This is a genomic window from Pseudomonas corni, from assembly GCF_057128765.1.
The window spans coordinates 1-56,550 of sequence record NZ_JBSKHW010000007.1 but is presented as its reverse complement, the minus strand read 5'-3'; the positions used below and the strand labels follow the sequence as shown (position 1 = coordinate 56,550).

53 protein-coding genes and 1 riboswitch are annotated in these 56,550 nt (G+C 59.9%); of the genes, 22 read left to right on the top strand and 31 right to left on the bottom strand.

Annotated elements, in window-relative coordinates; genetic code table 11:
- Nucleotides 1-116 precede the first annotated feature (116 nt).
- Nucleotides 117-428: a hypothetical protein gene (locus ACWKV9_RS12705; RefSeq protein ID WP_483836462.1), complete on the top strand. Its 312-nt coding sequence runs from the start codon at nucleotides 117-119 to the stop codon at nucleotides 426-428.
- 102 nt (nucleotides 429-530) lie between these two features.
- Here ACWKV9_RS12705 and ACWKV9_RS12700 read toward each other — a convergent pair whose 3' ends face one another.
- A complete protein-coding gene (locus ACWKV9_RS12700) occupies nucleotides 531-1,451 on the bottom strand; it encodes a LysR family transcriptional regulator (RefSeq protein WP_483836461.1) in 921 nt (306 codons plus the stop codon).
- A 225-nt stretch (nucleotides 1,452-1,676) separates the two neighbouring features.
- On the opposite strand from ACWKV9_RS12700, the gene tcuA reads away from it, so the two are divergent.
- The 5 genes from tcuA to ACWKV9_RS12675 all read left to right on the top strand — a co-directional run bounded on the left by tcuA (nucleotide 1,677) and on the right by ACWKV9_RS12675 (nucleotide 6,633).
- On the top strand, nucleotides 1,677-3,131 hold the full coding sequence (gene tcuA / locus ACWKV9_RS12695; protein ID WP_483836460.1) for an FAD-dependent tricarballylate dehydrogenase TcuA: 1,455 nt from the start codon (nucleotides 1,677-1,679) through the stop codon (nucleotides 3,129-3,131).
- On the top strand, nucleotides 3,118-4,275 hold the full coding sequence (gene tcuB / locus ACWKV9_RS12690) for a tricarballylate utilization 4Fe-4S protein TcuB (protein ID WP_483836459.1): 1,158 nt from the start codon (nucleotides 3,118-3,120) through the stop codon (nucleotides 4,273-4,275). Before tcuA ends, tcuB begins: the two co-directional genes overlap by 14 nt.
- 57 nt (nucleotides 4,276-4,332) lie before the next feature.
- Complete coding sequence (gene tcuC / locus ACWKV9_RS12685; protein ID WP_483836458.1) at nucleotides 4,333-5,634, top strand: tricarballylate/proton symporter TcuC; 1,302 nt, start codon at nucleotides 4,333-4,335, stop codon at nucleotides 5,632-5,634.
- Nucleotides 5,635-5,836: 202 nt separating this feature from the next.
- The gene (gene tspO, locus ACWKV9_RS12680; protein ID WP_483836457.1) at nucleotides 5,837-6,283 is read left to right on the top strand and encodes a tryptophan-rich sensory protein TspO; all 447 of its coding nucleotides are present in this window, start codon (nucleotides 5,837-5,839) and stop codon (nucleotides 6,281-6,283) included.
- Nucleotides 6,280-6,633 (top strand): DUF7693 family protein, encoded by a 354-nt coding sequence (locus ACWKV9_RS12675; RefSeq protein ID WP_483836456.1) that lies wholly within the window; start codon nucleotides 6,280-6,282, stop codon nucleotides 6,631-6,633. The genes tspO and ACWKV9_RS12675 overlap by 4 nt, the downstream gene beginning before the upstream one ends.
- A gap of 53 nt (nucleotides 6,634-6,686) precedes the next feature.
- Here the strand turns inward: ACWKV9_RS12675 and ACWKV9_RS12670 are convergent, their stop codons facing one another.
- Nucleotides 6,687-7,865 (bottom strand): MFS transporter, encoded by a 1,179-nt coding sequence (locus tag ACWKV9_RS12670; protein WP_483836455.1) that lies wholly within the window; start codon nucleotides 7,863-7,865, stop codon nucleotides 6,687-6,689.
- A gap of 201 nt (nucleotides 7,866-8,066) precedes the next feature.
- Here ACWKV9_RS12670 and ACWKV9_RS12665 point away from each other — a divergent pair, with 201 nt between their 5' ends.
- Nucleotides 8,067-8,867 (top strand): phosphodiesterase, encoded by an 801-nt coding sequence (locus ACWKV9_RS12665; RefSeq protein WP_483836454.1) that lies wholly within the window; start codon nucleotides 8,067-8,069, stop codon nucleotides 8,865-8,867.
- A gap of 13 nt (nucleotides 8,868-8,880) precedes the next feature.
- On the opposite strand, the gene ACWKV9_RS12660 is transcribed toward ACWKV9_RS12665, so the two are convergent.
- From ACWKV9_RS12660 to ACWKV9_RS12640, 5 genes are all read right to left on the bottom strand, one after another.
- The gene (locus tag ACWKV9_RS12660) at nucleotides 8,881-9,318 is read right to left on the bottom strand and encodes a RidA family protein (protein WP_483836453.1); all 438 of its coding nucleotides are present in this window, start codon (nucleotides 9,316-9,318) and stop codon (nucleotides 8,881-8,883) included.
- A gap of 54 nt (nucleotides 9,319-9,372) precedes the next feature.
- Complete coding sequence (locus ACWKV9_RS12655; RefSeq protein WP_483836452.1) at nucleotides 9,373-10,152, bottom strand: amino acid ABC transporter ATP-binding protein; 780 nt, start codon at nucleotides 10,150-10,152, stop codon at nucleotides 9,373-9,375.
- Nucleotides 10,152-10,817, bottom strand: coding sequence for an amino acid ABC transporter permease (locus ACWKV9_RS12650; RefSeq protein ID WP_483836451.1), 666 nt, complete (start codon nucleotides 10,815-10,817; stop codon nucleotides 10,152-10,154). The genes ACWKV9_RS12655 and ACWKV9_RS12650 overlap by 1 nt, the downstream gene beginning before the upstream one ends.
- 94 nt (nucleotides 10,818-10,911) lie before the next feature.
- Nucleotides 10,912-11,667: a transporter substrate-binding domain-containing protein gene (locus tag ACWKV9_RS12645; protein WP_483836450.1), complete on the bottom strand. Its 756-nt coding sequence runs from the start codon at nucleotides 11,665-11,667 to the stop codon at nucleotides 10,912-10,914.
- 61 nt (nucleotides 11,668-11,728) lie between these two features.
- Nucleotides 11,729-12,532, bottom strand: coding sequence for an IclR family transcriptional regulator (locus ACWKV9_RS12640; protein WP_483836449.1), 804 nt, complete (start codon nucleotides 12,530-12,532; stop codon nucleotides 11,729-11,731).
- A 224-nt stretch (nucleotides 12,533-12,756) separates the two neighbouring features.
- Here ACWKV9_RS12640 and ACWKV9_RS12635 point away from each other — a divergent pair, with 224 nt between their 5' ends.
- From ACWKV9_RS12635 to ACWKV9_RS12625, 3 genes are all read left to right on the top strand, one after another.
- Nucleotides 12,757-13,944 carry an MFS transporter gene (locus tag ACWKV9_RS12635; RefSeq protein WP_483836448.1) on the top strand — a complete coding sequence of 396 codons (1,188 nt, stop codon included), beginning with the start codon at nucleotides 12,757-12,759 and terminating at the stop codon, nucleotides 13,942-13,944.
- 142 nt (nucleotides 13,945-14,086) lie between these two features.
- On the top strand, nucleotides 14,087-14,956 hold the full coding sequence (locus ACWKV9_RS12630; protein ID WP_483836447.1) for an isocitrate lyase/PEP mutase family protein: 870 nt from the start codon (nucleotides 14,087-14,089) through the stop codon (nucleotides 14,954-14,956).
- A gap of 191 nt (nucleotides 14,957-15,147) precedes the next feature.
- Complete coding sequence (locus ACWKV9_RS12625) at nucleotides 15,148-15,303, top strand: hypothetical protein (protein ID WP_483836446.1); 156 nt, start codon at nucleotides 15,148-15,150, stop codon at nucleotides 15,301-15,303.
- A 65-nt stretch (nucleotides 15,304-15,368) separates the two neighbouring features.
- Here the strand turns inward: ACWKV9_RS12625 and ACWKV9_RS12620 are convergent, their stop codons facing one another.
- Nucleotides 15,369-16,106, bottom strand: coding sequence for an SDR family oxidoreductase (locus ACWKV9_RS12620; protein WP_483836445.1), 738 nt, complete (start codon nucleotides 16,104-16,106; stop codon nucleotides 15,369-15,371).
- 687 nt (nucleotides 16,107-16,793) lie between these two features.
- Entirely contained in the window at nucleotides 16,794-17,615 is an 822-nt protein-coding gene (locus ACWKV9_RS12615) for an NADPH-dependent oxidoreductase (protein ID WP_483836444.1), read from the bottom strand.
- A 262-nt stretch (nucleotides 17,616-17,877) separates the two neighbouring features.
- Between ACWKV9_RS12615 and ACWKV9_RS12610 the strand changes: the two genes are divergently transcribed.
- Nucleotides 17,878-20,349 (top strand): PAS domain-containing protein, encoded by a 2,472-nt coding sequence (locus ACWKV9_RS12610; RefSeq protein WP_483836443.1) that lies wholly within the window; start codon nucleotides 17,878-17,880, stop codon nucleotides 20,347-20,349.
- 9 nt (nucleotides 20,350-20,358) lie between these two features.
- Here the strand turns inward: ACWKV9_RS12610 and ACWKV9_RS12605 are convergent, their stop codons facing one another.
- Nucleotides 20,359-21,297 (bottom strand): aromatic alcohol reductase, encoded by a 939-nt coding sequence (locus tag ACWKV9_RS12605; RefSeq protein ID WP_483836442.1) that lies wholly within the window; start codon nucleotides 21,295-21,297, stop codon nucleotides 20,359-20,361.
- 46 nt (nucleotides 21,298-21,343) lie between these two features.
- On the opposite strand from ACWKV9_RS12605, the gene ACWKV9_RS12600 reads away from it, so the two are divergent.
- From ACWKV9_RS12600 to ACWKV9_RS12565, 8 genes are all read left to right on the top strand, one after another.
- Entirely contained in the window at nucleotides 21,344-21,802 is a 459-nt protein-coding gene (locus ACWKV9_RS12600; protein WP_483836441.1) for a winged helix-turn-helix transcriptional regulator, read from the top strand.
- Between the two features lie 190 nt (nucleotides 21,803-21,992).
- Nucleotides 21,993-22,337: a helix-turn-helix domain-containing protein gene (locus ACWKV9_RS12595; RefSeq protein ID WP_483836440.1), complete on the top strand. Its 345-nt coding sequence runs from the start codon at nucleotides 21,993-21,995 to the stop codon at nucleotides 22,335-22,337.
- Nucleotides 22,337-23,068 (top strand): HipA domain-containing protein, encoded by a 732-nt coding sequence (locus tag ACWKV9_RS12590; RefSeq protein ID WP_483836439.1) that lies wholly within the window; start codon nucleotides 22,337-22,339, stop codon nucleotides 23,066-23,068. Before ACWKV9_RS12595 ends, ACWKV9_RS12590 begins: the two co-directional genes overlap by 1 nt.
- Nucleotides 23,069-23,176: 108 nt before the next feature.
- A riboswitch (cobalamin riboswitch) is annotated at nucleotides 23,177-23,369 on the top strand.
- 141 nt (nucleotides 23,370-23,510) lie between these two features.
- A complete protein-coding gene (locus tag ACWKV9_RS12585) occupies nucleotides 23,511-24,524 on the top strand; it encodes an ABC transporter substrate-binding protein (RefSeq protein ID WP_483836438.1) in 1,014 nt (337 codons plus the stop codon).
- Nucleotides 24,521-25,537: a FecCD family ABC transporter permease gene (locus tag ACWKV9_RS12580; RefSeq protein ID WP_483836437.1), complete on the top strand. Its 1,017-nt coding sequence runs from the start codon at nucleotides 24,521-24,523 to the stop codon at nucleotides 25,535-25,537. The genes ACWKV9_RS12585 and ACWKV9_RS12580 overlap by 4 nt, the downstream gene beginning before the upstream one ends.
- Nucleotides 25,534-26,325, top strand: a complete 792-nt coding sequence (locus tag ACWKV9_RS12575) for an ABC transporter ATP-binding protein (protein ID WP_483836436.1) — start codon at nucleotides 25,534-25,536, stop codon at nucleotides 26,323-26,325. Before ACWKV9_RS12580 ends, ACWKV9_RS12575 begins: the two co-directional genes overlap by 4 nt.
- Nucleotides 26,326-26,553: 228 nt before the next feature.
- Entirely contained in the window at nucleotides 26,554-28,269 is a 1,716-nt protein-coding gene (locus ACWKV9_RS12570; RefSeq protein WP_483836435.1) for an amidase, read from the top strand.
- 339 nt (nucleotides 28,270-28,608) lie between these two features.
- Nucleotides 28,609-31,413: an ATP-binding protein gene (locus tag ACWKV9_RS12565; protein WP_483836434.1), complete on the top strand. Its 2,805-nt coding sequence runs from the start codon at nucleotides 28,609-28,611 to the stop codon at nucleotides 31,411-31,413.
- 775 nt (nucleotides 31,414-32,188) lie between these two features.
- Here the strand turns inward: ACWKV9_RS12565 and ACWKV9_RS12560 are convergent.
- The 13 genes from ACWKV9_RS12560 to ACWKV9_RS12500 are packed head-to-tail and all read right to left on the bottom strand — an operon-like array spanning nucleotide 32,189 to nucleotide 41,179.
- On the bottom strand, nucleotides 32,189-33,235 hold the full coding sequence (locus tag ACWKV9_RS12560; protein WP_483836433.1) for an EscU/YscU/HrcU family type III secretion system export apparatus switch protein: 1,047 nt from the start codon (nucleotides 33,233-33,235) through the stop codon (nucleotides 32,189-32,191).
- A gap of 24 nt (nucleotides 33,236-33,259) precedes the next feature.
- Nucleotides 33,260-34,072, bottom strand: a complete 813-nt coding sequence (sctT, locus tag ACWKV9_RS12555; RefSeq protein WP_483836432.1) for a type III secretion system export apparatus subunit SctT — start codon at nucleotides 34,070-34,072, stop codon at nucleotides 33,260-33,262.
- Between the two features lie 6 nt (nucleotides 34,073-34,078).
- Nucleotides 34,079-34,348, bottom strand: a complete 270-nt coding sequence (locus tag ACWKV9_RS12550; protein ID WP_037010118.1) for an EscS/YscS/HrcS family type III secretion system export apparatus protein — start codon at nucleotides 34,346-34,348, stop codon at nucleotides 34,079-34,081.
- Nucleotides 34,349-34,352: 4 nt separating this feature from the next.
- Nucleotides 34,353-35,006: a type III secretion system export apparatus subunit SctR gene (sctR, locus tag ACWKV9_RS12545; RefSeq protein WP_268800041.1), complete on the bottom strand. Its 654-nt coding sequence runs from the start codon at nucleotides 35,004-35,006 to the stop codon at nucleotides 34,353-34,355.
- Nucleotides 35,003-36,031, bottom strand: a complete 1,029-nt coding sequence (gene sctQ / locus ACWKV9_RS12540; protein ID WP_483836431.1) for a type III secretion system cytoplasmic ring protein SctQ — start codon at nucleotides 36,029-36,031, stop codon at nucleotides 35,003-35,005. The genes sctR and sctQ overlap by 4 nt, the downstream gene beginning before the upstream one ends.
- A complete protein-coding gene (locus tag ACWKV9_RS12535; RefSeq protein ID WP_483836430.1) occupies nucleotides 36,028-36,501 on the bottom strand; it encodes a hypothetical protein in 474 nt (157 codons plus the stop codon). Before ACWKV9_RS12535 ends, sctQ begins: the two co-directional genes overlap by 4 nt.
- Nucleotides 36,502-36,517: 16 nt before the next feature.
- Nucleotides 36,518-37,846, bottom strand: coding sequence for a FliI/YscN family ATPase (locus ACWKV9_RS12530; protein WP_483836429.1), 1,329 nt, complete (start codon nucleotides 37,844-37,846; stop codon nucleotides 36,518-36,520).
- The gene (sctL, locus tag ACWKV9_RS12525; RefSeq protein ID WP_483836428.1) at nucleotides 37,843-38,436 is read right to left on the bottom strand and encodes a type III secretion system stator protein SctL; all 594 of its coding nucleotides are present in this window, start codon (nucleotides 38,434-38,436) and stop codon (nucleotides 37,843-37,845) included. The genes ACWKV9_RS12530 and sctL overlap by 4 nt, the downstream gene beginning before the upstream one ends.
- Nucleotides 38,436-39,083, bottom strand: coding sequence for a type III secretion protein (locus tag ACWKV9_RS12520; protein WP_483836427.1), 648 nt, complete (start codon nucleotides 39,081-39,083; stop codon nucleotides 38,436-38,438). Before ACWKV9_RS12520 ends, sctL begins: the two co-directional genes overlap by 1 nt.
- Nucleotides 39,080-39,862: a type III secretion system inner membrane ring lipoprotein SctJ gene (gene sctJ, locus ACWKV9_RS12515; protein WP_483836426.1), complete on the bottom strand. Its 783-nt coding sequence runs from the start codon at nucleotides 39,860-39,862 to the stop codon at nucleotides 39,080-39,082. The genes ACWKV9_RS12520 and sctJ overlap by 4 nt, the downstream gene beginning before the upstream one ends.
- 3 nt (nucleotides 39,863-39,865) lie before the next feature.
- Nucleotides 39,866-40,336 carry a hypothetical protein gene (locus ACWKV9_RS12510; RefSeq protein WP_483836425.1) on the bottom strand — a complete coding sequence of 157 codons (471 nt, stop codon included), beginning with the start codon at nucleotides 40,334-40,336 and terminating at the stop codon, nucleotides 39,866-39,868.
- A gap of 9 nt (nucleotides 40,337-40,345) precedes the next feature.
- Nucleotides 40,346-40,564, bottom strand: a complete 219-nt coding sequence (locus tag ACWKV9_RS12505; protein ID WP_483836424.1) for a hypothetical protein — start codon at nucleotides 40,562-40,564, stop codon at nucleotides 40,346-40,348.
- A gap of 51 nt (nucleotides 40,565-40,615) precedes the next feature.
- Nucleotides 40,616-41,179, bottom strand: coding sequence for a type III secretion protein (locus tag ACWKV9_RS12500; RefSeq protein WP_483836645.1), 564 nt, complete (start codon nucleotides 41,177-41,179; stop codon nucleotides 40,616-40,618).
- 226 nt (nucleotides 41,180-41,405) lie between these two features.
- On the opposite strand from ACWKV9_RS12500, the gene ACWKV9_RS12495 reads away from it, so the two are divergent.
- Entirely contained in the window at nucleotides 41,406-42,188 is a 783-nt protein-coding gene (locus tag ACWKV9_RS12495) for a tetratricopeptide repeat protein (RefSeq protein ID WP_483836423.1), read from the top strand.
- Nucleotides 42,189-42,814: 626 nt separating this feature from the next.
- Here the strand turns inward: ACWKV9_RS12495 and ACWKV9_RS12490 are convergent.
- The 8 genes from ACWKV9_RS12490 to ACWKV9_RS12455 form a co-directional block, all read right to left on the bottom strand.
- Nucleotides 42,815-43,240, bottom strand: a complete 426-nt coding sequence (locus ACWKV9_RS12490) for a hypothetical protein (RefSeq protein WP_483836644.1) — start codon at nucleotides 43,238-43,240, stop codon at nucleotides 42,815-42,817.
- Nucleotides 43,241-43,274: 34 nt separating this feature from the next.
- Nucleotides 43,275-44,540, bottom strand: coding sequence for a type II and III secretion system protein family protein (locus ACWKV9_RS12485; protein WP_483836643.1), 1,266 nt, complete (start codon nucleotides 44,538-44,540; stop codon nucleotides 43,275-43,277).
- 65 nt (nucleotides 44,541-44,605) lie between these two features.
- Entirely contained in the window at nucleotides 44,606-46,747 is a 2,142-nt protein-coding gene (gene sctV / locus ACWKV9_RS12480) for a type III secretion system export apparatus subunit SctV (RefSeq protein WP_483836642.1), read from the bottom strand.
- Complete coding sequence (locus ACWKV9_RS12475) at nucleotides 46,747-47,097, bottom strand: tetratricopeptide repeat protein (protein WP_483836422.1); 351 nt, start codon at nucleotides 47,095-47,097, stop codon at nucleotides 46,747-46,749. The genes sctV and ACWKV9_RS12475 overlap by 1 nt, the downstream gene beginning before the upstream one ends.
- Nucleotides 47,097-47,456, bottom strand: coding sequence for a hypothetical protein (locus ACWKV9_RS12470; protein WP_483836421.1), 360 nt, complete (start codon nucleotides 47,454-47,456; stop codon nucleotides 47,097-47,099). The genes ACWKV9_RS12475 and ACWKV9_RS12470 overlap by 1 nt, the downstream gene beginning before the upstream one ends.
- A complete protein-coding gene (locus ACWKV9_RS12465; RefSeq protein WP_483836420.1) occupies nucleotides 47,453-48,409 on the bottom strand; it encodes a SctD/MshK family protein in 957 nt (318 codons plus the stop codon). Before ACWKV9_RS12465 ends, ACWKV9_RS12470 begins: the two co-directional genes overlap by 4 nt.
- Before the next feature lie 122 nt (nucleotides 48,410-48,531).
- Nucleotides 48,532-48,696, bottom strand: coding sequence for a hypothetical protein (locus ACWKV9_RS12460; protein WP_268800027.1), 165 nt, complete (start codon nucleotides 48,694-48,696; stop codon nucleotides 48,532-48,534).
- Between the two features lie 218 nt (nucleotides 48,697-48,914).
- Nucleotides 48,915-49,115 (bottom strand): hypothetical protein, encoded by a 201-nt coding sequence (locus tag ACWKV9_RS12455; RefSeq protein WP_483836419.1) that lies wholly within the window; start codon nucleotides 49,113-49,115, stop codon nucleotides 48,915-48,917.
- Nucleotides 49,116-49,518: 403 nt separating this feature from the next.
- Here ACWKV9_RS12455 and ACWKV9_RS12450 point away from each other — a divergent pair, with 403 nt between their 5' ends.
- Together ACWKV9_RS12450 and ACWKV9_RS12445 are read left to right on the top strand one after the other, a co-directional pair.
- A complete protein-coding gene (locus tag ACWKV9_RS12450; protein ID WP_483836418.1) occupies nucleotides 49,519-52,941 on the top strand; it encodes a hypothetical protein in 3,423 nt (1,140 codons plus the stop codon).
- A 180-nt stretch (nucleotides 52,942-53,121) separates the two neighbouring features.
- A complete protein-coding gene (locus ACWKV9_RS12445) occupies nucleotides 53,122-56,145 on the top strand; it encodes a type III effector HrpK domain-containing protein (RefSeq protein WP_483836417.1) in 3,024 nt (1,007 codons plus the stop codon).
- Nucleotides 56,146-56,550 lie beyond the last annotated feature (405 nt).

The window sequence follows — 56,550 nt, the reverse complement described above, 5'->3', positions numbered from 1 at the left end:
CGCCGATTACTGTTCTTTATAAAATTTTTCCGCGCCCCGATACGTCACAGATGAAGAGTTGGCGAATAGGCCAACGCTTTTACCTTTCAGTTACTTGTGACCATGAGGCTAACTATATGAATAAGAAATTAAGTTACGTGTTCGCGATGGCCGGACTCACGTGCGTGTTGTCACTGCCGGTAATGGCGGCAACAAGTGCCAGCCCAAGTGATAACTCGGGTAGCAGCATGAGCAATTCATCATCGTCTTCGGACGCCAAGTCTTCCGGTTCCGAAAAATCCTCCGAGCCAAGTGGCACTAACGGTGCAAATACCAACGGCACTGCGCTTCCAGGCTCCGGTGGCGAAGCTGGCAGTGGCGGTAACTCAAGCCCAGGCAACAAAACGCCGTCCGGTGCCGGATCAAGCTCGCAAAGCACGGGTGGCTAACCCCCCACGCTGAGTTCTGCCTGCGGCAATTGCACCGCTGCATCGGCCTGACCAGACCCGGGATCTGCCAAACCCGGGTCAGGTTTCGCAGCCAGCCCCGCCTCACAACAGCGTCGCCCCAGGCCACTGGGATTTTTCTACCAACTCACGGACGACATCCCGGATCACCACCCGCACCGCCAATGCTGCAGGCGAGAGTTCGTCGTCGGGCAGGCTTGCCAACAGATTGCGCCGCATCAAGTCCCGGTCATGAATTTGCACCACACACAACCCCGAATCGACCGAACGTGCCGCCGCTGCCCCGGGCTGCAAAGTCGCTGCGATGCCGTGCCTGACAACGTCCATCAACGTCGCAAGCCCATCGATCTCCATGACGACGTTCATGTGCATGCCAGCGGCTTCAAAGGCATTGGCAAGCGTAGATCTCAAGCCGTGGCTGCTGCTGGGCAGTACAAGCGCAATGTCCCTGATCTGCCCAAGACTCAGACTGTCTCCAGGCGGAACGCCGGGGAATCCTGGCGCATGCAACAGGGTCACGGCCTCATCCAGCAACGGGATCAGCGTCCAGCGCCGAGCGATGTCAGCCTGAAACACCACGGCCAAATCCAGTTGTCGGGCGTTGAGCTGACTCGCCAGATAGCCGGACAGCATCTCCACCAAATGCAACTGGATATCGGGATAACGGGCACGCATTGCTTCGATCAACGGCAGCGCCAGGACACTGGCGGTGGTTGGCGCCAGACCGACACTGACATAGCCGCGCATGCGTCCGCGCTGCGCCGCCTGAATGGCAGCGTCGGCCTGGCGCAAGGTCAATTGGGCGTGATGCAGAAACGCTAAGCCTGCGGCGGTCGGGCTCACGCCGGTCGAGGTGCGATTGAGCAAGCGCGTGGCGAGCTCGTCCTCAAGCTTGCTCATCTGCTGGCTCAAGGCAGAAGTGCCAACATTGAGTTCGAGCGCCGCGCGACCCAGGCTGGTCATCTCGACCACTTTGACGAAATAGCGAAGTTGACGCAGTTCCACAGCGCTTCCTTGAGAGGGACCAGCGCCAAGCTTCGGCGCTAGCGGGCAGACTTGCAAGCGGCTGGGGACGCCTCGAATACACAGTTCCTCGCGACGACTTGCCCCTTTACTAAAACTAAACCCCCCACCTTGGAAACCGCCTTTCGCACTGCCCTGCGCCCCTTTACCGTGAGCTCACCCGCCAGCAGCAACCTGATCCCGCTGCCGGTGAATCAAGGAGCAATGATGATTGACGTTTTGGTGATAGGCGGCGGTAACGCGGCACTGTGCGCTGCGTTGATGGCACGCGAGGCCGGCGCCAGCGTGATGCTGCTGGAAGGCTCACCGAAGATCTGGCGCGGCGGCAATTCGCAACACACCCGCAACTTGCGGTGCATGCACGATGCACCTCAGGACGTCTTGATCCAGGCCTATCCGGAAGAAGAATACTGGCAAGACCTGCTCAAAGTGACCGGCGGGCTTACCGACGAAAAGCTGGCGCGCATCGCCATTCGCGCTTCATCTACTTGCCGCGACTGGATGCGCTCCCACGGCGTGCACTTTCAGCCGCCGCTGTCTGGCGCACTGCACGTGGCGCGCACCAACGCGTTTTTCATGGGCGGCGGCAAAGCCTTGATCAACGCCTATTTTCGCAGCGCTGAACGCCTGGGCATCAAGATTCGCTACGACGCTCAGGTCACTGATATCGAGCTTAAGGATGGGCGATTTATCGCCGCACATATCGGCCAGCGCGAGGTGAACGGACAGCATCTGCCCGCAGAACGAATTCAGGCACGCGCCTGCGTCATGGCCGCCGGGGGTTTCGAGTCCAACCGCGAATGGTTGCGCGAAGCCTGGGGCCAGAACGAGCGCGGCGAATGGCCTTCGGACAATTTCCTGATTCGCGGTACACGCTTCAATACCGGAGTGTTGCTGCGGCGCATGCAGGATTTGGGCGCCGACATCATCGGCGACCCGACCCAGGCCCACATGGTCGCCATCGATGCTCGCGCCCCGCTGTATGACGGCGGTATCTGCACCCGAATCGATTGCGTCTCGCTAGGGGTGGTGGTCAATCGCGATGGCGTGCGCTTCTATGATGAGGGCGAGGATTTCTGGCCCAAGCGCTATGCCATCTGGGGTCGGCTGGTGGCGGGTCAGCCCAATCAGCAGGCGTACTCGATCATCGATCAGCAAGCGATCGGCCGCTTCATGCCGCCGGTTTTTCCGGGGACCAAGGCCGATACGCTGAAAGAACTGGCACGGTTGCTCGATCTTCCAGAAGCCACCTTCGTAAAAACCGTCGAGGACTATAACCGGGCCTGTCAGGTCGGCACGTTTGACCACACCGCACTCGATGACTGCCACACCGAAGGGCTGACTCCAGCGAAGACTCACTGGGCGCGCCCTTTGGTCAAACCACCGTTCTACGCGTATCCGCTCAAACCCGGCGTGACCTTCACCTACCTGGGCCTTGCGACGGATGAAACCGCTGCCGTGCATTTCCAGGGCAAGCCCAGTCCCAACCTGTTCGTGGCCGGGGAAATGATGGCCGGCAATGTGCTGGGCAAGGGTTACACCGCTGGCATCGGCATGGCCATCGGCACCGCGTTTGGCCGCATTGCCGGGGTGCAGGCAGCCGCCAGCGCCGGGTTCAGTCCTTCTTTTGCCAACACGGAAACTCGACATGCAACTGTTTGATCCTCAGGCACCCAGCGCTTTGATCCCGGTTCTCAATCTGCAGGAAAGCGAAGTCGAGCGACAGATGACCATCTGCAACGCATGCCGCTACTGCGAAGGGTTTTGCGCAGTTTTCCCCGCCATGACCCGGCGGCTGGAGTTCGGTCAGGCCGATATCCACTATCTGGCGAACCTGTGCCACAACTGCGGCGCCTGCCTGTCAGCATGCCAATACGCGGCGCCTCACGAATTCGCAGTCAATGTGCCCAAGGCCATGGCCAAAGTGCGTCTGGACACCTACGCCGAATACGCCTGGCCGCAAGCGCTGGGCAAACTTTACCAACGCAACGGCCTGACCCTGGCGTTGGCGTCCGGTGGTGGTCTGGCGCTGTTTTTGTGCTTGACGCTGATGATCATGGGCAACCTGTTTACACCCATGCCAGGCGGCAATTTCTACGGGATCTTCCCGCACAACACGCTGGCCTTGATGTTCGGCGCGGTGTTTGGCTTTGCGGTGCTTTCGTTGGGCATTGGCGTCAGACGTTTCTGGCGCAATGTTTCGCCCGGGCAAGCGCCGATGCCCCTCAAGGCCAGCGCTGCGCTGGAAGCCACGGCGAACATCGCGCAGCTCAAATATCTGGACGGCGGCCACGGGGAAGGCTGCAACAATGCCGATGACGAGTTCACCCTGTGGCGTCGTCGCTTCCACCACCTCACGTTCTACGGTTTCATGCTGTGCTTTGCCGCCACCGGCACCGCTACGCTTTACCACTACCTGCTGGGCTGGTCAGCGCCCTACCCGGTGTTCAGCCTGCCGGTGATGCTCGGCATCTTCGGAGGCATCGGCCTGCTCATCGGCCCGGCCGGGTTGCTGTGGATGAACCTGCGCCGTAACCCCGAGCAAGGCGATGAAAAACAGAAACCCATGGATCGCGGTTTTATTGCCCTGTTGCTGCTCGTGAGCGCCAGTGGTCTGGCCCTGCTCGCCTTCCGTGAGGGCACCGCGCTGGGCCTGCTGCTCGCTGTGCATCTTGGACTGGTGATGGGGTTTTTCCTGACCATGCCCTACAGCAAGTTCGCCCACGGGATTTTCCGCAGCGCCGCTTTGCTCAAATACGCCATCGAAAAACGCCAAGCCAATCCGATCAATGCGGGCAGCGACTGAGCCGCACTGCGTCGATTTCATTTCATTCCTATAACAAGAAAGAGTCCTGACCCAGCCATGATGAACACAACAACCGAAGCCTCGCGATCGCGCGCCGCAAAGTTCGGCGCGATCATAAGAGTCACCAGCGGTAACTTCCTCGAACAGTTCGACTTCTTTCTGTTCGGCTTCTACGCCACCTACATTGCGCAGACGTTCTTCCCCGCCACCAGCGAGTTCGCCTCGTTGATGATGACCTTTGCGGTCTTCGGCTCGGGCTTTCTGATGCGTCCGCTCGGGGCGATCGTGCTCGGTGCTTACATCGATAAAGTGGGCCGCCGCAAAGGGTTGATCGTCACGCTGTCGATCATGGCTTGCGGCACAGTGCTGATTGCATTGGTGCCGGGCTACGCCAGCATTGGCGTGGCTGCCCCGATACTGGTGTTGCTCGGCCGCTTGTTGCAGGGGTTTTCGGCAGGAGCGGAGTTGGGCGGCGTCTCGGTGTATCTGGCAGAAATCGCGACGCCGGGCCGCACTGGTTTCTACACCAGTTGGCAGTCCGCCAGCCAGCAGATCGCGATCATCCTCGCCGCAGCACTGGGCTATGGCATCAGCACCTACCTGCAGGCCAGCGAAATTGCCGCATGGGGCTGGCGTATCCCGTTTTTCATCGGCTGCATCATCATCCCGTTCATCTTCATGATTCGTCGTTCGCTACAGGAGACCGAGGCGTTCAAGGCGCGCGCCCATCACCCCAGTACCCGCGAAGTGTTTCGCTCCATGCGTGACAACTGGCGCACGGTATTGGCGGGCGGTTTGCTGGCCTCAATGACAACCACCACCTTTTACCTGATCACGGTTTACACCCCGACCTTTGGCAGAACAGTGCTGCACCTGAGCACCACGGACAGTCTGGTGGTGACGCTGTTCGTGGGGCTGACCAATTTCATCTGGCTGCCCATCGGTGGCGCGCTGTCCGATCGCATCGGTCGGCGTCCTCTGCTGCTGGGCATTTCCCTGCTTTGCATCCTCACCGCTTACCCGGCCATGCACTGGCTGGCCGCAGGGGCGAGTTTCGAGCGACTGCTGATAGTGCTGCTGTATTTCTCGTTTTTCTTCGGCGTCTACAACGGCGCCATGGTGCCGGCCCTCACCGAGGTCATGCCTCAGGAAGTGCGGGTGGTGGGCTTCTCGTTGGCGTTCAGCCTGGCGACGGCCGTCTTCGGCGGTTTTACCCCGGCGATGTCGACGTTCCTGGTGCAGGCCACCGGTGACAAAGCGTCTCCGGCGTATTGGCTAATGTTCGCGGCGGTCTGTGGATTCTCGGCCACCTTGATCCTCTATCGGCAACGTCATTCCATGTCGGCCAAGGCCATCTGAAAAGAGCGCTCGGGCTTTAACTTCTGTCAGCCGGCTCGCACGCTCATTCAGGTGCGAGCCAGCATTGCGTCAGACAACCCAACATTGCGAACGAAAAAAACTGTTCACGCCAATGGACTTTTATCCTCAAGAGGCCTCAAACCCATGAGATAAGCTTCTCACTTCCCTTCCCCCGCCAGCTGGCTTCAGCTCAGGACTGACAATGACCTTTTTTATTTTCCTTCTAGCCTGTGGTGCCGCAGCAAGCACCGGCATCATTTTCAAACCTGGTCATTGGTACGACACCCTCGTCAAGCCCGGCTTCACCCCACCCAACTGGTTGTTCCCCGTCGCCTGGTCGATTATTTATCTGTTGCTTGCCTGGGCCGGGTATCGCTTGACGGTCTTACCCGAAAGCCAGGTCCTGCTGGCCTTGTGGGCGACACAAATCGCGCTCAACACGTTGTGGACCCCGGTGTTTTTTGGCGCGCACCTTGTCCGGGCCAGCATGGTCATTCTTGCGCTGCTCTGGCTTGTTGTGGCGGTCATGGTCGTGATGGCGCTGCGTTTGGACGTCGTGACGGGCGTGATCTTGCTGCCTTATTTGCTATGGCTGTCGGTGGCCGCCGCGCTGAACTTCTCGATCCTGCGTAACAACCCATCCTCATGAGTTTCGGTTTGCACGCTGCAGATAAACGCGGCTGCGACCACCTCCCGAATCTGACGGCCCGGGAGGTCTGTCAGATATTGCGAGAGGTCACGTTCGAACGTAGCGCCATGACCGTAGCACCTCGTTCGACTCTGGATGAGGCCGACACGGACACTGTGATCGTTGACGTCGATGGCTGGCGCATAACGCTTCACAACGATTGCGACGGCCTGTCTTACTGCGCAGCGTGCGTCAGTGCGCAGGGTCAGCGGTGGGCGTTCGAACCGGGTGATCGGCTTGATACAAACCCTGTCGCGCTGCTCTCTACCTGGGAGCACGCGACACTGGATCGGCTATTGAAATCGCTGTAAGCCGACGAGGCCCGCGACAAGGGGGCTCGTTTTGGTCCGGACCTGCTCAGCCGCTAGACGCAAGCTCTCGCGACCCTGCGGCCTGCAAAGGGTCGAGCGAGACTGAGCAATCCCAGCAATGCCATCCCCGCGCCCACCCAAAGCGGCGCCCGCAGCCCATAACCGGCATCGATCGCGCTACCGCCCGCCCAACTGCCCAGCGCCAGGCCTGCAGTGATCACCGAGGTGTGCAAGGTATTGACCAGCGCTGCGGGCTCGGCGGCCCTCATCACCCGCGCCACCATTGCCGGGTTCAATGCCACACCGGTGAAGCCGATCGCAATGAAACAGCCAATATTCAACCACCGATGCTCACCGGCCAGCGCGAAGCCGAGCAATGCCAGCACCAGCAGGACCAGTCCCCAACCCAGCGCCGGGAGCGTGTGACGATCGGCAATGCGGCCCACGTACATGTTGCCCAACAGGTTCGCTACCCCGTACAGCGCGAGCAACGGCGCTACCTGGCTCGGTGCGACGCCGACTTCATGAATAAGGATGGGTGTGCAGTAGCTGAACGCCGCGAAGGTGGCGCCGATGATCAGGCCGCTGGTGAGGTAGGCGGCCCAGAGGCTTCGATTCTTGAGTGTCTCCCATTGCTGACGCAGCGCGGGTTCGCTTGCAGCCTGCCCCACAGGCAAACGCGTTGCAGCGAGCGCGGTGCAGATCAGTGCAAATGCGACCACTAGCCACGAGCTGGCGCGCCAGCCAAAATGCTGCTCCACCCATGCGGTCATCGGCACCCCGGCCACGGGCGATAGCATAAGCCCGGCCAACACCACCGACACTGCCCTGCCCCGGGTTTGCGGTGCGACGAGCCCGGCGCAGACGGTCATGCACAAACCGATGCACGCCGCGCTCGCCACTCCCATCAGAATGCGCGCCACCACCAGCACCGTATAGGTTGGCGCAGCAGCTGCCAGAGCGGCGGCTGCCACATAAAACGCCAGCAGCCCGACCAGCGCGTGTTTGTTGCTTACCCCACGGGAAAGCAGCAGCACGGTGACGGGCGGGCCGCCCAATGCCATCCCCAGCGCGTAATAGGCAATGAGATTGCCAACCTGGGCCAGACTTACCGAAAAGGCATCGGCCAATGCGGGCATGATCCCGGCGACCATGAATTCAGCGGTCACTAACGAAAAGATCGTCGCCCCCAGCAGGTAGACGGTAGGCGGCAGTTTGGAGCGGCTGGTCATGGGAGTCTCAGTCAGAAAAGGCCCGCCACCGTAGGCAACGTTGACCGTGTAGTCAAATAACGGTTGATCATAAGGTCATTTCGGAGCGGGACTTTCGAGAACCCCGAGCGCGATCAAGACAAGTTCGGCACGATCTATGCGAGCAGTAACTCACGGCCCTTTGGTTTATCAAACGGCCCGTGAACGATCGATGAAGGAAGCATGATGCTGATTGCCCATCTGTCTGACCCCCACATCCGCCCCCATGGTGAGCTGTATCAAGGGCTCGTCGATTCAAACGCCATGTTTGAGCGCGCTGTAGAACAGCTGAATTCGCTACGCCCACGCCCCGATGTGGTCATCATCACCGGGGATCTGGTAGACGAAGGACAGTTCGCCGAATATGAGGTGGCTCAGTCGCTCCTCGCGAAGATCACCCAACCGCTGCTGATGATTCCCGGCAACCACGATGACCGGGCATTGTTCCGCGCAACCTTCGGCAAAGACATGTCGGGGCCAGCTGAAGGGCCGCTGCACTTCATTACGGCAGACCTTGGGCCGGTGCGTATTATTGGCCTGGACATCACGGTACCGGGCGAGCATCACGGTGACATGGACGACGCCGCATGCGACTGGCTTGAGGCCGCACTGGCCGAGGAGCCGACTCGCCCTACCTTGATCATGCTTCACCAACCGCCATTCTTGAGCGGTATCCCCTACATCGATACCTACGCGTGCCGCAAAGGCGAGCGGCTGGCCCGAATCATCGACCGGTATCCCGCTGTCGAGCGAGTGGTCTGCGGACACATTCACCGATCAATGCAACTGCGCTTCGGTGGCACCGTGCTCTGCACCGCGCCCAGTACTACTACCGCGATTGCCTTGAGACTGGATGAAAACGCCGAAGAGGCGTCTTATCTGGAACCGCCTGCGCTGCTGTTGCACCACTGGAAACCGGATACCGGGCTGATCACTCACTGGGTACCGATCGGGGATTTTCCGGGGCCGATGCCGTTTGCGTGATTGATCGCGTTTGTCACTGCGCCGCTGGCTCTGACAACAGAGCCACAACAGCCTCGACCTCAATCAACATGCCATCTAGCGCCAAGCGCGGCACCGGTATAAGTGTACTAACAGGCTTGGTAGCAGCGCCCCAAGCCCGGTCAACCTCCTCGACCCAACGACGCAGCTTCTCCTCGGAGTGGTCCACGATCAGTATTGTCAGCTTGAACACCTGATCTAAATCAGCACCTTTGGATCGCAACGCCGTTCGAATATTGGCGAGCGCCTGCCTCGCCTGCTCAGAGAAATCTGCAGACATCCTTCCATCACGGTCCTCCCCGCCTTGACCCGCCAGAAATATCAGTCGCGCGCGTGGATGCAGTTCGGCCACATGGGAGTAACCATTGACGCGCGGATCGTATAACTCCTGTGGATTGGTCAACTGAAACGTCAAATCTAATGAATCAGACATAAGCAAGCTCCTTAAGAAAGAATGCGCAGTCTCCTACCTCTACTTAAGTGCAGGTCAAGCCTGTCCTTGAACAAATTCGCCACGCCCCAACACGCTTTGCAGAAAACTCCGTGTGCGAGCCTCCTTCGGTGCTGTGAACAGTTGCGCAGGTGGCGCGGCTTCGACGATGGCCCCTTTGTCCATCACCACAACCACATCGGCTACCTCTCGGGCGAAGCCCATTTCGTGGGTCACGATGATCATGGTCATGCCTTCGGCTGCCAGGGTTTTCATGACCTGCAACACCTCTCCCACCAATTCAGGGTCTAGCGCCGAGGTTGGCTCGTCGAACAGCATCACTTTCGGGTCCATCGCCAAGGCCCGAGCAATCGCCACCCGCTGCTTCTGGCCGCCGGACAAAGTGCCGGGAAATACATCGGCCTTGTGGGCCAGCCCGACCTTTTCGAGCAAACGCATACCCTGCTCGTTCGCCGCCTGGCGGGGCGTGTTGCGCAGGGCCATGGGCGCCATGGTGATGTTGTCCAGCACGCTCAGGTGCGGAAACAGATTAAACGATTGAAACACCATGCCCACTTCGCTGCGCAGCGCGTCAAGCTTGGCTTCGGACATCATGCGGCCGTCCTCGACAACGGTATGCCCGCAGACATGCAGCGTGCCGCCTTCAGCGGTTTCGAGGCCATTCATACAGCGCAGGAACGTGCTTTTGCCCGAGCCGCTGGGCCCGATGACCACAACCACCTGACTCGTTTCTACGGTGAAGTCGATGTTGTGCAGCACCTGATTGCTGCCGAAGGATTTGCTCAGATTATTGATGTCGATAATCACGTCATTCATCAGACTCTCCCGTCCGCGCGAAGCATTTTTTCGGTGCGCCGCAGAATCAATGTGGTGGTCCCGGTGAGCACCAGATAGATGAACGCAATGGCCAGATACACTTCCAGCGAGCGATAGGAAACGCTGATGATTTTCTCGCCCTCGTGCATCACGTCAGCGATGGTCAGCAGCGATACCAGTGCCGAGTTTTTGATCAGCGCGATGAACTCGTTCCCAAGGGCCGGAATCATGCGCACGAAGGCTTGAGGCAGGACAACCTTGCGCATGGCCATCTTGTAGGGCAGGCCCAGGGAGCGAGCGGCTTCCATCTGGCCTTTTTCTACTGACTGGATCGAGCCGCGCACGATTTCCGAGACGTACGCTGCACTGTAGATTCCCAGACCGAAGATCCCGCACACGTAAGCGGGTAGCTGAATGCCGAAGTGCGGCAGGCCGAAGAACAGGATGAACAGTTGCACCAGCAATGGCGTGCCGCGCACCAGCGTCAGGTACGTGGTGCAAAAACCGTAAATCAATCTTCGCTTGGGGTTGAGGCGCCCCAACCCGATCAACAGTCCCAGCACGCAACCCAGTACCAGGGCCGCTGCGGTGATTTCGATGGTGATCAAGGTGCCTGAAGCAAGCGCGCGCCAACCGTCCCAGACCGGGGAGAAATCGAGGTCCATGGTGTACTCCGCTTATTTGTTGCGATGAAGAGCTACTGCCAAAACAGTCGGTGTGCAGCGTCCGGCACCGTAGCGCCAGACGCCACTCAGCAGATCACTCTGCGCTGGTGCCGAACCATTTTTGCGTCAGGGCTGCGTATTCGCCGTTGCTGCGCAGGGTTTGCAACGCTTTGTTCATCTGTTGTTGCAGCTCGGGCTCATTCTTGCGCACCGCGAAGCCATACAGCTCGGTGGTCAGGCCTTGGTCGAGCACTCGCACTTTGGGCTGGGACTTCGCGTATTCGACAGCAGCCGGTCGACCGGTGACGGCCGCGTTGACCCGGCCGATGGTCAGCAGGTCAAACATGGCCTGGTTCTTCTCCACTTCGACCACCTCAACTGCAGGGTAATTGTTCTTCAAGAAGTCGATGGACTTGGTGCCCACCTGGGCGGTGACTTTCTTGCCTGCCACCAGATCCGCCGGGACGTTGATGCTGGTGTCATCCTTGAGCGCCAGCACTGCCAGGCCGCCGCGATAATAGGAGTCAGTGAAGTTGACGACTTTGCTGCGCTCTTCGGTCATGTAGATGGCCGAGGCAGCGACGTCAAAGCGGTTGGAGATCAGGCCGGGAATCAAGCCCTTGAAACCGATATCGACCCATTCCACTTTCTTGTTCATCTGCTTGCCAATCGCTTCGATCAGCTCGATGTCGAAGCCGGTGCGTTTACCGTCCTGAACGAACTCCATCGGCGGGAACGTGGCATCGGTCCCGACACGAATCACATCATCGGCGGCTTGCACTGAGGTACCGAACAACGTAGTTAGGGCAAATGCTGCAACAATCGGGCTGAACAACTTCAAAACTTTCATTACGTGTTCCTTCGGCAAGGGTAAACCCTGAGTCAGCCCAGGGCATTGATTGACCGGCAGGTTAGAAGCGATTGCAAATGCGGCTGGCTGCTTTTCTGGTGAGGCTGATCAACTCAGCCTCTCGTGGGCCAACGCGCAGTGACGGCGCCATCAAGGTGATGGTGCCCTCAAGTCTTTCATCTTGCGAAATCAACGGAACGCTCACTCCCCATACCCCCAGGTCCACTTCGCTATCGCTGGTGGCGTATCCGTTCCGGCGGATGTCAGCGATTTCCTGTTCCAGCGCGACTCTCTCAAGCAAGGACCCTGCCTGGGTCGCGATCAGATGTTGGCGGGTCTCTTGCGGCAGGAACGCCAGCAAGCTTTTGGCCGATGCCCCTTGCATCATCGGATGGGCGCGGCCTTTGGTGAATGAACAACGCAGGGAGCTGCTGCTCTCCTGCATGGCAATGCACACCATCTGTCCATTGCTGTGGACGAGCAAGCCGACGCTTTCGCCGGTTCGTTCAACCAAGGCGCTGAGCTCGTCGCGGCTCTGGTTGATCAGGTTTGAAGTCTGGTCGAAGCCCCACGCCAATTGAACCCCGGTCGCGCCAGGTTCATAAAGACCTGTAGACATGTGCTCCTGCAGCAAGCCCCATTTCTTCAGTGCCGCCAGATGCCGGTAGACCGTGCTCAATGGCATACCTACCTGGGCCGCGATGCGTTTGGCGCCGATGGGTTGCCCGGCCTTGGCTACACAAGCCAGAACCTGGAGAACCCGATCAACGATGCTTTTAGTCACAGACTCATTCATGCCTGCACTATAAGAGACAATTCCCGGATTGGGACATTGATTCCCAGCCGGTGAGAAAGGTGATGCCATGCAGGCGGTCGTTCGACGGACGGAACGCGAGAGGCCACTGAATATTCCCTACTTTCAAACCAGTACTGTCACCGACAGAAACCTGTGTTTGAACACGGGCAGATAACCGAGGAACGCGCTAATTTTCTGAACTATCATCCGTAAGCCTGTTCTAGACGCCTTCGCCGTGGGTTGGTAGCTTCCAGCGGCTTATCTTTTGCCATTTTTCAAGAACGGGACGACGCATGTCTATCCAGCAAACTCCGGGGCTAGTGCTGCCCGCGCGCGCTGCCGCCAAGATGGAAGCGGCCATGGCCGTAGGCGCTTTCGCCATCGGTACCGGCGAATTCGCGATCATGGGGCTGATGCCCGATATCGCCACCAATCTGCATTTGAGCGAACCCCAGGTAGGCCATGCGATCAGCGCTTACGCATTGGGCGTCATGGTCGGCGCACCCTTGCTGACCATCCTGGGCTCAAAGTTGCTGCGCAAGCATATGTTGCTGCTGCTGATGCTGCTTTATGCCGTGGGCAACATCGCGACCGCGTTCACTCCGACCTTTGGCAGCCTGATGGCCTTCCGTTTCATCAGCGGCTTGCCCCACGGCGCCTATTTCGGCATTGCAGCCGTTGTCGCCTCCAGCATGGTGCCGGTCAATCACCGCGCGGGCGCCGTCGCCCGGGTGATGATGGGGCTGACGCTGGCGATGTTGCTGGGTAATCCAATTGCGACCTTTCTGGGGCAATTCTGGGGTTGGCGTTCAGCTTTCGCCCTGGTGGGGCTGATTGCCCTTTGCACATTGGCGTTGGTCTGGCGTTTCGTTCCCGACCGCCACGACGAACCCCGCAGCGATCCGCGCAAGGAATTGCGCGCTTTCACCAAACCTCAGGTGTGGATGGCCTTGGCCATTGGCGCGATTGGTTTTGCCGGCATGTTCTGCGTGTTCAGCTATCTGGCGCCCACGATGCTGGAAGTGACCCGCGTGTCCCCGCAGTGGATTCCATTCGGCCTTGCAGCATTCGGGGTGGGCGGTATCGTGGGCAACATCGTCGGCGGCAAGCTGTTCGACCGTATGCAGTTTCGGGCCGTCGGCGTGCTGTTGGTGTGGTCGATGGCGGTGCTGTTGTTCTTCCCGTTCGCTGCAGGCTCTTTATGGGGCGTGCTGCTGGCGATCGGACTGGTGGGCACCATGGTCGCATTGGCAGCGCCGTTGCAAATCCGGTTAATGGATATCGCCCATGAGGCCCCGAGCCTTGCGGCGGCGTCCAACCATGCCGCGTTCAACCTGGCCAACGCTTTAGGGCCATGGTTTGGCGGGATGGCGATCACGGCAGGACTGGGATGGACCAGCACCGGCTACATCGGCGCATTCACGGCGCTCATAGGCTTGGGCGTTTACCTGCTGGCGCGGCGAATGAAGGGCGGCGAGTAACGGCACCGGGTGGGTTATGCGTTTGGCGCATGGCCCATTCCGAACCGTCATAACGTGGTTTTATTACTACATGGTAGTCTCGCCGCTTTATTATGTTGGCGTTGATCGTTGTCTTCGATAATGGCCAGAATCAGGAATCGACATGCCCAAAATCTCCCACTGCACCTTGCGCCGTAATTTCCGCGAATTGTTTGCCTCAAAGGCGTGTTTCGAAACTGCCTCTGTGTTCGATCCGATGTCTGCGCGCATCGCGGCGGACCTTGGGTTCGAGGTGGGCATTCTCGGTGGATCGGTGGCCTCTTTACAGGTGTTGGCAGCCCCGGACTTTGCGCTCATCACCTTGAGTGAATTCGTTGAACAAGCCACACGCATTGGCCGTGTCGCTCAACTGCCGTTCATTGCCGACGCTGACCACGGCTATGGCAATGCCCTGAACGTCATGCGCACGGTCGAAGAACTCGAGCGTGCCGGTGTCGCGGCACTGACGATCGAAGACACCCTCCTCCCTGCGCAGTTTGGGCGCAAATCAACCGACCTGATCTCCATTGAGGAAGGCATCGGTAAAGTCAAAGCGGCCCTTGAGGCCCGCGTAGATCCTGAACTGTCGATCATTGCCCGTACCAATGCTGCGGTGTTGCCGGTCAAGGACATCATCGAACGCACTCAGGCCTATGAAAAAGCTGGCGCCGACGGCATCTGCATCGTTGGCATCCAAGACTTCGAACACCTGGAGCAGATCTCCGAAAAGCTCAGCGTGCCATTGATGCTGGTGACCTACGGCAATCCGAAGCTCAGCGACAGCGAGCGTCTGGCGAGCCTTGGCGTGCGGATTGTCGTCAAGGGGCACGCGGCTTACTTTGCCGCCATCAAAGCCACTTATGACAGCCTGCGCGCGCAGCGTCAGTTGACCCAAAGTACCTCCAACCTCAGCGCCACCGAGCTGACCCATACCTATACCCAGCCAGAAAGCTACGTGGCGTGGGCCAAAGAGTTCATGGACGTCAAAGAGTGAGCCTGGCGTCAGGCACGTTCAAGGTCCGCTGAAGCGGACCCTGTTTTTTTCAGCACTACTGTAACGGCCATGTTTCGCGCGCCTACCAGCGGTCGCCTCGCACAATAAATCCTCGCAAACACCCTCGTGTCAGTCGCACTATCCGCATGATTTTCACCTGCGATCCCAAACGTTCGATGGAGGAATTGATCATGACAATCAAGGTCGAGAAAGCGTTGTATGGCCAGGAGTGGCTGGTAAAACTGGACGACTACCCTGTGACATTTCGCAGCATGCTGGAGGCCATGGCCTTCGCCGAGACGTTAAAGGCCCGCATCGACGCGCGTCATGAGCTTCCAGGTGCCTGAGGGTCTGTAGGCGCTTCTGAGCATTTTCCAGATCAACCAGCGCCTTTAAACAGCCCAGAGCGGGATCAAAACGGGCTGGCAGTAGGCCGGACGATCAACTCGCTGACGTCCACATCATCCGGCTGCTCTATCGCATAGACGATGGCCCGGGCGATGGCCAGGGACGGGATCGAGATTTTGCGAAACTCGCGCATCTCGGCTCGTCCCCCTTCATCGGAAATGCTCTCGGCTAACTCTGATTCAGTCACTCCCGGTGATATGACAGTGACCCTGATATCGCCACCGACTTCCTGACGCAATCCCTCGGAAATAGCACGCACTGCGTACTTCGTTGCGCAATAGACGGCCGCTGTGGGGCTGACTGCGTAGGCACCGATCGATGCGATGTTGATGAAGTGCCCGGACTTCTGTTGCTGCATCAGCGGTAAGCCTGCGGCGATACCGTGCAGCACACCGCGAATGTTGACATCGATCATTTGGTCCCATTCCGAGACCTTCAAAGCCTCGAGTTTCGAAAGCGGCATCACTCCGGCGTTGTTGATGATCACATCGACCCGGCCATGATGACTGACCGCAAAATCCACCAGCCCCTGCACATCGCTAAGCCGGGTGACATCCACCGCCTGAAAGCGGGCATCGCCGCCATCGGCGTTGATTTCGCTGCAAAGCACCTCAAGGCGATCGGTACGGCGCGCACCGAGCACGACCGCCGCGCCGCTGCGGGCCAAAAGACGCGCCGTTGCTTCGCCAATACCACTGCTGGCGCCCGTGATCACAATGACTTTTTTGGAGATTTTCGACATGTTCACAATCCTTCATCTGAGAGGGGTCAATGCGAGAGCGGTGTCTCGCTACCCGATCACATTAGGGAAAACGTCAGGTCGTCCATTAGTCAGATCCTCCGGACCTGTTGCCTGATCCGGTCGTGAGCAAACCCCATCACGCCCTTCGGGCAGAAGCGCGAATCTCCGGCGCTGCATATCGCTATTGATTCTGGGCGCAGCCCGTAGGAGTTCGGCTTGCCGACGATCTACCGGGGTCGCGCTCGACCGCGAAGCGGCAGTGAAACCAGCGAATGCGGTGTATCAGTTGAAACCGAAATGACTGGCTTTGGGCCCGCTTCGCAGCCCATCGCTGGCGTCGTAACCTCCGTGAGCTCCTATGGGATGCCCAGCGCCGCTTAAATTCAGGTCTGACGCAATATCTGTAGGAGCGCGCTTGCCCGCGATAGGGTGCGGCACATCCGACGCATCTTCAGCGCCTGGTAGGTTGCTTTCGCGGGCAAGCGCGCTCCTACAGTGTGAACTGCCTGATACCAATCCCGTGGGAGCGGACTCGTCCGCGAAGGCGATTGATCGGGCGAAATAGATGCGTCGGATGTACCTACCCTTTCGCGGACGAGTCCGCTCCCACAGGTTCGGCAGAATAAGTCACACAGCGCACAACCCACCGCTGTTGATTCTGGGCGAAGCCGGTTTGTCTGGTTGAACTCAGCGCAACCCAAACCCCATTCTGCGCAGTTCTTCTACCAAATCCTCGCGGCCGTGAAGGTTGGCGACGCTGCCCATACGGCTGACTACCTGCTCTGACCAGTTGGCCGGTTTGTGCCCTGCCTGCTGATAAAACGCGGCAAGCCGATCGTCATAACGCTCAATGGCGGGCAGCTCGGCTTCCACCGTGTAGGTTTCGTGATGCAGCACCGCGGCCTGGGGCAATCGCGGCTTTACGTGCGCGGGGCGTTCGGTGTCTGGATACCCGACACACATGCCAAACACCGGGTACACCTGAGGCGGCAAATTCAGCTCTTTGGCGACACCTTCAATATCATTGCGGATCGCACCGATGTAGACACTCCCCAGCCCCATGGACTCAAGCGCAACGACGGCATTCTGCGCAGCCAGCGCCGCATCGATCGTACCCAACAGCAGGCTTTCAATATAAGGCAGAGCTTGCAGCTCGACCTCTTCGCGCTCAGCCACCCGGCTGACTCTCGACAAATCGGCAAGCCAGACCAGAAACAGCGGCGCCTGGCGAATGTAGGCCTGATTGCCCGCCAGTGCAGAAAGCCGCGCTTTGCGCCCCTGATCCCGCACGGCAACCACACTCCACACTTGCAGGTTCGACGAGCTTGCCGCTGACTGTGCCGCAGCGATGAGCGCTTCCAGGGTTCCTTCCGGTAACGGCGCATCGGTAAACGAACGCACGCTTCGATGATCCAGCAGTTGATCCAGAACCGGACTCCAGTTGCCTGGCACCTGCATATCGATCTCCCCGTAACGGGAGGCGAGTCGTTGTTGCTTGATATCGGTCATGGGACGTCCTGAACGCACGCGGCGCAATTAAGTGAGAACAAATTGATGTCAACGGGAGTTGGACAATCGTTCATTTGCTGGCGATTAAAACAGAACTGCCGACCTTTTAGCGGTCAACATCTAGACGCCGCCGAGGAATTTCTCGAAGATCGCCCAAGGAACAGGATGTTAAGTCAGTTCAGCAAGGTTGCCTTGAACCTGCGTTGCTCATGTCGCAGCGCATAACCTCCCGAGACGATGTCCATGTTCTACGTGATCTACCGTGGTTGAAGATACCGGCGCCAAGCCATCCATTGACCTGAGCCTGCTAGGCGGCAAGTATTCGCCGGTGGCGCTTATCGAGCGCGAACGCCAGGTACTGGGCCGTATTGCTGCCGGTTTTCCACTGGCTGACGTGCTCAACGACCTGCTGCTGGCGGTAGAAGCGCAAAGCAGTGACATGATGGCCTCCGTACTTTTTTTGAGCGAAGACGGGCAATACATGTTGCACGGCGCAGCGCCCAGCTTGCCGGCGGCGTACAACGAAGCGGTTCATGGGCTGGCCATTGGTGAAGGCATCGGCTCTTGCGGCACCGCTGCGGCGCGTGGCACCCCGGTTTACGTCAACGACATCGCGGCCAGCCCGCTATGGGAAGGCTATGCCGAACTCGCTGTTTCCAACGGCCTGCGTGCTTGCTGGTCGATGCCGATCAAAGCGGCGGACGGAACCGTCCTGGGGACCTTCGCCGTTTACTACAGCGAGCCTCGCGCACCCACGCCGAGCGACATTGAAGCCATATCGCTGATCGCCCAGACCGCCGCCCTGGCAATCGAAAGGCATCGTTCAGACCTTCGTTTGCGACTCAGCCAGGCCGAGCTTCGCGATCTCAACACGGAGCTTGAGCGCAAGGTCAACGAGCGCGCCACCGAGCGCAGCCGCACCTGGCTGCTGAGCCCCGACCTGCTCTCGGTGATCAACGCTCAAGGCATGATTCAAGCGTCGAATCCGGCGTGGAGAATTGCGCTGGGGTGGTCCCCCGAAGAACTCCACACCACTGTGCTGTCCTTCGTTCACCCTGATGATCTCGCCGCCAGCGAAGCGGTTTTCACCCAGGCCGCCATGGGCCGCCCGGTCTCGCGCTTTCAAAATCGCTGTCGGCACCGTGACGGCAGCTATCGCTGGCTGGCGTGGGTGGTCGTGCTGGAAGATGGAAAAATTTACTGCAGCGCCCGCGATATCACCACGGAGAAAGAGCAGGCATCCAGCCTGGCCCTTCGCACCCGTGAGCGGGATCGCGCCTGGGGACTTTCTCAAGAGCTGCTGGTGATCGCCTCCCCCAACGGCATGCTCGATGCCGTCAACGCCCGCTGGACCGAGCAACTGGGCTGGTCCGAGCGTGAGCTGATCGGAACAACGTTTTCCGAATACACCCACCCGGAAGATCTGCATGCATCGCTTGCAGCCTTTGCGGCGATATTCGAAGCGCCACTGATCGTGCCCTACGAGTACCGTTTGCGTCACAAGGATGGATCGTACAAGTGGTTCAGCTGGACGGGCTCATTTCAGGATGGCCGCGTGTATGCCGCTGGCCGCCACGTGACCTCCGAGCGTGAGCAAGCGGAAGCCTTGCGCCAGTCGCAAAAGATGGAAGCGGTCGGGCAATTGACCGGGGGCGTGGCCCACGATTTCAATAACTTGTTGACCGTCATTCGCTCATCTACCGATCTGCTCATGCGCCCCGGCCTCACCGAAGAGCGTCGCCTGCGGTACGTGACCGCTATTTCTGAAACGGTAGATCGTGCGGCGAAGCTGACCGGTCAACTGCTGGCGTTCGCTCGTCGGCAGGCGCTTTTGCCGGAAGTGTTCAGCGTCTGTGAGAACGTGCGCGCCATCAGCGGCATGATGGACACACTGACCGGTTCGCGGATTGTCACCGTCACCGACCTGACGCAAGGCCCCTGCTATGTGAATGCCGACCCGAGCCAGTTTGATACGGCACTGGTCAACATGGTTGCCAATGCCCGGGATGCGATGATGGGCGAAGGCGAACTCACCATCACCGTGCGCAGCGTCGAGTCGATGCCAACGATTCGGATGCATCCCTCCGTAAACGGCCCGTTTGTAGCGGTGTCCATTTCCGACACGGGTGCAGGCATCCCGGCGACGCAGCTGGAGCAGATTTTCGAACCGTTCTACACCACCAAAAATGTGGGTGAAGGCACCGGTCTGGGCCTGAGTCAGGTCTTCGGTTTTGCAAAACAGTCCGGCGGCGAGATCGCAGTCGTCAGCGAGGTCGGCCAAGGCACCACGTTCACCCTCTACCTGCCACGAGTCACCGCAGAGGCTAAAGACTCAGCGCCTTATTCTCCTGTGGCGGCTTTGGAAGATGGACATGGCACCTGCGTGCTGGTTGTAGAAGACAACGTGGATGTCGGCACATTCGCCACCCAGGCACTGGCCGAACTGGGCTATGTCACGGTATTGGCTTGCAGCCCGCTTGAGGCTTTGGCCGAATTGAAACGCGATGCCCGCCGATTCGACGTCGTGTTCTCCGATGTGGTAATGCCGGGCATGAGTGGCATTGACCTGGCGGGTCAGATCCGCGAACAGTACCCGGAGCTGCCGGTTGTCCTCACGTCGGGCTACAGCCATGTACTCGCAGAGAGCGGTTCTGGCGGATTCGAGTTGCTGCATAAACCCTATTCCCTCGATCAGCTGTCACGCATGTTGTTGAAGGTTGCAAAACGCAGATAGCCCGCCGTGCTAGCGACTCTTCAGATTCGCCAGCGCCCATTGCTCGGCGCTGGTGACCTTGATGCCCTGCTGATGGTTGAAGGTCTGCGCCGTGTCCCATGCCACGCCACGGCCGATCGCGAAGACGGCCCGGTACTTGCCCATCTGGTCATCGGGGGAAAGCGCAAGATCCGCCTGCAACTGTTGCACTGTTCGCGCATGGGCGTTGAAGGGCTTGTGGGTGACGCGCTCGAGAAGCGCCGCCAGCTCGCCATAGGTCAGGGTATCGCCTGCGGTGTACATCACCTGATTAACGATGTACGGCTGGTGCAGCACAATGGCTGCCGTCAACCGGCCGATATCTTCTGGTGTCGTCACCGTCACCGCCGTCTCCAGGCTCCCCAATGCATTGACCCGGCCCTGCTCCCTGTCCACCACACCGAATGACGGCTCGAACAGAAAGCTGGTGAACATTCCCGTAGAAATGATGATCCACCCGGTTCGTTCCTGAGCCCGCAGCCGGTCGCGGACGTCGAGTTGTTCATCGAACAGGTCCTGAGGACTGCCCCGCCCGATCAGGTCGTAGTCGACACCAAACTGCCACGGCACGAAACGCTGTACCCCGGCCTGCAACGCCGCATCGCACAGCTTGCGCTGGGTGCCCGGCCCCGCCGCGAATCCGACACAGCTGATCACCGTGTCGAACCGCTCGAAGATGGCGGCCAATGAGCTGACTTCAGCACTGACCAGATCGGCGGGCTCGATCCGCACACCCCATTCGCGGATCTTGTCGATCTCGGTACGCTTGGACGGTGCCTGGGAGTCGATGGATTCAGGACGCAACAGCACCGAGAGACTCACATCGTGCTTACCGGCCTGAGTCGCCAAACCCTGCAGCACCGCGAGCCCCAACTCACCGGCACCCAGTACCAGAATTCGCTGTTTGACGTTTGTGCGATCAGCTTGCATGGTCACTCCTGGATAGCGTTTTCAACTTCAGAGAGGAGATCTTGTCATGCCCCTTGAGGCACCAGAAGTAGGCACACCGGTGATACCGCGGGGTCTGGACGCGCAGGAAGTGGTCCGCAGATCACAAGCCGCCTGCGCCGCGTTGAGCGAAGACGAAGACGGCCTCAAGCGCGACATCCTCGGCCATTCGGGCAACCGCTGGTCCTTGGGCGTCGTCCACGCTTTAGGCGTGAAGAGCCCGTTGCGCCATGCCGAACTGCGCAGGCAGCTTACGGGCGTCACCCAACGCATGCTTACTCACACGCTGCGTCAGCTTGAACGTGACGGTCTGATTACCCGACGCGATTTCAACGAAGTCCCACCGAAAGTCGAGTACGCCCTCACTGAATTGGGCATGGGTTTGCTGGTGCAGATGATCCCGCTGTGGACATGGGTGGTCGAAAACTCCGACGCCTTCACCGCCGCGCGTAAGCGCTATGAGCAGCATTCAAATGCGATGTCGTGAGTGTGGGCTGTGAAGCGTCGGAGCAAGCAAAAATCACTTCATCGCGTTTTTTTCACGCTATATAAGACTTATCTGCATAAGCTTTATCCTGATTAAGACGCATATTTTTGAATATTAAGCGTTCCATTTAAAATTTTAATACGTGCTATGGTCAGCCTTATCCAACTTAAAGCTTACGGTTATACGTGTTATGGAAAACTTCTTCCCGGTCATTTGTGCCGATAGCCTTAGCAGAATAGGCCTTCTCGTCAAAGCGCAGCGCCTTTCACTCGGCCTGCGCCAGTCGGACCTCAAGACAGCAATAGGAATCTCCGAACATACCCTGCGCAAAATTGAGAGCGGCTCGGAACGGGTCGATCTTCGATCATTCATGCTGGTGCTCTGGCGACTGGGCCTCACTGAGCGCGTGTTCACGTCGCTCGACGGGATAGAAACTACTTCGCAAATTACCCGTCATACCGATGGTGACGCCACTTACCAGAGCATCGCATCGAAACGGGTCCGATTGTCCAAACCCAAGCCGGAGGCATTCTGATGTCCCGTGCCTACATCTACATGGAGCACCCTTATACCGGGGCGGTGCTGACGCTTGGCCGCCTCACGCTAAATGGAAAGTTGGGCGAGTTTGTCTATGCCCCTGATCACGTGGAGCGTGGTGGCTGGGTGCCCGACCCCATCAATTACCCGCTACGGGCCGAGGCATTTGTCGGCATAGCAAAAAATCGTGGTATTCCTGGCTTCATCAACGACGCCATGCCGGACGGTTGGGGCGAGCGCCTGCTTCATCGCGCTTACGGCGAAGTGTTGGCCCCTATTGATTACTTGCTCAAATCGCCCAACAACGACCGCATCGGCAACCTCATGGCAGGGACCGCCAGAGACCCTACTGAGGGTGTGGGCCACGGTACAGTTCCGACGTTGAAAGGTCTGGCAAAATTTATCGAGGCCTGCGAGGCGGTATACGACGGTCAACTCGATGAGGCATCCATCACTACCCTCAACATTCGCCAGCAGCGATCCTCCTTGGGTGGCGCACGGCCCAAACGAACCTTGCAAGACAAAGGCATGCTAATCCTGGCCAAGCCCCGCGACCGATTCGATCAGTACGATTTGCCAGCGATTGAGTTTGCCTGCATGACCTTCGCCGCATCCAAAGGCTTTAACGTCGCCAACACCGCCCTGCATGCAGAGAACCCAAGCACATTGCTGGTCGAGCGTTTTGATCGCACGCCGCTTGCCGAGTTGCGGGGTGGGAGCAAGAGCTGAAGGACCATTACGGGCAGTGGCTCAAGGGGCCGGAACTAAATATGGTCCATAACGCCGTGGGCTCAGTTCGCATGCGCAAGTAGCCGGTTGTTGCCACCCCCAACGATCGACTACCATGCCGCCGCCGGTCCCGAACGGGATTAATAGGGAATCCGCGATGCCCCCAACGCATCAAACGGAACTGCCCCCGCAACTGTAGGTGCCGAGCCTGCTCCTGAACTGCCACTGGGTTTGAATCCGGGAAGGCTGGAGCCGGTGATGACGCACCAGTCAGGAGACCTGCCGGCCAAGCAAAATCACTAACCGGCGGGGTGTCCGGGAAGGACACCCTTGGGTCGTGCCCGGTTGAAATCCGGCACCCCGCTGCATCAATGGCAGCGTTCAAGTGTGTGTTTCCAGTCCGTACCCCTGCTCCGTGTACGGTTCAACTGGAGATTGCGACATGCCGTTGCTGCGCGCTGCCACCCTGTTCACTGCCCTGGCCCTCCCCGCCCTCGCCTGCGCTGCCCCCACGCATTTCCCGCTGACGGTGCAGAACTGTGGCAGCACGCTGACCTTCGCCCATGCGCCTGCGCGCGCCGTGACCATTGGGCAGGCGGGCACTGAAATGCTCTATGCCATGGGCCTGGGTGACAAGGTGGTGGGCACGTCCCTGTGGTTCAACGACGTGCTGGCTAAATACAAGGCGCAGAACGACGCGATTGAACGGCTCGCTGACAATGCACCGAGTTTCGAGTCGGTCACCGCCAAACGCCCGGAACTGGTCGCGGTCGAGCTGGAATGGATGGTCGGCCCGCAAGGCGCGGTTGGCACCCGGGAGCAGTTCCACGAGCTGAACATCCCCACTTATCTGATGCCCTCCGACTGCGAAGCCAAAGACAATTCGGTTGGTGCCGACGGCACCCGGCTTGAGGCGTTTCGCGTCGAGAGCATCTACAAAAGCATCAGCCAACTGGCGGAGATCTTTGACGTTCAGTCGCGCGGCGAGCAGCTGAATGCCGAACTGCAGGCGAGTCTGGCCCGGTCCGTCGCCATGGCGCAGAACAATGCCTTCAAGCACGCCAGCGCGCTGTTCTGGTTTTCAAGCCCGGGGCTGGCCCTCGACCCCTACGTGGCCGGCCACAAGGGCGTTCCAGACTTCATGCTCAATACCATGGGCCTGCGCAATGTGGTGGACTCCGATGAGGAATGGCCCACCGTTGGCTGGGAAACCATCGCGAAAGCCAATCCGACGTTTCTGGTCATCGCTCGCATGGACCGCCGTCGTTTTCCGGCGGACGACTACCAGAAGAAACTGGAATTCCTGCGCAGCGACCCGGTGACGCGCAACATGGACGCCGTAAAAAACAACCGCATCATCATCCTCGACGCCATGGCGATGCAGGCCAGCACTCGCACCTTCGAAGGCCTGGAAACGCTGGCTAACGCCATCAACAGCTACGACGCTGCGAAATGACGACAGTGCTTGCCCGTACTCTGTTGGCCCTCGCAATCTTGCTCTTCGCGCTGGGGGCAGGAGTCACTATCGGCGAAACCAATATCGAGCCCGGCGTCATCTTTCAGGTGTTGGCCAACAAGCTGTGGGCCGCCGGTTATCTGATTGATCCCATCGATGAAGGCATTGTCTGGAACTACCGTCTGACCCGGGCCCTGGTGGCCGCCGCCTGCGGGACCGGGCTTGCTACTTGCGGGGTGATTTTGCAGTCGCTGCTGCGCAATCCGCTGGCCGATCCCTACCTGCTCGGCATCTCGGCCGGTGCTTCCACCGGCGCCGTGTTGGTGGCCCTGCTCGGCGTGGGTGCAGGATTGATTTCTCTGTCGGTCGGCGCGTTTGCCGGTGCGCTTACGGCCTTCGCCGTAGTGGCGTTGCTGGCACGGGCCAGCGGTGCGTCCGGCGCTACCGGGCAAATCATCCTGGCGGGTATCGCAGGCTCACAATTGTTCAATGCGCTGACTGCGTTTCTGATCACCCAGTCCGCCAGCGCCGAGCAGGCTCGGGGCATCATGTTCTGGCTGCTGGGCAATCTTAGCGGTGTGCGCTGGCCGTCCGTTTGGCTGACCGTCCCGACCGCGCTGATCGGTCTAATCATTTGTCTGTGGCACCGGCGAGCGCTGGACGCATTCACCTTTGGCGCAGATTCGGCCGCGTCGCTGGGTATTCCCGTGCGCCGCGTGCAGATATGCCTGATCAGCTGCGCGGCGCTGGTCACGGCGGTGATGGTGTCGATCGTCGGTTCCATCGGCTTTGTCGGGCTGGTCATTCCCCATGCCGTGCGATTACTGACCGGCACCCAACACACACGCCTGCTGCCAGCCAGTGCGCTGGCCGGTGCGGTGTTTCTGATCGCCGCCGATGTGCTTTCGCGAACCCTGATCAAGGGCCAGGTGATCCCGGTCGGGGTCGTCACCGCATTGGTCGGCGCGCCGGTCTTTGCCTTGATCCTGATCGGTAGAAGGAACCCCCGATGAACCCTGCCACGCTTGTCGATAGCGATGTCGCACTGAGTTGTTCAGGTCTGGGTTTTCGCGTGCGCGATGCCGATTTGCTGCGGGATATCGACCTGCAGGTCTACCGTGGCGAAACCCTCGGTGTGGTGGGCCCCAATGGTTCGGGCAAATCCACCCTGCTCAAACTGTTGGCCGGGTTGCGCGTTCCGAGCGCCGGCGTTGTCCAGCTCAATGACCAGCCCATTGCTGGCATGAATCGCCGAAGCGTGGCGCAGACCCTAGCCGTGGTGGAGCAACAGGCCGACACGCTGGACGCGGTGTGTGTCTTTGATGCCGTTGCGCTAGGGCGGACCCCTTGGCTTTCAGCGCTCACCCCGTGGTCTGCGGATGACGATGCCATCGTCGAACAGGCGCTGGCCGATGTCGACGCCACGCACCTGAAGCGTCGAATCTGGGGCAGTCTCTCGGGAGGTGAGCGTCAGCGCGTGCATATTGCTCGCGCCCTGGCCCAGCGCCCGCAGATTCTGATACTGGACGAACCTGCGAACCACCTGGATATTCAGCACCAACTGACGATTCTGAAAGTCGTCCAGGCGCTGCCCGTAACCACATTGATCGCGCTGCATGATCTGAATCAGGCTTTGAGCTGTGACCGATTGGCGGTGCTGGAACGAGGTCGACTGGTCGCCCTCGGCACGCCGTTCGAAGTGCTGACACCGCAGCGTCTGCTGGACACCTTCGGTGTTGCCGCACACTATCTGACGGACCCATTTGATGGCGCTCAGGTGCTGCGTTTTCGCTCGGTATGAGCCGTCGTGATCCATCAGCCGGATCAGGCTGACTGTCGAATGGACTGGTTTTGCACCTGTTGCTCCAAATACACTAACAACAATCAGCGGCAGCCAACGCCACCTCTGTAGAAGCGAACTTGTTCGCGAGGCGCCCGGTCAGACACACCGCGTCAGCCCTATCGCCAACCAGTTGGCTCCTACAGATACCCTGCCTATGCCCCCCTTCAACAACCGGTGCCCACCCCCATGATCGAAGTCACAGAGGTCTCCATCGCGCAACTGCGTACCGCCCTTGAGTCGGGCCAGACCACGGCTGTGGAGCTTGTGCAGGCTTACCTTGCGCGGATTGACGCCTACGATGGCCCAAACACCGAAACCGCACTCAACGCGGTAGTGGTTCCCAACCCTGAAGCGCTCGCCGAGGCTCAGGCGTCTGATGCGCGGCGCGCCGCAGGCAAACTGTTGGGCCCACTGGATGGCATTCCCTACACCGCCAAAGACAGCTATCTGGTGAAAGGACTGACTGCCGCATCAGGCAGTCCGGCGTTCGCCACTCTCATTGCCCAACGTGACGCCTTCACCATCGGCCGCCTTCGCGCTGGCGGCGCCATTTGCCTGGGCAAGACCAACATGCCGCCCATGGCCAACGGCGGCATGCAGCGCGGGGTTTATGGCCGGGCCGAGAGCCCGTACAACGCCGATTACCTCACCGCTCCTTTCGCCTCCGGGTCATCCAACGGCGCGGGCACCGCAACCGCCGCCAGCTTTGCCGCGTTCGGCATGGCCGAAGAAACCTGGTCCAGTGGTCGCGGCCCGGCTTCGAACAATGGCTTATGTGCCTACACCCCTTCGCGCGGGGTGATTTCAGTGCGCGGCAACTGGCCGCTGACACCGACTATGGACGTGGTCGTGCCGTACGCCAGAACCATGGCCGATCTGCTCGAAGTGCTGGACGTAGTGGTCGCGGAAGACCCCGACACCCGTGGCGATCTGTGGCGGCTTCAGCCTTGGGTCAAGATCCCGAGCGTGGCCTCAGTGCGCCCTGCTTCCTACGCTCAACTGGCCGTGGACGCCACAGCGCTGGCCGGCAAACGCTTTGGCGTGCCGCGCATGTACATCAACGCTGATCCCGAGGCTGGCACCGCGGAAAAACCTGGCATCGGCGGTCCCACAGGGCAACGCGTCAACACCCGCGCCTCGGTGATCGATCTCTGGCAACAGGCCCGCGATGCCCTGCAAGCGGCTGGCGCCGAGGTGATCGAGGTTGATTTCCCGCTGGTCTCCAACTGTGAAGGCGACCGTCCGGTTGCGCCCACCGTGTTCACGCGCGGGCTGGTGTCCAAGGAGTTCATGCACCACGAATTGTGGGATCTCTCAGCTTGGGCATTCGATGATTTTCTGCGGGCGAATAACGACCCGGCATTGAACCGTCTGGTTGACGTAGAAGGGGCAAAAATATTCCCCCATGACCCCGGCACCCTGCCCAACCGTGAAGACGACCTCGCCGCAGGCATGGACGAATACGTGCGCATGGCCGAACGCGGCATCACGCCCTGGAATGAGATTCCTACGCTGGAGGACGGGCTTCGCGGGCTGGAACTGACGCGGCGCATTGATCTGGAAGACTGGATGGCGGAACTGGGTCTGGACGCAGTGCTGTTTCCCACGGTTGCCGACGTGGGCCCGGCCAATGCCGATGTCGATCTGCAGTCAGCAGACATCGCCTGGAGTAACGGGGTGTGGGTCGCCAACGGCAATCTCGCTATCCGCCATCTAGGGGTGCCGACTGTCACCGTGCCGATGGGCGTCATGGCCGACATCGGCATGCCGGTGGGGCTGACTTTCGCAGGCCGCGCTTACGACGACTCAAACTTGCTGCGCTATGGCGCAGCGTTTGAATCCTGTGGCAACAAGCGCGTAATTCCGCCACGTACCCCGCCACTGAAAACTGCCGCGCGCTAGGACAAAAAACGATGTCCGGGACGTTTCATCACGACGCCCGGGCGTCGTTTGAGTCGGTACTAATGTCTGCCGCCGTTTTGGTTTTCGCTCACCGCAAAAGTTAGGGCCATTACGACCTGCAGCGCCGAAAACGCGTCAGGGTTCACATTACTGCTATCTAAAACGGTCACCGGCCCTACTATGGAGGATCGCTGCGGCACTAAGTCGCACCTTTGCTATCGAAGTCGTCTGGATACAAAAACAGTCACTCACTGGCTGGATACTGCTACCCATAGAACCTGGAAGCCAAGCAGGCGCGTTTGCCGAGCGCTGATGAGTCCTCATTCCTAAAGGTATGCGATGAATCTCGACAGACCCAGCCAGCTAAATTCCCTCCCCGGTGACGCCCACGACATTTGTGTCCCGGATGACGCCCTTTGTTTCGGCCCGTTTGTCCTCATCCCTCAACAACATTTGCTGCTTAAAAATGGCGAGCCCCTCCCCTTGGGCAGTCGGGCGATGCTGCTATTGATCGCCATGGCGACACGCCCGGGAGAACTGCTGGAGAAAACCGACCTGATGGCTCTGGTCTGGCCCAAAGTGGTTGTCGAGGAATGCAACCTGCGCGCCCAGGTTCTGACACTGCGCCGTGCTTTGAGTGACAACGGCGAGCTGGACTGCATCGTCACCGTACCGGGTCGCGGTTATCGCTTCGTTGCACCGATCAGCGCGCCCGTGCTGCCTTCGCAGTTACCCACTACCCCCACCAGCGTCGAATTTCCGGGCCCCACTCGGCATGTCTTCGGCAGAGATAGGCTGTTGGACTTCCTTGATACCCAGCTCGGCCTGCGCCGTTTCGTCACCATCACCGGGCATGCGGGCACGGGTAAAACCACCGTAGCCCTGGCGTTGGCTAATCGGATGATCGGCCAGTATCCCCAGGGCATCACGTTTGTCGATCTGGCGCCGGTCAATAGCGGTCAACTGGTTCACGTGGTGATCGCCGTGGGTCTTGGGATCGACTGCACCGCCGACGATCCGCTGCAAGTCATTGCCCAAAGCCTGGCCACCCGCCAGGCGCTGCTGATTCTGGACAATTGCGAGCATGTGCTTGAGGAAGCGGCTGCCGCGATTGAGGCGATCCTTCGCTACGCCCAACGCTGCGCCGTGCTGGTCACCAGCCGCGAACCGCTGCATGCCGAGGGCGAGTTCGTTCACGACCTCGCGCCGCTGCCGTTCCCACCAGAAACCGCTGAGCTGAACGCGGTACAAGCGCTGAGTTTTCCCGCCATCGAGTTGTTGGTTGAGCGAATCGCGGCCCACGATCTTGGCTATGTTTTCACAGATCGCGACGTTCAGGCGGCGGCCGCCATCTGCCGCAAACTCGACGGCAATGCGTTGGCCATCGAGATCGCTGCAGCACGAGTGCGGGCATTCGGCATTGACCATCTTGTGGAAATGCTCGATGGCAGCTTCCGCCTGCAAATGACCGGTCGACGCACCGCCCTGCCTCGGCATCGCACCTTAAGCGCAGCGCTGGACTGGACCTACGCCATGCTGTCCATCCACGAGCAGGAAATGCTTCGTCAGTTATCGGTGTTCACTGGTTTGTTCACCTTGCGCGCGGTGCAGGCAGTGATTGACGTCGATACTCAGGATTCGGCGCAGTTGATGGAAAGCCTGATGGACAAATCGCTGGTCATCTCCCGCGAGCAAGGCTCTGCCAAGCGTTACCGATTGCTGGAGACGACCCGGTTTTACGCCGCACAGAAGCTTGCGCAGGCAGGTGAGACCGACGCTACCGCGTTGCGTCATGCGCGGTGGATGCGCGATGAACTGAAAGAGTCGGTGCAGGATCTGGTCAAAATCCCACCCCCCATGTGGCTTGCGAAATATGGCGCCGAAGTCGACAGCGTTCGTGCGGCACTGGAATGGGCCTATTCCCCCAACGGTGATCGAGAGCTGGCGGTGGAGTTGACGCTGGTCAGTGTTGCTCTCTGGTTACGCCTGTCCCTGACCGGGGAATGCTATGACTGGGTAAAGCGCGGCCTGCTATCGACCTCGGACCGCACGCCGATTCAACAACGTCAGCGCATGTTGCTGCTGACTGCGTCTGCCAGCGTTATGGTGCTGGCATTCGGTGGAGGCAAAAAGGTTCGAAAAGCCTGGCAACAGGTGAGCGAGGATGCCCGGGCACTTAACGACACCGAGCATCAGCTGCGCGCGCTGTGGGGGCTTTGGAACGATCACAGTTGCGGTAATCAATATCTCGCTGCGCTCGAACTGGCCAATCAGTACGTGGAATTAAGCAAAAGCTCGCGCCACAGCGAACGCCAGTTGCTGGGCCTGCGCATGCGCGCCAACGCGTTGTTTCACATGGGCCGCCTCGACGACGCCCGACGTTCGGTGGTCGAGGCGTTGAGCTCACCGCTTTCGGCGAACACGCATTTTATCGACCTGCATTTTGATCAACGCATCGCTGCGCTGTCGCTCAAGGCGCAAATTCTGTTGTTGCAGGGCGACGTCGGCCCCGCGCTGTTAACCCTGGGAAAAAATGTCACCCAGGCGATCAGCCTCAATCATCCGGCCACGCTGTGGTACACGCTGTGTTTGAGCGCAATCCCGACCACGTTGCTGGTTGGGCATTTGCAGAAAACCCGTTCCTACCTGACCGTGCTGCAAGACAGCATGGACGGCCACGATTTGTACCTGTGGCGCCAGTTCACGCGCTGCTTCGAGCACATTTTGCTGATTCGTCAGGGCGCGGCCGAAGAAGGTGTGCCGCTGCTGGGCGAAGTGCTGGAACAACTGCGCGAGCAAGGAGACAGCCCGCTGCACAGTCTGATTCACAGCGAATACGCTCAGGGCCTGGTCGTGCTCGGCCTTGAACACCGAGGGCTGGAAGTGATCGACGAAACCCTTCACACCGCCCGCAGCCGCGAAGAGCGCTGGTTCATTCCGGAACTGCTGCGCATAAAGGCGCAAATCCTCCTCAAACACAGCAAACCGCCGTTGCCATTGGTGCATCGGGTGCTGCAAGAGGCGCAGCATGAGGCCCTAAGGCAAGGCGCGCACTTCTGGTCGTCGCGCATTGCCGCAGACCTCGCCCGATTGAACGCGTCGGATGCCCGAGCATCGGATCTGGCGTGCTCGACCGGGATCTGAGAACTCGGAGTGTCAGGTGAAACCGAGGTGTCTGGTTTCAGGGCCGGTGCCCGCCCCATCGTCGGCAAACGGAACGCCGCCCGGCCAGACTCCTACGCCCTTCGGGCAGAAGCGGAATTGCGGCGAGATCCCGCTCCTGATTCTGGGCGGAGCCCGTAGGAGCGTTGCTTGCACGCGATCTGCCGCGCAGCGGCAGTGAAACCTGAGGATCAAGCCTCGCCCCTAGAGGTCTAGATCGAAAGCCAGCAAAACCCGTGGGAGCGGACCTGTCCGCGAAGAGGCCCTTGCATCCGAAAAGTCTCTATTGCCCGAAACACAGCCTTCGCGAACAGGTTCGCTCCCACATTGAATCTGTGGCGCTGCCAGGATCTTATGCCGATCCAAAACCCGATGTAGGAGCGCGCTTGCCCGCGATCACGGTGGTGCCCGCCCCATCGCCGGCAAACGGAACGCCGCCCGGCCAGACTCCTACGCCCTTCGGGCAGAAGCGGAATTGCGGCGAGATCCCGCTCCTGATTCTGGGCGGAGCCCGTAGGAGCGTTGCTTGCACGCGATCTGCCGCGCAGCGGCAGTGAAACCTGAGGATCAAGCCTCGCCCCTAGAGGTCTAGATCGAAAGCCAGCAAAACCCGTGGGAGCGGACCTGTCCGCGAAGAGGCCCTTGCATCCGAAAAGTCTCTATTGCCCGAAACACAGCCTTCGCGAACAGGTTCGCTCCCACATTCAGATCTGCGGTCTGCTCAATGCGCAGTCAGATCCAAGTCCCACTGACTCCGCTAAATCAACCGCGCCGCGACCAACATATCGGCCACGGCTTGAAAAGTGTTGTCCGGCACCGGGTCGCCGGGGACGGCGCGGCGGGCGATTTCAGCGGCGAGCTTAGGGTCCATGCCGTGGGAGATACTCAAAGCCGCCGCCTGGGCCAGCATCGCCGGGGCTTCCTGCGGGTCTGCGCGGCACACGACAATCGGCACCGGCGTCTCGCCACGCACATAGCGCACGCCCACCACCCAACTGTCAGCGGTGCCAATCATCAACGACGCCCGCCCCAGCCCCAGTTTGGTCGCCAGCGCCTGCATTTCCCGGCGCTGACGCTGGCGTTCACTCTTGATCAGCGGATCGCCATCAACATCTTTGCGTTCACGCTTCTGCTCGCTGCGGGTCATTTTCATGTCCCGGCCAAACAGCCAGCGCTGCATCAACACATCCACACCGCCGACAAGCAAAAAAGCCGCCAAAACAGTCAGCATCAACGGCTTGAGCACCAGATAAAACGTCGATTCGATGCACCCCGAGCCGCACCGCGACGACTCCATCAATGCCTGCAATGCATGCCGCCCGACCACATAAAACGCCATCGCCAGCAACAGCAGCTTGACCAGCCCCTTGAGAAACTCGACAAAACTGCGCATCGAAAAAATGCGCTTGAAGCCTTCGGCCGGGTTGATGCGCTTGAAGTCCGGCTTGATCGGCTCCACGGAAAACACCACCCCGCGCATGGTGACGATGTTGGTCACGATCACCACACCTACCGTGACCGCCACCACCGGCAACGTAATCGTGATCACCAACTGCTCGGCGGTATCCAGCACCCTCGGCCATACCGTGTGGAACGGCTCGATATAGATCAGCGCCACCATGTCCAGCAGCGCCACAACCTGCGCTTGCGCGCGAGGCAACAGGATCGAAATGCACAACGTGCAGAACAGAATGACCATCCCCGACACCAGATCCTGACTCTTGGCGACCTGGCCCTTTTGCCGCGCGTCCCGGAGTTTCTTGTCCGTGGCCGGCTGGGATTTCTCTTCGCTGCTATCGCTCATGAGCGACCTGCGTTGACGATGGCCTCATAGCGAGCCCGCCAGGGTTTTGAGGAATTCCACGGTGCCGCGAAACTCCGCCAGCTGATCGAGCATCACCGGAATCAAAAAGCCGATGTAGATCACCATCAGCACCGTGAAGAACAGGTTTTTCACCGGCAGCGACATGTCGAAAATATGCAGGCTGGGCGCCATGCGCGACAGGTACGCGAGCATCAGATCGGTCACCAGCAAACAGATGATCAGCGGCGAGACCATGATCACCCCTACGCGCATCACCTGATCGAGAATCGACAGCACCGCCATCAACGCCGAACTGGCAAACAGTGGCGTAAACGCGGTTACCGGCCATAACTGGTAGCTGTGGTAATAGCCGTCGACCATCATGATGAAGCCGCCGGACATGAAAAACAGTGCGATCAGCATCACGGTCAACAGCGTTGCCATGACACTGGATTCCCCGGACGACAGCGGGTCCACCAGTTGCGCCATGGTCGAGCCGCGCTGCAAATCGACCAACTCCCCCGCCACCTCCGCCGCCCAGAACGGAATGCCGAACAGCAGGCCGATGAGCACACCGATCAGCATTTCCTTGATCATCAAACCGGCGAGAAAAAAACTGCCGTGCTCGGGCAACGCAGTGAAGGCGGAAAACACCGGGACGAACATCGGAATGGCAATGGCCACCGCCACACAGCCACGAATCATCCCGGTCAGGCCGAGGCGATTGAACGCCGGCGTAATCACCACCACGCCCATGGCGCGACTGGCCGCCAGCGCTGCGGAACTGATCACAGGATAAGCGACTTCAAGAAAAGCGTTGGCGACGTTCGCATCCATACCGGGTCAGCGCGTCCACAACGGGAAATTATCCAGCACTTCACTGCCCAGTTCGGCGACCTGACTGGCGAGCAACGGGCCGACAAACACGATCACCAGCAGCACGGCGACCAGCTTCACCACTTGCGGCAGCGTCTGGTCCTGAATCTGCGTCAGCGCTTGCAACAGGCCGACACTCAGGCCCACCACGATCGCCACGCCGAGCGCGGGCGCTGACAGCAACAGCACGGTCATCAGCGCTTTGTTCATCAACGAAAGAAAAACGTCCTGCCCCATGAGATCACCCGTAACTAAGAATCAGGCCATGCATCAAGCGCGACCAGCCGCTCAATGCGACGAAGAGGAATATCTTCAGCGGGATCGATATCAGCGTCGGCGAGACCATCGACATGCCCATCGCCATCAGCACGTTGGCAACCAGCAAATCCACCACCAGGAACGGGATGTACAGCAAAAAGCCAATTTCGAACGCACGGGTCAGCTCAGAACTGACGAACGCGGGGACCAGCACCACCAGATCGTCATCGCGCAGGTCAGCGCGGGCTTCCGGGGACCAGATGGTCTCGGTGGCCTGGACGAAAAAGCCGCGCTCGCTTTCGTTGGCAAAACGCGCCAGATGCGCCTGTAACGGAGGCCTGAGCGCATCGCCGAATTCCCGTAGCTGCTCGACGTTTTCGATGTTCAGGTCGCGCCCTTCCACTTGCCGGTACATGTCGCCCATCAACGGCGTGGTCACGTACACCGAAAGGATGAGCGCGATGCCGTACAGCACCAGATTGGGCGGCGTCTGTTGCACGCCTAGCGCGTTGCGAATCAAAAACAGCACCACGGAAATCTTCATGAAGCCGGTCAGGGTCACCACCGCCAGCGGGATGAGCCCGATGGTGGCCACGACCAGAATGATTTCAATCAGATTGGGCTGATAGCCATTCATGCGCTGGCGAAGCTCAGCAGACGCACACCCAGGCCGTCGCCGATTTTCACCAGTTGGCCCTGACCAACCCGCCTGCCGTTGACCATCAAATCCACGCCATCATGTAGCTGCGGCGACAACTGCACCAGACTGCCTGCACCCAACTCACGCAACTGAGCCAGTGACAGCTCCACGCTGCCGACCTGGCACACCAGCTTGAGCGGCAAATCATCGAGTGTGGCTTCCAGGTTTGCGCCGGTAGCGGTTTCGGTCATGGCATGTTCCTTCAAGGGGTTTAGGGCGGTCGGTTTTTCAAGCAGCGTCAGGGTGTCGCCATTGAGTTCGCCGCGGGCTTGCAGCCGATGGTCCAGCAGCAGTCGCACCTGCTCGGCGGGCCAGTCGTCCAGCATCAGCACGTCTCCCGGTCGCAAGCTGCGCAGCTCGGCCAGACTCAACTGCGTTTCGCCGCTGTTCACAGTCAGCAGTAAGCGCAGCGCGGGCAACGAATGGGCCGCAGGCACGGCGTTCTGATCCAGTAGATCGGCGATCAGGCTGGCGGCTTCGCCGGTCATGCGCAGCGGCATAACCCACGCAGGAACTTGGGCGATCTGGACCTCCAGCTTCATACTCAGCGCAGAAGAGTTGGATTGCGTGGCGTCCGCCAGCTCACAAACCTGCAACGACTGACCTGTCAGCTGCTCAAGCGGCTCGATAAACGGCAGCAACGCCAGCTCCAGCAGCATCGAACCGGCCAACCCCTGCAGATCCTCAACTGAATGTTCCACCAACCCCAACCGTTCGAGCGCTTGAGTCGGCAATTGCAGGACGCACCTGGCACTTCCCCACTGCAGGTGAACGTCGAGCAATGGCTCAATGGGATTTTCGATCCCTGCCCACTGCACCTTGATCGGCTGGCCTGCAAACTCGCCCGTCCAGACCTGTCGATATCGGTGCAGCCGGTTATGCAGCGCAGTCCATTGCCAGTCATGGGAATGCAGCCAGTCCATTGCGGCCGAAGACCAAAGCTCAGTCTCGCGGCAGTTCATCTGGCGCCACCCGGCACGGCAACGGGAATGTCATCAGCGTCGTCCCGGTGTTCCCCGGCTCGCCTTTCGCTGTGCAAACGATCTTCGAGCAACGAGTCGCAGGCCTCGGCCTGACGCTGCCGGGCCAGACGCGCCGCCCGAAACACTTCACGCTCGCGCCACTGGGCTTCCAGAGTCTGGGCCGTTTGCTCGACAGAACCTTCCAGTTGCCGCTGACTGTCGGCCAGCTCATTCAGATGGTCCTGAGCCGCGTGCCAGGCGTTGATCGACAAGCCATCACTGAACGTGCCGTAAATCTGCTCCGCCTTGCGCGCGATGGCTTCGCGGTGCAGCCGCAACTTCTCTTTGGCGTCATCCAGATCCTGGTTCGTGTCTCGGCAGCGTTGCTGCTGGGCGGCCAACTGGCTGGACGCGCGTTGTTCGCGCAACTGCCGTAAAGTTTGCAGGCTGCGTAGATCGTCGGTCTTCATTGAGCCTCCAGAATATTCATGCCAGCACCTTGCGCATGAGGTTGAGCGTTTGCGCCGCACTGCATGGCTCGGTGGCGGCCTGACGCAAAAACCCTTCGATCGCGTCATGCCGGGCGATGGCCTCATCGGCCAGCGGGTCGCTGCCGGCTGCATATTCACCGACGCGGATGAGCATTTCGATTTCGTTGCGTCGCGCCATCAGCTCGCGAATGCGCATGGCCAGGCGGCGCTGTTCGTCGGTCGAGACCTGATCCATCAAGCGGCTGCGGCTGCGCAATACGTCCACGGCGGGGAAGTAATTACGCTGGGCCAGTTCAGCGCTGAGCACGATGTGCCCGTCGAGGATCGAGCGCGCTTCTTCGGCTACCGGGTCCATGGACGCGTCGCCCTCGGTCAAAACGGTGTACAGCGCCGTAATGCTGCCGACGGCGCCGGGGCCTGCTCGCTCCAGCAGTCGCGGCAAGGCTGAGAAAAATGACGGCGGATAACCGCGTCGGGTCGGCGGCTCACCCACCGCCAGGCCGATCTCACGCTGGGCACGGGCAAAACGCGTCAGGCTGTCCATCAACAACAGCACATTGCGCCCTTGATCCCGGTGATATTCCGCCAGCGCCGTGGCGACGAATGCCGCTCGCACGCGCTCTGCTGCCGGGCGATCCGAGGTCGCGACCACCGCGACGGTGCGCGCGCGGGCCTGGGCATCCAGCTGCACATCCAGCAGCTCACGCACCTCACGACCGCGCTCGCCGATCAGGCCGATGACAATCACGTCGGCATCGGTGTGGCGCACGATGCTCGCCAGCAGCGACGATTTGCCAACGCCTGGCTCACCGAAAATCCCCATGCGCTGCCCCTGGGCCAACGTCAGCAAACCATCGATAGACCGCACGCCGAGGGACATCGGTTTGACGATCAGTTGCCTGGAAAAGGGGGCCGGCGGTTCGGCGTGCAGTGGATAGCGCTGCAAAACAGCCAACGGCGGGATGCCATCACCGTCAAGAAAATCGCCCATGGGGCTGATTACCCGACCCAACTGCGCATCGCCGACGCTGACCCCGAGGGTTTCTCCGGTGGCGATGATTTCCGTGCGAGTTGACAGGCCTTCCATCGAACCGATGGGCGAAAGAATCGCCTCGTCCTGTTCAAATCCGATGACTTCCGCCGCCAGACTGCGACCGGTGCTGGGGTCGCGCAATTGGCACAGCTCGCCGATTCGCACCCCGGCGACACTGGCGCGCAGTAAAACCCCGCGAATGCTGCGCACAGTGCCTTTCATCGGCCGCAGCCTCGCCTGGCCCAAGCGCTCGGTCAGCCTGGGGACGATGGCGTGCAGATCAACGCTCACGGCTGTTGCTCATCGGCAAACGGCAGCAGCGTTCGGCGCAGATTGCTCAGCTGCGCTTCCAGCCCCAGCTCCACCGAACCGACCGGGCTGCTCAAGCGCGCCTGACCTGATTGCAACTGATCGTCGGATTCCACCGTGATCCCAGGCAGGTTATCGGCTTCGGATTTGAGCCGCCGACGCACAGCTTCTACTTCCAGTCTCGGCACAAAAAGGGTCAACGCCTGATCCTGTCGAAAAGCGTTCAAGGCCTTGCGGGTGCAGCGTATGACGCGCTCGGCATCGTCCATCTCATCTAGCACTTCGCGCACGATGCCCAGCGCGAGATCAGCCACGGACGCTTCAAGGCTCGACAGCCAGGCATCGACTTTCAATGAGGTCTCGACCAGCAAGGCGCTGACTTCCTCGGCGCCTTCGCGGCGGGCACTTTCAAAGCCCTCCTCCCGTGCCTGATCCAGCCAGCGAGCGCTGTCGTCACGGATCGATTGCGCGTGCTCTTCGGCAGCCTGCACAAACGCATAACCGTCGATCCAGAGATCGGCCTGTTCGGCGCGAATGATCCGTAATGCAGGGCGGCTCGGTAACTCGCTCATCAGGCTACCTCCTCGGCAAACTGATCGAAGGTCGCGGCGGCACTGCGCACGATTTCCGGGTCCATCGCCGTGTGCGGGACACCGGCTTGCGTGTTACCTGATTGAGGCATTTCCAGACGCAAGCGCAGCCAGTGCTGCAGCGCCGAAGGTTGGGTTTGCAGCCATGCGGCAACGCAACTGGCGCCATCCCGGTCAATGGCTTCAATCAAGTCTGCTGGCTGCCGCAACAGATCTGCCGCCCCCGCCAGCGAGCGATGAGCCAGGGCCAGGGCGAATACCTCAGCACCCAACGCGCTTCGCAGCTTGTTCACTGCATCGCTGCGGATTTCCCGGCTCAATGTCGCAGCGTGCCAGATCGCTCCGCACAGCCTGGGCAATCGTTTGAAATCGTCGGGGGACAGCAACAACACCGGCAAATCCTGATCCAGAGGCGACTGCAACTGCGCCAACGGTTGCAGGTGAAAGTGCCCCATCAGCAACTGCAACAGGCGGCTTTGAAAACGCGACGCGCTCTGCAGCTCGGCGTGCTGTTGATTGGTCACTGTCTGCGGCCAGCATTCACGCAGGCGGCGTGCCTCGACAAAGGCCAGCGGCTGTTCGAGCAGTGCTTGCCAGGCCTGTTGTTGCGCACTGAACGTAGCCGTCATGCTGCATCCTCCAGCACGTACACCGACTGCGAACGACGGCGTTGCCAGAGTTGCCAGCCCAATACGCCCGCCAGACTTAGTGTGCAAAGCAGCAGAATGCCGAACATCACCCGAGCCTGGGCGACGTTGTCTTCAAGCATCCACAGCCCCAGAAAGCTCACCAGACGTGGCTGCGCATTGGCGCGATTACTGGCGACTGCGGCCTTGATCGCGGTCACGGAAACGCCGTCGTAATTAAGACCGGAGATCCCGTTGGCCACCAGCGTCTTGATCTGTGGGATCAGCTGATTGATGTCGGTGGCCGGGTCGTAGCGCACCAGCACCGAGGCCGAGGAAGGCGAAATCACCCGCTTGAGCAAGTCGTTGTCCGGCAGCACCACATGCACTCGCGCGGAAATGATGCCGTCGATTTCCGACACGCTATGGGACAGCTCTTCGCTCAGGGCATAAACCATTTGCGCCCGTTCCTGAACCGGAGACGACACCAGCCCATTGCTCTTGAACACCTGGCCCATGTTGGAAAACGACTGGCCCGGCAGACCGGCGTCATCGAGTAACGACATGGCTTCGGAAAACCGTTTTTCGTCCACCACCACTGTCAACTGGCCGTTGTCCTGCACCTTGCGTGACGCCGGGACGCCATCGCGCAGCAAGACGGCGACCATGGCATTGGCCTCGCGCTCACCGAGATTGGTGTAGAGGTCGATATCGCAGGCCTGCAACAACCCGGCGAGAGCAACGACGATCATCAAGCGCACGGCACGACAGCGGTTGGACATGGGTTATTGACCTTTCAATAGCGTGTTGGCGGAGCCGGAAATCTGCGTGGCGCCGCGCACGACCATCTGGGTTTCGATGGAGTAATCGAACATCTTGCCCAACGAGTGGACGATCTGATCGACCTGCTGTTCGCCGACTTTTTTCGGCGGCTGCCCGGAGCTGGCCAGGTTTTGCGACGCTGCCGGTTTTTCTGCCCCTGCGGCAGCCGGCGTACTGGCAGGCCCGGACGCAGCGCCCGGCGGAGAGCCATTGGTCAGCACATCCGCGCGCTCGGAGAAACTGCGCGAGCGATCGATGAATCCGTTCAGACGCTCCATAAGCCCTTCGCCGATCTGGTGGGGACTGGCACCTTGGGGCATGCCCTTGGCGTTGTCAGCCATGTGTTCGAACAGGTTCTGGGAGCCCTGTAAACCACCGGGCCCTCCCGATGGCGGCAATGCCGCCGTCGCAGGTGCTGCGAGACTTGCAGTCATGGCGTTGGCCTATTCTTCGTCGTCTTCGGACGACTGGGCTTCGTTCAACATTTCCTGCGCCTTGGGCATGATGATGAACTGCCCGCCGATGGTGACCGCCTGGGTGATGAGGGTTTCGGTGAGCTCGTCATCGCTCATTTCTGTCTTGGATTTATCCACCGCCGCATTGAACTGTACTTCCGGGTTGGCGGTGACGCTGGTGGTGCTGTCGATAGGGCTGACTGACATCGTATTGCTCCTTACCAGTGGGTTTGTGGTGCCGTGTTTTGCTCGTGTGAATCAGTTGCTCGCTTCAGTAGTGACCACGCCGCCACGAAATACCCGCACTCCGCGCTCACGGGCGACGGGTGCTGCGACCGGGCGTTGCTGGTGATCGACGTGTTGTTGAACCATGTTCAGATAAGCCGGAGGACCGGAGACGAACAACTCGTCGCCATCGGGGCCGGCGCGGGTGGACATCTGCTTGCCAAACACATCCAGGCTGGTCAGATAGTCCTCCAGTTGTTCCAGGTTCTGGCCTTGCGCCTTGAACAGTCGGGTGCCGGTTTCTGCATCGGCGGTCATGTAGAGAATGTTGCCGTCGAAGTACCAGCTCAGGCCGTTGGAGTCGCACAGCTGGCTCAGGAAATCCCCGGCTGTTTCGCCGCGCACGCGGCTGCGCGACTTGCCGCGCACCTTGTCGGACATGACCACGATCAGGCCCAGGTTATGGCCGAATTCTTCCAGCGCGGCGCGCACGTCCTGCTCAACCAGCACGTAGGCGTAAGGTTCCGCGAACCAGTCCGGGTCGTCGCTGACAGACGCCTCTTCGGCGTTTACGCTCAGGGGAATCTGGCAGACCATCAGCACCCAGAATGAGAACGACAGCCATCGACGGTTATGCATGACACCGGCCCTCGTTAATCAGTGGTCGGGCGATGATCGAGTTGCTGACGGCGCTCACATAACGGTCGCTATTAGGCTTCAAGTGGATAGAATGATTTTCCCGTCGGGTGAAGCATTTCGATTGAACATTCACTGCATCTAAACGAACAAATGCCCAGCCGTCCTCGACCAAAGAGCCTTGTCTATGCCCAGCCGTTTTGCCTCCACGTTGATGTTGTTTGCCGGTGTAACGCTCGCGTCCTGCGCTACGCAACCCGCCTCCGACAGCAGCTACCAGCGCTTCATGCACCTGGCCGCGGATCTCGAAACCCGAGGCGACATGAGTACCGCGGCAGGGCTGTACGAAAAGGCTACGCAACAACCCGAGGCACAGCTCGAAGCCTGGCTTAAACTGGGTGAAACCCGACTGGCAAGTAACGATGCGCGGGGTGCTGAACGCGCCTACCAGCAAGCGCTGGAATTGAGTCCGGACAGCGCCGCTGCGTTGCTCGGTCTGGGCACCGCGCAACTGCGTCAGGGCAAACTGGATCGCGCCGTCACGGTGCTTACTCAAGCCAGTGCCAAACCCAATCAGCCACAAGCCTTTAACCGGCTGGGCATTGCGCAGATCCTGCGTGGTGAGGCCGAGGCGGCGCAGGTAGCGTTCAACAAAAGCCTGGCGCTGGCACCCAATGACCTCGACACCCGGTGCAACCTTGCACTGGCTTATGCCCTGGGCGACAAGCCGCAACTGGCGCTGGACAACATCCACACGGTTAATGAATCGGCCCGCGCCCTGCCCCGGCACCAGCGCAACGAGCTGCTGATCACCGTGCTCGCCGGTCGCGAAAAAGACATCAAGGCCCTGAGCCTGGAAGACATCCCGGACGCCGAACGCAAAAAGCTGCTCACTGAAGCCCGCCGCATCAAGGCGATCAAAGATCCGCAAGCGCAAGCCAGGGAATTGGGGTTGGTTGACACCCACTGACCTCATGACCGCAGCGGATTCAAGCTCCCTCCCACGGTTAGCGAGTTTGAATACCGACGCTGCACCCTCCACGTGGGAGCGGACCTGTCCGCGAATGCAGTTTGTCAGGCACCGCAAATGGGTTGGATGTACCGGTTCCTTCGCGGACAGGTCCGCTCCCACAAGTAGTGCAGCGATCACAGACCTGTGGGAGGGAGCTTGCTCGCGATTCGATACCGGGGATTCAAAAATTCTGGCGGCTGTACCGGCCTTATCGCGAGCAAGCTCCCTCCCACGGTTGGTCGGTTTGAATCCTGAAGCTGCGCTATTCAAGTGGGAGCGGACCTGTCCGCGAATGCAGTTTGTCAGGCGCCGTAAATGCGTTGGATGTACCGCCTCCTTCGCGGACAGGTCCGCTCCCACAGGGAGTGCAGCGATCACAGACCGGTGGGAGGGAGCTTGCTCGCGATTCGATACCGGGGATTCAAAAATTCTGGCGGCTGTACCGGCCTTATTGCGAGCAAGCTCCCTCCCACGGTTGGTCGGTTTGAATTCCAACGCCACCCCCACAGGTTGGGTTTCAGTCCGGGCGGATATGTTGACGGTTGCGGTCTGCAGGAGCGCGCTTGCCCGCGATGATTTGAGCCTCATTGCCCCTCCTGCTTGTCAGCCTTGGCTTGCTGTTCGGACTGACGTCGACGCAACTCCTCACGGTCATAGCCGTCGATGTACACCTGCGCCGCACGGCCGACGGGTGCGGCCATGGTCGGGCCGGTTTCCCTGCCCTGCATCAGGTCCGAACGCTGCTCCACCATTTGCAGCAGCGTGAGGTTGTTGGCACAGCCAGGCGGCAGTAGCGGCACGTACTCATCTTCATCGGTGCCGAACTGGTCCTCGGGCGAAGGCTTCAAGCATTCCACCGGGATCAACTCCACGCGGCCGTCGGCACGGGTCACACCCTGGTAATCCGGCGAATAAGACGCAGGCTCCAGATGCGTCTTGCAGCCAGTCATCAGTGCCAGCAAAACACTGGCGAGCAACAATGGCGTGGGCAAAAACCGGTACAGGCGCAGCGATGACAATGCACGATTCATGGTTGCTCCCCAGTCAGTTCATGTAGAAGCCGAACATGCCGCCATTGCGCGGCCCGGCGGACGCCGTCGTGGTGCCTTTGGGTCGGGCATCCAGCGGTGTCGCGAGGGTTCGCGCACGCACCGGTTGCACCAGATACGGCGTGATCAGAATCACCAGTTCGGTTTCATTACGTTGAAAACGCTTGGAGCGAAACAGATTGCCCAGGATCGGCATGTCACCGAGCATCGGGACTTTCTCCACGTCCTGGCTGCTCTCTCGCTGGAACAGACCGGCAATCGCAAAGGTCTGGCCGCTACCGACTTCCACTCGCGTATCGGCACGCCGTACACGGAACGAAGGCACTTGATAACCGCCCACACTGACAGTGCTCGATCCCATCAAACTGCTGACTTCAGGGCGCACTTGCAGGGCGATGCGGTCGTTGGGTAATACGGTGGGGCTGAACAGCAACGACACGCCGTATTGCTTGTACTCGATGCCCACCAGATCGCTATTGACCGGCACTGGCACGGCGACTTCGCCACCGGCCAGAAAGCTTGCGGTCTGGCCAGTCATCGCCGTGATGTTCGGCTCGGCCAGAATCTCCAGAATGCCGTTGCTTTGCAGTGCTTCAAGCATCGCGTCGATGTTCACGTTGCCCGAGGCCAGCCCGGCGCTGATCACATTGGAAGCGCCGCTCGCTGCATCAGCTGCCAGCGCGCCGCCGGTCAACAAGCCGAACGAAAACGTACCGTTGTTGAACAGAGCATTCCAGTTGACGCCGTAGCGCAGCAATTCAGAGCGCGATACTTCGGCAAAACGCACGCGGATGTTCACCTGAGCCGAACCCTCGTAGGACGCGCCATTGATCGCGGTCTTGAATTCCTGACCCTCGGTGCTGAGCAACGCGTTCAGATCGGTGGCTTCTCCGACGCTCTTGACCTTCCCCTTGGCGACGATCCGATTACCCGCGCCGCTGATTTGCGCGGTGCTAGCCGGATTCAGGTCCTTCAAGGGCCGACTGACCGCCTGGGTGCCGCTGCTGACCGCCAGACTCAAAGCCGCCAATTGTTCACCATCCGGCCCCAGAGCTATCAGGCTGGTCTGACCCGGTGCTTTACCAAAGACGTAAATCACGCCGGGCGACACCACCTGCAAATCGGCAATGCCGGGTTCAGCCACCAGCACCGAATCCACCGGCGCCTTGAAATTGAGAATGCGCCCTTCGCCCGAGGCCAGGTCGATAGTGCCAGTGCTGCCTTTGGCAATGTTCTGAGCGCAGGCGATGGCTGGAAGCATTAATGCGGTAAGGGCAGCGAGCCACAAGCCAACAACGGCCTGCGAGCGAAAGAGTGGGAAACACGTCATGAGGCGGTCGCCATGGAGGTGATCGGGACGCCGCTGGCTGTGCGGCGATTCGTAATCTCGGTCAGGCTGATGGTGCCGACGGCTTGCAGGTTGTATTCGCCGGCCAGTTCGCGGAACGACAGCACCGCCAGCTCCAGCTCACCGCGCACCACCAGACGGCGCATGCCGCGTCGCAACTCCGGATGCACCAGCAGCACGGTCTGGTCTTCATCCGGCAAGCGTTCGCAGGCCTGGCGCAACTGAGTCAGCAGCGCGCGGTTGCTCTGTTCAGGCAGCGAATCGCGGTTGTTTTCCTGACGACGCAGGCCCGAACGCAATTGCTCTTCCAGCGCGGGTGTCAGCACGAACGCGCTGATGACTCGATTGCGGTCGGCAAACTGGTGGCTGATCTGGCGGGCCAGCGCGGCGCGCAGTTGTTCGGCCAGGCGCGGCGCATCGGCTTCACGCCCGCCCCACTCGACCATCGCTTCAAGCAGCGCCCGCTGATTGCGGATTGACACGCCCTCGGCGATCAGTAGGCGCAAGGCTTCGGCGATGCGCTGCAACGGCACGATGCGCAGAACTTCCTTGACCAACTCGCCATAGGTGCCTTCCATGCGTTCGAGAATGGCGCGGGTTTCCTGAATCCCCAGAAAGTCCGCGCCGTAGCGACGCAGGGTGCGATCGACCACAGCGCGCAGTACTTCGTCGGTCAGCATGAAGCCGACGCCCGCTTCCTGCAGGCTGTCCTGATGATGACGTTCGATCCATTGCCCAGGCCGACGGCTCAAGGGTGAATCAGCTTCCAGCGCCGGGATGTCCAGCAACTGCGCGTGGACAGGATCGTCCTTGAGCAGCAGGCAATCGGCGGGCAGCTCCCCTTCGCTGACGGGCACCCCTTCCAGCTCGATGACGAACCGATTGGCGATCATGGATGTGTCCACATAGATATCCGGAACCGGGACCTCGATCCCCAGATCGCCGCGAATCTCGTGGCATAGCGCTTCGATTTTCTGCCGTAACGGATGCTCCGGCGCGGCGTGAGCGAGGGCCGACCCCAGGCTTACCAACAAGCGGCTGTCCAGCGGTTTTGCCAGCGTCTGGCTGTGTTCGGCGGGCTGTGTCTCGTACTCGGCCACTTCGCTGACCTCTTCAGCCGGCAGCACTTCGGCCACCTGACCACGTCGATACATGACGAATGCCGACACCCCGAAGATCGCTGCCAAGCCGATGAATACCAACGCCGGAAAGCCCGGAAGCAAGGCCACGCCCAGCAGGATCAGCGCGGTCAAACCCAGTGCCATGTGGCTGGCGCCCAGTTGTTGCAGGATTTCCGTACCCAGATTGCCGTCCACATTGTCGCTGTTGACGCGAGTGACCACGGTCCCCGCCGCCACCGAAATCAACAACGCCGGAATCTGCGCAATCAAACCATCGCCCACGGTCAGCAGCGAGTAGGTGTGCACGGCATCGCCGAACGACATATCGCGCTCCAACATGCCGATCAGCATGCCGCCCAACAAGTTGACCGAAAGAATCACCAAGCCTGCGATGGCGTCGCCTTTGACGAACTTCATGGCGCCGTCCATGGCACCGAACATCTGGCTTTCTCGCTCCAGTCGCGAACGGCGACGGCGTGCTTCGTGTTGGTCGATGTCGCCGTTGCGCAAGTCGTTATCGATGCTCATCTGCTTGCCGGGCATGGCGTCCAGGGTGAAGCGAGCCGCCACTTCCGCCACGCGCTCGGCACCTTTGGTGATGACCACGAACTGCGCCACGGTGATGATCAAAAACACGACCAGCCCCACGACCACTTGGCCTGCAATAACAAAATCGCCAAACGCCTTGACGATGTGACCGGCGTTGCCATCCAGCAGAATCAAGCGTGTGGTGGTGATCGACAGGGACAGGCGAAACAGCGTGCTGAGCAGAATCAACGGCGGCAACGCCGAGAACTCCACCGAATGGGAAATGTAAAACGCGACGATCAGGATCAGGATGCTCAGGGAGATGTTCAGGCCGATCAGCGCGTCCACCAGCCAGGTCGGCAGCGGGATGATCATCATCACGATGGCCATCAGCATGAACGCGACAATAATCACGTCACTGCGCTTTGCAGCCACCCGGGCCAAGGCGTTGAGGCGGTTCATGATCTGGATCATTGCGCGGCTCTCCGGGCGGTCAGGTAATGTTTGAAGCACCGCCGCGCTTCGTCCTTTCGAGCAGCGCCCCACAATGCGCGGCTGCGTAGTAACAGCACGCCTGGCGACTCGCCCTCAACGTCAACCAGCCGCTCCAGGACGCTCAGGGCCCGGTCCGGCTGGCCGCTGTCAGTGAACGCCATCGCCAGATTGCGCAGTAGCATCGGGTCACGAGGCGACAGCTGTGCGGCGATCAGCATCATCACCAGCCCCCGCTGCGACTGTCCGCCCCGGCGATAAAGGTCGCCCATGCCCTTGAGCAGTTCGACGGCGTCCAGGTCTTCGCGGCTGTGGATGTCCCGGGGCATCAAGCCTGTACCTCCGCGCGCTGCTGTTCGAGGGAGCGACGCATGTCGATTTCCTCGCTGATCAGGTCGTGGGCCAGCGCTTTGATTTCTGGCTCGGCGTCCAGATCGGGCAGCACGTTGTTCAGCACGTACTGCAGAATTTCCAGGGATCGCGTGCTGCCGAACAGCTCGGCGCTGATGCCACTGGCCGTCGACGATTGCTCGACATCCCCACGTAGCGAACGACGGGCAAGCACTTCGCGTTTGCTCAGGACCGCTTCAAAGCGCGCACCCTGGCGCAGGTTGGCTGGTTGGACAGCATCGACCGCTGCTGTCTTCTCGGCAGTGGCTGGCAGTAAGGGGCGCGGGTCGATTCTCATAGGGTGAAGGTGAACCTCTCTTCGCCCCGGGCGAGGATCACCTGGTTGTTCTCGATGCTTTGCAGCGTCCAGTCATCGGCGAGCGCAGCGCCTGGGTATAAGCGCTTGCCGCTTTCATTGACCACGTAGGGATTGGCGCCGAACCAGACAGCCTGGAAACGCACCCGGGGTTTCGCGATTTCTGCGCCAGGCACGACGTTGGGGTGCATCACCACTTGCTGGCCGAAGCGGCTGTCATAGGCTTGTTGCACGCTCATCCATTGATTCTTTTTCGCCGGATCGTAGCTGCCCTGCACACCGAGCTGGCCATCGATTTCGCTGACTTTGATCTGATTCAGATTGGCAACTGCCAGTTGCTGCTCAAGCCACTGCCTGGCTTGCCCGGCAGTCGCGGCTTTGGGTGCTTTGGCAGAAGCGGATGTGTTGATTTCGTCGCGGTTGACGATGCCTGCGGGTGATGCCGGTTGACCGCGAAAGGCAAAAGCACCGACGCAGAGAAACATCAGCAACAGCGCGATGATCCATTGCGTTTGTTGTCTCGAAAGCTGTCGCCAGAGCGGCACGGCGCGCTCGACCGGCGCCTGCGGTTGGGCCGGGTCGCTGAGCGTCAGGCGTGCCTCGCCGATCCGAATCTCCAGCGGAAACCGAGCGCGGTGACCGCTGCCAACGGGGATCTTGATCTCCCGGGCATGACGACCGACGACGGTCACCTCGCCGCCAAGGGCTTCGACCGCCACCTGGCCGCCGGAAAAACGCAGGGCTATGTGGCGCTCGGCAATGCCCGGATCACTGAGCAACAAATCAGCGTGTTCGGCACTGCCAATGGTGTAGGTGGCTTTGTCCAGAGCAAGGCTTACGCCCTGATGCAGGCCTTGGGTGATGCTGAGCAGTGGGATGCTCTTGCCTGGAGCCGATGTACCCGGCGCCGAGGTCAGGGAAATCAGGGCTGTCATATCGAGTTACCCGAGTGGTATGCGCAGGCAAAGGCGAGTTAGACGCCGAAAGTTTTCAAGTGGGAGGTGCCGCGTGAACAACCAGAGATGCGAGCAGCCTTGCGACTGCCCGCACAGCGACGTCAGTTCTGAGGACGTTGCTTGGTCGCGTCGAGCTCAGCTTTTTTGGCTGTGGTCAGCTCGGTAATCTTTGCCGACTTCTCGATAGCCATGTTGAATGTGGCTTCCATTTTAGCGATCGCTGCATCTGCGCCGCCGCCGGAGCTTGCTGGAGGGACTTCAGCCATTTTGAATCTCCTTACTGAGGATGGGATGGGGGATGTCTTCAGCCGCTAAGCGGCACACTCGTACTTCATGCATCACAGTAAGGCCGCATTGTTACAAACTAACTTCGGTCTCACCGCGAACGCCAAACGATAGTACGCAGAGGAAATTACTCGATGTTGTGAAAACTTGTGAAACACGGCAATACAACTAGCTGGCCGCTGTTTCTGCTACCGCGATATCATTTAGCCTTCATCAATAAATGCTGGATGAAAGTATTTTTTCCAATTTTATTTTTTCTGCTTTGAACTTTATTTTTATTGGCTGTCGGCGGCGAAATATTTCTAACGCCAGAAAATCGACCATCACTTAAATTTGGTGGCTGGTCGGCAAGCCTTTGCCCACGTGGGTCGCGGGCTGTGAAACGTTGTGAAAACGGCACGCAAATACACCAGTTGGCGGACCAGTCTGCTAGTGTTTCAGCCTGACCGGTATTGCAGCTTCACTTGTGTATCTGAGCGGGCGAAGTTGTGGACTCGGTAATTGAGCGAGTATCTAGCCCTCAGGTGTCAATGATTAACAAGATGCGCGCCACCACCGCTATGTGTGCTGTGTCACAGTTTTTCTCGGCCGAACCTATATGCCGACCTACAAATGAAACGATGAAAGAACAACAATAATCATGCTGTATCCGTTGGTCTCCCGCTGTGCGAGGCATTGCCAGTATCACAGTTTGACTTGCACTAAGAAGTTACCTGCATCCAGCCCCTCCGGGGTCATCACTTGAGATTCTTCGGCCCGCCTCCGCGCACTCGGTCGAACGGTTTAAACAGGAGTTCAATCCCATGTCGACCCGTCCTTTGAGCAGCACGCCTGATCCAAAACCTTTGACCCGTGGTGCGGTTGCGCCGAAGACACTGTTCACCAGTGTGTTGAAGAGCAGCGTCAAGAATGCCGATCAATATCGCCCCGCTACACCAGATGAAAAGGCGCCGGAACTCAAGGATTACAGCTCCATAGAAGAGCCGGGCACAGTGGCCGCGGACACCGTGCGGTACGTGACTCAAAGTGGCGAGCAGGTGTTGGTCAGCAAGTCCTCGAATCCGAAGATGTTCAAGCAAGTGGTAGATGACCGCCCTGCCCTCCAGGCCATCAAGGAAAGCGTCGCCGAGGGGTACGAATTGGCAGCCAAAGACGCTGCGACTCCCGAGACACTGGGCGAGTATCAGTTCATTGGCCCGCCTGATGAAAAAGGTCCGGGCCTGATCCGTTATGTGACCCAGGACGGTAAAAAAGTGATCCTGGCTGAGCAGGACAACCCTGAGCTGTTCAAACAGGTTTCAGCCGACTTCAAGGCACTGTCTGGGATCAATGCCAGTGAAGCGGCTGGCTACCAGCGTGTCGGCGCGGATCAGGAACCGCCGAAATTCGGCGAATACCAGATCATCGGTCCCGCCGAAGAAGTGGGCCCTGGCGTGGTGCGCTATGTCACCCAGGACGGCAATAAATATGTGGTTTCCGAGCGCGACAATCCCGAGTTGTTCAAAGCGGTCAACGACGCCTACGCAGGCCTGGTCGGCATGCGTGAGAGCGAAGCCGCAGGTTATCGTCGCGCCACCGACAACGAGGTCTGGCCGCCTGCCACCGGCACTACCGTCGGCACGAAAGATGAGGTCGGTCCCGATTTGATTCGTTACGACAACGGCACTGAAAAAGTCATCGTTGCCCGCGACGACAACCCCAAGCTGTTCGATTACCTCACCTCGCTGCGCGAAATCATCGACGATCCGGCCAAGTCCGCTGACATCAATACCGCCGTCTCCGGTGGCGCGACATTGGCCGATCAAAACACGCCGATCCCCGAACTCAACGACTACAAGAATTTCGCCTGGACCGTCGGCCAGGAAGGCGAAACCCTGACCTTCGAGAAACAGGACGGCAGCAAAGTGGTGGTCTCCAAAGACCTGACGCCGGAGCTGTTCAAAAGCGCCAGTACCGCCAATGAAACCTGGAGCCAGATCCACACCTCCGAGGCCGAGGGTTACAAGCTGGCCGGGCCCAATGACTTTCTCAAGAACACCGACATCACCTTTGGCTCGCCGGATGAGCTGGGCAACGGCCTGATTCGCTACGAGACCAGCGAGGGCAAGGTCATCGTCTCCAAGGAACTGAGCCCGCAGCTTTACGATGATGTCGTTGCCAAGTGGGAAGCCTGGACCAAGACCGAAGTCGACAACACCCGCAGCGGTTCGAACCTGCCGCCCAAGGATGAGCTGGATGTGCTCAACCTGAACACCGGTGTGAAGGCCGATCCGAAAGACGATAAATCCCCTGAACTGACGGTCAGTGAACTGGCCACAAAGGAGTTGCTCGACAGCTACCGCGAGGGTATCAAGGACGGCTCGATTCCCAAGGACGACAATCGCGCCAAACTCGTCCGCGCTCTGGAGGCCCAGGCGGCCTACCAGAACGGTCGCGGGCTGACGGGCTACGAGGAAGACCAAGGCGCATTCGGCGGCACTTGGCGCGTGTTCGATGACAAGCAGACCGAACTGTCCTCGGCGGATATGCACGACATCATCGACGGTGGCGCTTTGCAGGAGCAGATCAGCACCCTGTTTTCCGATCCCACCGTCACCGCCGATTACAAGGCGCAGATGGACAGTGCCATCGGCCACGTTCCGAACAAGGACGAGATCAAGCAAAAGCTGCTGGACCTGACCAACAATCCGGATTACGTCACCTATCTCAAGGATCTGCAGAAACAAGGCAAGGCCCACGAAGCCCAGCAAGACTTGAGCGACACCCTGACTTCGCTGTCGCTGTTCGATCCGGATGCCGCGACCAAGGCAGCCCAAAACATCCAGGCAGACGGCTTGACCAGCGACCTTAACGACCTGATCAGCGACCCGAGCAAGATCTCCGAAGAAAACACCGAGCTTGCCACCAAGGACATGTTCGGGCTGCTCAAAAGCGTGCTCAAGGGCGAGCTGCTCGACCTGCCCCGCCGGACGCAGGAAACCATCGAAAAATTCCTCGAAGAAGGCATGCAGGGCAAGGAAAAATCCTCGGCGGTCAGCAAAGCCATGCAGGAGCTGGGTGAGGTCTACAAAACCAACGGCAGTATTTCCGAAGCCGACATCAAGACCGCGCTTTCCAAGCCCTACGTACCGATTGCCGAGCGCGGCAAGCTGGGCGAAGTGTTCAGCGCCCTGAACACCAAGGGCATCCTGGGGTCGATGGGCGCCGGTGTTTCACTGTTTTCCGGGATTTACCAACTGGCCGGTAACGGCGGCAAGCTCGCCGAAACGCCGCTGCAACGGCTAGCCATCGCCAAGGACTTCCTGAGCTTCGCCGGTGCGGGCAGTCATTTCATCAAGCTCGGTGACGCCGTTGCAGACCTGGTCGGCAAAGGCGGCATGGTTGATTTCCTTGGTCTGGACAAGACCCTGCCCGAAATCTGGGGCAAGGAAGGTGTTCAATCGCCGCTGGTTGAAGTGCGCGATCCGAAGCTGTCCGAAGCGATGAAAAACAAGATCAGCAGCGCGCTGGACATCACCCCCGACATCTCGGACATCCTGGGTGACGGCAAGGGGACATTCGCCGATGCCGCCAAAGTGCAAGGCGGCATCACTGCGCGGCTGGACGACGCGGTCACTGGCGCAGGCGCCGCCAAGCTCGGCGCGGGCAAAGCTGGCAAGATCGCAGGCTCGGTGATTAAGGTGCTCGGCCCCGCCACCGACGTGGTGGGCGGTTTTGCCGACATCGTGCTGGGCGCGTTCACCATCAAGAGCGGCATCGAGACCGGCGATCCGCTGGCCAAGGCCGCCGGCGGGCTGCAAATTGCGGCCGGTGCATTTGGTGCATCAGCAGGGGTACTAGGTGGCGCCGCGCTGATAGGTGCTGGCTCGGCGGCAGCATTGACCGGACCGTTCTTCCTGGTGGGCGTGGTGCTGGCGGTCATCGGCGGGATCATCGGCTTCTTCGTCGATCACAACAAAAAACAGAAGGCCAGCGAGAAGGAAAACGACTGGTATCGCGACCTCGCCGCCGACGGATTGCTACAGGACAACTGGGCCAACAAGGTCGAGTACCTGCACTACTCGATCCATGAATACAAAGAGCGCGAGGCACCTGCCGACGACAGCCTATTCCGCTTCCAGAGCGCTGAATGGGAACACTTCAACGAAACCCCGCAGAAAGACGGCTCTTCCAGCAATCGACTGGACGACGAATTGCACGTCGAATACGGGGAGGACATACGCTAACCACAGCCGTTTGATCGCTGTTTCACGCCCCTGACGGCCTTGTTCGTCAGGGTTTTTTGCCGTGTCTATCTGCCTCGTATCCATCTGATTTCTAACGACTTAAAGGCAGTCGCGTGTCATGCGTTGTTCACACATGGCGGTTTACCTTGGAGCACACTTTTTCATCCAAGGAGCCCTGCCATGTCTCTCACGATCACCGACCTGCCCAAGCTTCTCGCTGATGTTGTCAGCAACACCGCGCAAGGCCTTTGGGGCGATTCAGTCGAGCGCGCCAAAGCCAAAGAGGCAGGGATCGAATGGCAACGCCCCGAGGGCGATACTCGCTCGGCGCAGCAGATCATCGACGACAGCCCGCTGCTCAAGGACCTGGGCAACCAGAGTGACGTAAAAGACATGCTGAGGGACCGCGTCGGCAATTTTGAAACCGACCCGGATGCGGCATACCGCGCGACCCAGGTGCTTGAACACATCGAGCAACTGGATGAAAGCGGCAACCGCGTCGCCGGCAAGGATGTGAACAACGGCAAGGTGGACGGCTTCACCAGTCACAGCGAAGCCCGGCACGGCACTGAAGCGGGTCGTCTGCAGGATTTTGGCAAATACGGTTTCGAAAACCTGCAGGGCGAACTCAAGCACATCGACGCAGTGGGCGACGACCCGCTGTTGCGCGACAAGGCGCAGGCAGTGGGTATCGCATGGGAGCGGCCGAGCGGTGATGAACGCTCGGCGCAGGACATCATCGACGGCAATCCACTGCTTAAAAATCTGGGCAATCAGAGTGGCGTCAAAGACATGCTCAAAGAGCAAGTCGGGGATTTCGAGAATGACCCCGATGCCGCGTTCCGCGCTACTCAAGTGCTGGATCGCATCGTCGGTTACGACGCAGAAGGCAACGCGCTTAGCGGTAACGATGTGGCTAACACCAGCGTCGACGGCTTCACCAAAAGCGGTGAAGCGAAGCACGGCACCGAAGCGGGCCGCTTGCAGGACTTCGGCAAATACGGCTTCGATTCGTTGCCCAAGGCGCAGGCCAGCGAGGATATTGCCAGCTATAAGGACTTCCTCAAGGCCAAACCCGATGCCGACGCTGGCTCTAAAGAGATAGCACAGTACGCAGCCGTACTTGAGCAGCACTACGATGCGATCCGTGGCAAGACCGGCGCCGACGGCGCAGTGACCGAGCAGAACATCAAGGACTACATCAGCGCCACCCCGCAGCTCAGCGGCGTAGAGAAAGAAGGCTTGGAGTTCTGGTCGCAACCCGGCGCGTTCAAGATCCTCGACACGGCCAGCAATCCACTGGCCAATAACGCCGACGGCAAGCTCAACAAAAGCGACATCCAGAGCTGGCTGAAGAACACGGCGCCCGCCGATGCCACGGCCCTGACGGGGCTGTTGTCGAGCGTGATCTCGGGCAACGTAACTTCCAACGTCGACACCAGCAAACTGGGTGCGGACGTGTTCGAACACCCGGAAAACTACACCGCGGAGCAAAAAGCGGCTGTGCTGCTGGATTTGCAAAACGCGCAGAAACTGGTGGTCGACGGCGCGACTGCCGGGATGTGGGGGGACGACTACGGCAAGGTGGCGATTGCCAATGGCTCCGGCGCGGTCTGGGAGCCGGAAAAGGTGCTGAAGGACATCACCGACCACATCGCAATCCTGCAGAACGACAAGCCCACCGCGGACTTCCTCAAGACCAGCGGCGATGACGCGACCAAGGCGCTATTTGAGTCCAGTCCAGGCCTCAAGGATGCCGTCAGCAAAACCTACGAAGACCAGATCAAGTCAGGCAAAGCGTTGGATCAGGCTTGGGACGCAGCCACCAAGGATGGCAAGACAAACCAGCCCGAAGCGCTGACCAATTTTTACGCTACGGCTCAGACCATGCAAACCCTGCTGGGCATTGATAACGCCGCCGAAATTCAGGGCGCGGTGGGGAAATCCGCACATAGCGAAGAATTCAAGACTTACTACAAAGACTCGCTGGCCTCGGGCGAACGTCTGCGCGAGCTGCTAAAGACCGAAACACCCGAAGCGGCCGCCGGCGCTTACAGCATGGAAGTCGCGCTCTACAACGCGACGCTGGACCCCGAGTTCACGGGGGCGCTGGACAAGCAGCTCAACGATAACTTCTCCAGTATCGTTCAGGAGAATGCGTTCAAAGGCGCCACTTTCGACGATCTGAAAGCCGCTTACGGCAAGGACGGCGGCGCGGAGCTTGATGAAGACAAGGTGCGTAAGCAAATCGAGCAAGTGCGTCGGGAATCGCCTGAGCTGCTGATGAACGCCGACGGCACTATGGCCACCACCGATCAGATCCTGGCCGGTGTGCGCGGCAACTGGGATGCGTTCCGTCAGGGCATCAAGACCCTCGACGCAATGGCCAAGCTCGACGCGTTCGACCCCAACGGCAGCGGTTCGTACGCCGAGGGTAAGGCTGCTTACAGCAGTGGCACGCTGCACGCGGTGAGCGGGATTTTCCTGGCTGGCGTGACCATCGCCCGGGGCGCGCAAAGCGGGGGCAATCTGACTGACCGCAACATCGTCGACATCACTACCGGTTCGATCCAGACCGCCACCGTCCTCACCGAAGGCGGCACCAAGGCTTACAAGGAGTATCTGGACGACGCCGTCAAAACCAGCGAACAGACCCTTGATGATATGAGGACCGGCAAGTTGCCAAGCGACTTGCTCGATCAGGTCAAGGACAACATCAAGGACGACAAGAACGCCAAAGTCATTGCTACTAAGTTCGAAGACGCTGCCAAAGGCATTGGCGGCCTCGCGGGTATCGCGGCGGGCGCCTACGGTATTTTCGACGGCGTGCAAGCGATTCGTCGCGGAGACAACCTGATCGGTGGTTTCGGCATCACCGCTGGCTCATTGGGCGTGCTGGCCGGGGCGGCTTCTACCGTCGAAGGCAGCCTGGGGCTGGTGGGTGCAAACCTGCCGCGTTTCATTCCGTTCATGGCTGGTGCTGCGGGCGTGTTAGGAGTGTTGGGCGCAGGCGTCGCGGTGCTAGGCGCGATCATTCCAGGCCTAGTGAAAGAAGGTCAGCAGCAAGCCAAAGTCGACGACTTCGCGCAGGTGCTGGGCGGCTCCATCGAGCGTTACGGTATCGACGGCGTCAAGGACGGCACCATCAGCGACATCCCGATCAAGGACTGGCCTGGCGGTGAAGACTCGACGATCGCCTCGTGATCGGCATCGCGGCCTGACAGTGACAGTGCAACGGGACCGATTACGCCCTTGAGATCACGCACAAAACCCGTGGGAGCGGACCTTTCCGCGAAGGGGGCATTACCGCCGACGCAGTTCTGGTGCCTGCCGCTCGGTCTTCGCGGACAGGTCCGCTCCCACAGGTTTCATACCCCATCAGTTGATCATCCATTGACGGGGCGTTTACGATTCTGGCCGAAGGCCGTAGGAGTCTGGCTTGCCGACGATTGGCTGCGCAGCCGTCATAAAACCATCCGACCAAGGTTCACCAGCTTACGCACGTCGATAAATTCACGAAAATACCCCTCTCGCCCTTTCGATCCCTATCAAGTGAAGGCACAATCCGCCTCCTTTTTCGGCGGGCATTGCTGGAGGCCTCGACATGAT

Bases quoted from the DNA above. Each gene is read 5' to 3' on its own strand.
- ACWKV9_RS12705 (WP_483836462.1), top strand. From the start codon at position 117: ATGAATAAGAAATTAAGTTACGTGTTCGCGATGGCCGGACTCACGTGC.
- tcuA (WP_483836460.1), top strand. From the start codon at position 1,677: ATGATTGACGTTTTGGTGATAGGCGGCGGTAACGCGGCACTGTGCGCT.
- tcuB (WP_483836459.1), top strand. From the start codon at position 3,118: ATGCAACTGTTTGATCCTCAGGCACCCAGCGCTTTGATCCCGGTTCTC.
- tcuC (WP_483836458.1), top strand. From the start codon at position 4,333: ATGATGAACACAACAACCGAAGCCTCGCGATCGCGCGCCGCAAAGTTC.
- tspO (WP_483836457.1), top strand. From the start codon at position 5,837: ATGACCTTTTTTATTTTCCTTCTAGCCTGTGGTGCCGCAGCAAGCACC.
- ACWKV9_RS12675 (WP_483836456.1), top strand. From the start codon at position 6,280: ATGAGTTTCGGTTTGCACGCTGCAGATAAACGCGGCTGCGACCACCTC.
- ACWKV9_RS12670 (WP_483836455.1), bottom strand. From the start codon at position 7,865: ATGACCAGCCGCTCCAAACTGCCGCCTACCGTCTACCTGCTGGGGGCG.
- ACWKV9_RS12665 (WP_483836454.1), top strand. From the start codon at position 8,067: ATGATGCTGATTGCCCATCTGTCTGACCCCCACATCCGCCCCCATGGT.
- ACWKV9_RS12660 (WP_483836453.1), bottom strand. From the start codon at position 9,318: ATGTCTGATTCATTAGATTTGACGTTTCAGTTGACCAATCCACAGGAG.
- ACWKV9_RS12655 (WP_483836452.1), bottom strand. From the start codon at position 10,152: ATGAATGACGTGATTATCGACATCAATAATCTGAGCAAATCCTTCGGC.
- ACWKV9_RS12650 (WP_483836451.1), bottom strand. From the start codon at position 10,817: ATGGACCTCGATTTCTCCCCGGTCTGGGACGGTTGGCGCGCGCTTGCT.
- ACWKV9_RS12645 (WP_483836450.1), bottom strand. From the start codon at position 11,667: ATGAAAGTTTTGAAGTTGTTCAGCCCGATTGTTGCAGCATTTGCCCTA.
- ACWKV9_RS12640 (WP_483836449.1), bottom strand. From the start codon at position 12,532: ATGGCATCACCTTTCTCACCGGCTGGGAATCAATGTCCCAATCCGGGA.
- ACWKV9_RS12635 (WP_483836448.1), top strand. From the start codon at position 12,757: ATGTCTATCCAGCAAACTCCGGGGCTAGTGCTGCCCGCGCGCGCTGCC.
- ACWKV9_RS12630 (WP_483836447.1), top strand. From the start codon at position 14,087: ATGCCCAAAATCTCCCACTGCACCTTGCGCCGTAATTTCCGCGAATTG.
- ACWKV9_RS12625 (WP_483836446.1), top strand. From the start codon at position 15,148: ATGACAATCAAGGTCGAGAAAGCGTTGTATGGCCAGGAGTGGCTGGTA.
- ACWKV9_RS12620 (WP_483836445.1), bottom strand. From the start codon at position 16,106: ATGTCGAAAATCTCCAAAAAAGTCATTGTGATCACGGGCGCCAGCAGT.
- ACWKV9_RS12615 (WP_483836444.1), bottom strand. From the start codon at position 17,615: ATGACCGATATCAAGCAACAACGACTCGCCTCCCGTTACGGGGAGATC.
- ACWKV9_RS12605 (WP_483836442.1), bottom strand. From the start codon at position 21,297: ATGCAAGCTGATCGCACAAACGTCAAACAGCGAATTCTGGTACTGGGT.
- ACWKV9_RS12600 (WP_483836441.1), top strand. From the start codon at position 21,344: ATGCCCCTTGAGGCACCAGAAGTAGGCACACCGGTGATACCGCGGGGT.
- ACWKV9_RS12595 (WP_483836440.1), top strand. From the start codon at position 21,993: ATGGAAAACTTCTTCCCGGTCATTTGTGCCGATAGCCTTAGCAGAATA.
- ACWKV9_RS12590 (WP_483836439.1), top strand. From the start codon at position 22,337: ATGTCCCGTGCCTACATCTACATGGAGCACCCTTATACCGGGGCGGTG.
- ACWKV9_RS12585 (WP_483836438.1), top strand. From the start codon at position 23,511: ATGCCGTTGCTGCGCGCTGCCACCCTGTTCACTGCCCTGGCCCTCCCC.
- ACWKV9_RS12580 (WP_483836437.1), top strand. From the start codon at position 24,521: ATGACGACAGTGCTTGCCCGTACTCTGTTGGCCCTCGCAATCTTGCTC.
- ACWKV9_RS12575 (WP_483836436.1), top strand. From the start codon at position 25,534: ATGAACCCTGCCACGCTTGTCGATAGCGATGTCGCACTGAGTTGTTCA.
- ACWKV9_RS12570 (WP_483836435.1), top strand. From the start codon at position 26,554: ATGATCGAAGTCACAGAGGTCTCCATCGCGCAACTGCGTACCGCCCTT.
- ACWKV9_RS12565 (WP_483836434.1), top strand. From the start codon at position 28,609: ATGAATCTCGACAGACCCAGCCAGCTAAATTCCCTCCCCGGTGACGCC.
- ACWKV9_RS12560 (WP_483836433.1), bottom strand. From the start codon at position 33,235: ATGAGCGATAGCAGCGAAGAGAAATCCCAGCCGGCCACGGACAAGAAA.
- sctT (WP_483836432.1), bottom strand. From the start codon at position 34,072: ATGGATGCGAACGTCGCCAACGCTTTTCTTGAAGTCGCTTATCCTGTG.
- ACWKV9_RS12550 (WP_037010118.1), bottom strand. From the start codon at position 34,348: ATGGGGCAGGACGTTTTTCTTTCGTTGATGAACAAAGCGCTGATGACC.
- sctR (WP_268800041.1), bottom strand. From the start codon at position 35,006: ATGAATGGCTATCAGCCCAATCTGATTGAAATCATTCTGGTCGTGGCC.
- sctQ (WP_483836431.1), bottom strand. From the start codon at position 36,031: ATGAACTGCCGCGAGACTGAGCTTTGGTCTTCGGCCGCAATGGACTGG.
- ACWKV9_RS12535 (WP_483836430.1), bottom strand. From the start codon at position 36,501: ATGAAGACCGACGATCTACGCAGCCTGCAAACTTTACGGCAGTTGCGC.
- sctL (WP_483836428.1), bottom strand. From the start codon at position 38,436: ATGAGCGAGTTACCGAGCCGCCCTGCATTACGGATCATTCGCGCCGAA.
- ACWKV9_RS12520 (WP_483836427.1), bottom strand. From the start codon at position 39,083: ATGACGGCTACGTTCAGTGCGCAACAACAGGCCTGGCAAGCACTGCTC.
- sctJ (WP_483836426.1), bottom strand. From the start codon at position 39,862: ATGTCCAACCGCTGTCGTGCCGTGCGCTTGATGATCGTCGTTGCTCTC.
- ACWKV9_RS12510 (WP_483836425.1), bottom strand. From the start codon at position 40,336: ATGACTGCAAGTCTCGCAGCACCTGCGACGGCGGCATTGCCGCCATCG.
- ACWKV9_RS12505 (WP_483836424.1), bottom strand. From the start codon at position 40,564: ATGTCAGTCAGCCCTATCGACAGCACCACCAGCGTCACCGCCAACCCG.
- ACWKV9_RS12500 (WP_483836645.1), bottom strand. From the start codon at position 41,179: ATGGTCTGCCAGATTCCCCTGAGCGTAAACGCCGAAGAGGCGTCTGTC.
- ACWKV9_RS12495 (WP_483836423.1), top strand. From the start codon at position 41,406: ATGCCCAGCCGTTTTGCCTCCACGTTGATGTTGTTTGCCGGTGTAACG.
- ACWKV9_RS12485 (WP_483836643.1), bottom strand. From the start codon at position 44,540: ATGCTTCCAGCCATCGCCTGCGCTCAGAACATTGCCAAAGGCAGCACT.
- ACWKV9_RS12475 (WP_483836422.1), bottom strand. From the start codon at position 47,097: ATGCCCCGGGACATCCACAGCCGCGAAGACCTGGACGCCGTCGAACTG.
- ACWKV9_RS12470 (WP_483836421.1), bottom strand. From the start codon at position 47,456: ATGAGAATCGACCCGCGCCCCTTACTGCCAGCCACTGCCGAGAAGACA.
- ACWKV9_RS12465 (WP_483836420.1), bottom strand. From the start codon at position 48,409: ATGACAGCCCTGATTTCCCTGACCTCGGCGCCGGGTACATCGGCTCCA.
- ACWKV9_RS12460 (WP_268800027.1), bottom strand. From the start codon at position 48,696: ATGGCTGAAGTCCCTCCAGCAAGCTCCGGCGGCGGCGCAGATGCAGCG.
- ACWKV9_RS12450 (WP_483836418.1), top strand. From the start codon at position 49,519: ATGTCGACCCGTCCTTTGAGCAGCACGCCTGATCCAAAACCTTTGACC.
- ACWKV9_RS12445 (WP_483836417.1), top strand. From the start codon at position 53,122: ATGTCTCTCACGATCACCGACCTGCCCAAGCTTCTCGCTGATGTTGTC.